The sequence below is a fragment of the Streptomyces sp. NPDC059788 genome (assembly GCF_042732265.1).
Lineage (GTDB): Bacteria > Actinomycetota > Actinomycetes > Streptomycetales > Streptomycetaceae > Streptomyces.
On record NZ_JBHWHY010000006.1, the window covers coordinates 228,090 to 272,305 of the forward strand.

40 protein-coding genes (1 of these 40 only partly in view) are annotated in these 44,216 nt (G+C 69.5%); 19 read left to right on the forward strand and 21 right to left on the reverse strand.

Going from position 1 to position 44,216, the window contains the following annotated elements:
* A protein-coding gene (locus ACFV57_RS07940; RefSeq protein WP_385226873.1) for a ParB/RepB/Spo0J family partition protein crosses the window boundary here: on the forward strand, positions 1 to 380 show its 3' portion. Its footprint begins 721 nt before the window's first position; the window shows 380 of its 1,101 coding nt (coding positions 722-1,101); the start codon falls outside the window, past its left edge; it ends in the stop codon at positions 378 to 380.
* A gap of 307 nt (positions 381 to 687) precedes the next feature.
* On the forward strand, positions 688 to 1,305 hold the full coding sequence (locus ACFV57_RS07945) for a GNAT family N-acetyltransferase (RefSeq protein ID WP_385226875.1): 618 nt from the start codon (positions 688 to 690) through the stop codon (positions 1,303 to 1,305).
* Between the two features lie 71 nt (positions 1,306 to 1,376).
* Here ACFV57_RS07945 and trxA read toward each other — a convergent pair whose 3' ends face one another.
* From trxA to ACFV57_RS07980, 7 genes are all read right to left on the reverse strand, one after another.
* A complete protein-coding gene (gene trxA / locus ACFV57_RS07950) occupies positions 1,377 to 1,703 on the reverse strand; it encodes a thioredoxin (protein ID WP_385226877.1) in 327 nt (108 codons plus the stop codon).
* Between the two features lie 51 nt (positions 1,704 to 1,754).
* The gene (trxB, locus tag ACFV57_RS07955) at positions 1,755 to 2,729 is read right to left on the reverse strand and encodes a thioredoxin-disulfide reductase (protein ID WP_385226879.1); all 975 of its coding nucleotides are present in this window, start codon (positions 2,727 to 2,729) and stop codon (positions 1,755 to 1,757) included.
* Between the two features lie 117 nt (positions 2,730 to 2,846).
* Complete coding sequence (locus ACFV57_RS07960; protein WP_385226882.1) at positions 2,847 to 3,782, reverse strand: anti-sigma factor family protein; 936 nt, start codon at positions 3,780 to 3,782, stop codon at positions 2,847 to 2,849.
* Positions 3,779 to 4,474, reverse strand: a complete 696-nt coding sequence (gene sigM, locus ACFV57_RS07965; protein WP_385226885.1) for an RNA polymerase sigma factor SigM — start codon at positions 4,472 to 4,474, stop codon at positions 3,779 to 3,781. The genes ACFV57_RS07960 and sigM overlap by 4 nt, the downstream gene beginning before the upstream one ends.
* 1,164 nt (positions 4,475 to 5,638) lie before the next feature.
* Positions 5,639 to 7,360, reverse strand: a complete 1,722-nt coding sequence (locus ACFV57_RS07970; protein WP_385226888.1) for a protein kinase family protein — start codon at positions 7,358 to 7,360, stop codon at positions 5,639 to 5,641.
* Positions 7,361 to 7,467: 107 nt separating this feature from the next.
* Positions 7,468 to 9,687 carry a murein biosynthesis integral membrane protein MurJ gene (murJ, locus tag ACFV57_RS07975; RefSeq protein WP_385226891.1) on the reverse strand — a complete coding sequence of 740 codons (2,220 nt, stop codon included), beginning with the start codon at positions 9,685 to 9,687 and terminating at the stop codon, positions 7,468 to 7,470.
* Between the two features lie 46 nt (positions 9,688 to 9,733).
* Positions 9,734 to 12,046, reverse strand: a complete 2,313-nt coding sequence (locus ACFV57_RS07980; RefSeq protein ID WP_385226894.1) for a DUF6049 family protein — start codon at positions 12,044 to 12,046, stop codon at positions 9,734 to 9,736.
* A gap of 210 nt (positions 12,047 to 12,256) precedes the next feature.
* On the opposite strand from ACFV57_RS07980, the gene ACFV57_RS07985 reads away from it, so the two are divergent.
* Positions 12,257 to 13,732: a CCA tRNA nucleotidyltransferase gene (locus ACFV57_RS07985; protein WP_385226897.1), complete on the forward strand. Its 1,476-nt coding sequence runs from the start codon at positions 12,257 to 12,259 to the stop codon at positions 13,730 to 13,732.
* A gap of 67 nt (positions 13,733 to 13,799) precedes the next feature.
* On the opposite strand, the gene ACFV57_RS07990 is transcribed toward ACFV57_RS07985, so the two are convergent.
* The 4 genes from ACFV57_RS07990 to ACFV57_RS08005 form a co-directional block, all read right to left on the reverse strand.
* Positions 13,800 to 14,429 (reverse strand): hypothetical protein, encoded by a 630-nt coding sequence (locus ACFV57_RS07990; RefSeq protein ID WP_385226899.1) that lies wholly within the window; start codon positions 14,427 to 14,429, stop codon positions 13,800 to 13,802.
* A gap of 118 nt (positions 14,430 to 14,547) precedes the next feature.
* Positions 14,548 to 15,807, reverse strand: a complete 1,260-nt coding sequence (locus ACFV57_RS07995; protein ID WP_385226902.1) for an MFS transporter — start codon at positions 15,805 to 15,807, stop codon at positions 14,548 to 14,550.
* Between the two features lie 78 nt (positions 15,808 to 15,885).
* The gene (locus ACFV57_RS08000) at positions 15,886 to 16,968 is read right to left on the reverse strand and encodes an inositol-3-phosphate synthase (protein WP_385226905.1); all 1,083 of its coding nucleotides are present in this window, start codon (positions 16,966 to 16,968) and stop codon (positions 15,886 to 15,888) included.
* A 49-nt stretch (positions 16,969 to 17,017) separates the two neighbouring features.
* Complete coding sequence (locus ACFV57_RS08005; protein ID WP_385226909.1) at positions 17,018 to 17,695, reverse strand: helix-turn-helix transcriptional regulator; 678 nt, start codon at positions 17,693 to 17,695, stop codon at positions 17,018 to 17,020.
* 365 nt (positions 17,696 to 18,060) lie between these two features.
* On the opposite strand from ACFV57_RS08005, the gene ACFV57_RS08010 reads away from it, so the two are divergent.
* Positions 18,061 to 20,757 (forward strand): transglycosylase domain-containing protein, encoded by a 2,697-nt coding sequence (locus ACFV57_RS08010; protein WP_385226912.1) that lies wholly within the window; start codon positions 18,061 to 18,063, stop codon positions 20,755 to 20,757.
* 106 nt (positions 20,758 to 20,863) lie between these two features.
* Positions 20,864 to 22,357 carry a glycosyltransferase family 87 protein gene (locus ACFV57_RS08015; protein WP_385226914.1) on the forward strand — a complete coding sequence of 498 codons (1,494 nt, stop codon included), beginning with the start codon at positions 20,864 to 20,866 and terminating at the stop codon, positions 22,355 to 22,357.
* 82 nt (positions 22,358 to 22,439) lie between these two features.
* Here the strand turns inward: ACFV57_RS08015 and ACFV57_RS08020 are convergent, their stop codons facing one another.
* The 3 genes from ACFV57_RS08020 to ACFV57_RS08030 form a co-directional block, all read right to left on the reverse strand.
* Positions 22,440 to 23,471, reverse strand: coding sequence for an alanine racemase (locus tag ACFV57_RS08020; RefSeq protein ID WP_385226917.1), 1,032 nt, complete (start codon positions 23,469 to 23,471; stop codon positions 22,440 to 22,442).
* A 56-nt stretch (positions 23,472 to 23,527) separates the two neighbouring features.
* The gene (locus tag ACFV57_RS08025) at positions 23,528 to 24,646 is read right to left on the reverse strand and encodes a lipid II:glycine glycyltransferase FemX (protein WP_385226920.1); all 1,119 of its coding nucleotides are present in this window, start codon (positions 24,644 to 24,646) and stop codon (positions 23,528 to 23,530) included.
* A 127-nt stretch (positions 24,647 to 24,773) separates the two neighbouring features.
* Positions 24,774 to 25,091 carry a hypothetical protein gene (locus tag ACFV57_RS08030; protein ID WP_385226923.1) on the reverse strand — a complete coding sequence of 106 codons (318 nt, stop codon included), beginning with the start codon at positions 25,089 to 25,091 and terminating at the stop codon, positions 24,774 to 24,776.
* A gap of 230 nt (positions 25,092 to 25,321) precedes the next feature.
* Here ACFV57_RS08030 and rpsF point away from each other — a divergent pair, with 230 nt between their 5' ends.
* From rpsF to rplI, 4 genes are all read left to right on the forward strand, one after another.
* Complete coding sequence (gene rpsF / locus ACFV57_RS08035) at positions 25,322 to 25,612, forward strand: 30S ribosomal protein S6 (protein WP_003978891.1); 291 nt, start codon at positions 25,322 to 25,324, stop codon at positions 25,610 to 25,612.
* An 81-nt stretch (positions 25,613 to 25,693) separates the two neighbouring features.
* Positions 25,694 to 26,284: a single-stranded DNA-binding protein gene (locus tag ACFV57_RS08040; protein WP_385226926.1), complete on the forward strand. Its 591-nt coding sequence runs from the start codon at positions 25,694 to 25,696 to the stop codon at positions 26,282 to 26,284.
* 107 nt (positions 26,285 to 26,391) lie between these two features.
* The gene (rpsR, locus tag ACFV57_RS08045) at positions 26,392 to 26,628 is read left to right on the forward strand and encodes a 30S ribosomal protein S18 (RefSeq protein WP_003978893.1); all 237 of its coding nucleotides are present in this window, start codon (positions 26,392 to 26,394) and stop codon (positions 26,626 to 26,628) included.
* An 18-nt stretch (positions 26,629 to 26,646) separates the two neighbouring features.
* Positions 26,647 to 27,093, forward strand: a complete 447-nt coding sequence (gene rplI, locus ACFV57_RS08050; RefSeq protein WP_031007733.1) for a 50S ribosomal protein L9 — start codon at positions 26,647 to 26,649, stop codon at positions 27,091 to 27,093.
* 74 nt (positions 27,094 to 27,167) lie between these two features.
* Here rplI and ACFV57_RS08055 read toward each other — a convergent pair whose 3' ends face one another.
* Positions 27,168 to 28,046: a trypsin-like serine peptidase gene (locus tag ACFV57_RS08055; protein ID WP_385226931.1), complete on the reverse strand. Its 879-nt coding sequence runs from the start codon at positions 28,044 to 28,046 to the stop codon at positions 27,168 to 27,170.
* A 39-nt stretch (positions 28,047 to 28,085) separates the two neighbouring features.
* Positions 28,086 to 29,423, reverse strand: coding sequence for an MATE family efflux transporter (locus tag ACFV57_RS08060; protein ID WP_385226934.1), 1,338 nt, complete (start codon positions 29,421 to 29,423; stop codon positions 28,086 to 28,088).
* Between the two features lie 464 nt (positions 29,424 to 29,887).
* Here ACFV57_RS08060 and dnaB point away from each other — a divergent pair, with 464 nt between their 5' ends.
* Positions 29,888 to 31,363, forward strand: a complete 1,476-nt coding sequence (gene dnaB, locus ACFV57_RS08065) for a replicative DNA helicase (protein ID WP_030017091.1) — start codon at positions 29,888 to 29,890, stop codon at positions 31,361 to 31,363.
* A gap of 115 nt (positions 31,364 to 31,478) precedes the next feature.
* Here the strand turns inward: dnaB and ACFV57_RS08070 are convergent, their stop codons facing one another.
* Together ACFV57_RS08070 and ACFV57_RS08075 are read right to left on the reverse strand one after the other, a co-directional pair.
* Positions 31,479 to 32,600: an FAD-dependent oxidoreductase gene (locus ACFV57_RS08070; protein ID WP_385226937.1), complete on the reverse strand. Its 1,122-nt coding sequence runs from the start codon at positions 32,598 to 32,600 to the stop codon at positions 31,479 to 31,481.
* A gap of 223 nt (positions 32,601 to 32,823) precedes the next feature.
* Positions 32,824 to 33,717 carry an NADP-dependent oxidoreductase gene (locus ACFV57_RS08075; RefSeq protein WP_385226940.1) on the reverse strand — a complete coding sequence of 298 codons (894 nt, stop codon included), beginning with the start codon at positions 33,715 to 33,717 and terminating at the stop codon, positions 32,824 to 32,826.
* A 70-nt stretch (positions 33,718 to 33,787) separates the two neighbouring features.
* On the opposite strand from ACFV57_RS08075, the gene ACFV57_RS08080 reads away from it, so the two are divergent.
* Positions 33,788 to 34,366: a TetR/AcrR family transcriptional regulator gene (locus ACFV57_RS08080; RefSeq protein WP_385226942.1), complete on the forward strand. Its 579-nt coding sequence runs from the start codon at positions 33,788 to 33,790 to the stop codon at positions 34,364 to 34,366.
* A gap of 114 nt (positions 34,367 to 34,480) precedes the next feature.
* On the opposite strand, the gene ACFV57_RS08085 is transcribed toward ACFV57_RS08080, so the two are convergent.
* Positions 34,481 to 35,365 (reverse strand): LysR family transcriptional regulator, encoded by an 885-nt coding sequence (locus ACFV57_RS08085; protein ID WP_385226945.1) that lies wholly within the window; start codon positions 35,363 to 35,365, stop codon positions 34,481 to 34,483.
* A gap of 70 nt (positions 35,366 to 35,435) precedes the next feature.
* On the opposite strand from ACFV57_RS08085, the gene ACFV57_RS08090 reads away from it, so the two are divergent.
* On the forward strand, positions 35,436 to 35,753 hold the full coding sequence (locus ACFV57_RS08090; RefSeq protein WP_385226948.1) for a hypothetical protein: 318 nt from the start codon (positions 35,436 to 35,438) through the stop codon (positions 35,751 to 35,753).
* Between the two features lie 115 nt (positions 35,754 to 35,868).
* Positions 35,869 to 36,483, forward strand: coding sequence for an NAD(P)-dependent oxidoreductase (locus ACFV57_RS08095; protein ID WP_385226951.1), 615 nt, complete (start codon positions 35,869 to 35,871; stop codon positions 36,481 to 36,483).
* 126 nt (positions 36,484 to 36,609) lie between these two features.
* Here the strand turns inward: ACFV57_RS08095 and def are convergent, their stop codons facing one another.
* The gene (gene def / locus ACFV57_RS08100; protein WP_385226954.1) at positions 36,610 to 37,275 is read right to left on the reverse strand and encodes a peptide deformylase; all 666 of its coding nucleotides are present in this window, start codon (positions 37,273 to 37,275) and stop codon (positions 36,610 to 36,612) included.
* Between the two features lie 110 nt (positions 37,276 to 37,385).
* Between def and ACFV57_RS08105 the strand changes: the two genes are divergently transcribed.
* The 4 genes from ACFV57_RS08105 (at position 37,386) to ACFV57_RS08120 (ending at position 40,513) form a co-directional block, all read left to right on the forward strand.
* A complete protein-coding gene (locus tag ACFV57_RS08105; protein WP_385226957.1) occupies positions 37,386 to 37,988 on the forward strand; it encodes a winged helix-turn-helix domain-containing protein in 603 nt (200 codons plus the stop codon).
* Positions 37,989 to 38,159: 171 nt separating this feature from the next.
* The gene (locus tag ACFV57_RS08110; protein ID WP_385226996.1) at positions 38,160 to 38,600 is read left to right on the forward strand and encodes a hypothetical protein; all 441 of its coding nucleotides are present in this window, start codon (positions 38,160 to 38,162) and stop codon (positions 38,598 to 38,600) included.
* A 34-nt stretch (positions 38,601 to 38,634) separates the two neighbouring features.
* Positions 38,635 to 39,732 carry a MerR family transcriptional regulator gene (locus ACFV57_RS08115; RefSeq protein ID WP_385226960.1) on the forward strand — a complete coding sequence of 366 codons (1,098 nt, stop codon included), beginning with the start codon at positions 38,635 to 38,637 and terminating at the stop codon, positions 39,730 to 39,732.
* A 76-nt stretch (positions 39,733 to 39,808) separates the two neighbouring features.
* Complete coding sequence (locus ACFV57_RS08120; protein WP_385226963.1) at positions 39,809 to 40,513, forward strand: hypothetical protein; 705 nt, start codon at positions 39,809 to 39,811, stop codon at positions 40,511 to 40,513.
* Positions 40,514 to 40,573: 60 nt separating this feature from the next.
* Here ACFV57_RS08120 and ACFV57_RS08125 read toward each other — a convergent pair whose 3' ends face one another.
* The gene (locus tag ACFV57_RS08125; protein ID WP_385226966.1) at positions 40,574 to 41,002 is read right to left on the reverse strand and encodes a MerR family transcriptional regulator; all 429 of its coding nucleotides are present in this window, start codon (positions 41,000 to 41,002) and stop codon (positions 40,574 to 40,576) included.
* A 272-nt stretch (positions 41,003 to 41,274) separates the two neighbouring features.
* Here ACFV57_RS08125 and ACFV57_RS08130 point away from each other — a divergent pair, with 272 nt between their 5' ends.
* Both ACFV57_RS08130 and ACFV57_RS08135 read left to right on the forward strand, forming a co-directional pair.
* Positions 41,275 to 42,681, forward strand: a complete 1,407-nt coding sequence (locus tag ACFV57_RS08130) for a serine hydrolase domain-containing protein (RefSeq protein WP_385226999.1) — start codon at positions 41,275 to 41,277, stop codon at positions 42,679 to 42,681.
* A 252-nt stretch (positions 42,682 to 42,933) separates the two neighbouring features.
* A complete protein-coding gene (locus tag ACFV57_RS08135; protein WP_385226969.1) occupies positions 42,934 to 44,088 on the forward strand; it encodes a pyridoxal-phosphate-dependent aminotransferase family protein in 1,155 nt (384 codons plus the stop codon).
* Positions 44,089 to 44,216: the final 128 nt, after the last annotated feature.

Here is a 44,216-nt window from a genome sequence, read left to right on the forward strand (position 1 = left end):
CCGGCCATGCCCGCGCACTGCTCTCCGTGGACGACTCGGAGGAGCAGGACCGGCTGGCGCGCCGCATCGTCGCGGAAGGGCTGTCGGTGCGCTCGGTCGAGGAGATCGTGCGGGTGATGGGCTCCGAGCCCGCCGGCAGCACCAAGGCGAAGAAGCCGCGGGCCGGCACCCGGGTGTCCCCCGCCCTGACCGGCTTGGCCTCCCGACTGTCCGACCGTTTCGAGACCCGGGTGAAGGTCGACCTCGGTCAGAAGAAGGGAAAGATCGTCGTCGAGTTCGCCTCGATAGACGACCTGGAGCGCATTCTCGGCGCCCTGGCCCCCGGTGAGGGACGGGTGCTCGACAAGAGCCTCGACGAGGAGAACGGCGAAGAGGGCTGAGCGGAGTCTCCCGACCTCAAGGGCGGGCCGTGTTCCGGGCGAATCGCGGAACACGGCCCGCCCTTTGCTGTGTGGCGGTACCCGCTTACGCGGACCGTGGCTACCATGCGATCGGGTATGGCGCACATCCACGTGGAAACCCCCACATCAAGGAGTAAGCCATGCGAACGGTGAGCCGCACCGGACTGGTGGCAGCGGGCTTCGGCCTCGGAGCAGTCGGTGGTTTCGTCGGTGGCCTGCTCAGAGAGCGGGACGTGCGGACGGTATCGCACGGTGCGGCCGGCGAGGGAAGTGAGGACCTTTCTTCATGGGCCGTCGGCTCGTACCGCTCACGCTGGACAACCTTCCGGACCTCCCCAAGCGCTGCCGCTCCTGCGTCTTCTGGGAGCTCGACCCCGTCAGCGGGGAAGCCGCGGTAAGAGCGGGCCGTCCCGAGCTGGAGAAGGAGGCCTGGATCTCGGCCGTCCTCCTGGAATGGGGCTCCTGCGGCCGCGTGGTCTATGTCGACGAGGTACCGGTCGGCTTCGTTCTGTACGCCCCTCCCGCGTACGTGCCGCGCTCCACCGCCTTTCCCACGAGCCCGGTGTCCCCCGATGCCGTACAACTCCTCACGGGCTGGCTGACGCCCGGCTATCAGGGGCAGGGGCTGGGCCGGGTGATGGTGCAGACGGTGGCGAAGGACCTCATTCGCCGCGGCTTCAAGGCGGTAGAGGCATTCGGCGATGCCCGCTGGGAGGAGCCCGCGTGTGTGCTCCCCGCCGACCACCTCCTGGCCGTCGGCTTCAAAACGGTCCGCCCGCACCCCCGCTTCCCGCGCCTGCGACTGGAACTGCGCACCACGATCTCCTGGAAGGAAGACGTGGAGCTCGCCCTCGACCGCCTCCTGGGTGCGGTGCAGAAGGAGCCCGCTCTGCGGCCGCTCTAGAAACGGCCCGTACAACGCGAACGGGCCCGACCCCCGAGGGGCGGGCCCGTTCGCGCGGGATGCGGATGCGATCAGGCGAGGTAGTCGCCGAGCTCGCGCTCCAGCGCCGCCTTCGGCTTGGCGCCGACGATGGTCTTCACGACCTCGCCGCCCTGGTAGACGTTCATCGTCGGGATCGACATGACGCCGTACTTGGCGGTGATGGTCGGGTTCTCGTCCGTGTTGAGCTTGGCGATGACGATCTCGTCGTGCTCGGCGGCGATGGCCTCCAGCGACGGGGCGATCTGGCGGCACGGACCGCACCAGGTGGCCCAGAAGTCGACGAGTACGGGCTTGTCGCTCTTGAGGACGACCTCTTCGAAGTTGGCGTCCGTCACGGTCACCGTGGCACCGGCCATGGCAATCTCCTTACTGGATGGGGTGGGGCATAGGGGGAGGCAGGGGCGGAGTCAGGCGGAGGCGGTCTTCTCCGGCTCGGGGACGTCCTCGCTGTCCGAGAGCGCGGCGAGGTGCCGCTCGGCGTCCAGGGCCGCGGAGCAACCGGTGCCGGCCGCCGTGATCGCCTGGCGGTAGGTGTGGTCCACGACATCGCCGGCGGCGAAGACACCCGTGATGTTCGTACGGGTGCTGGGCGACTCCACCTGGAGGTAGCCCTCGTCGTCCAGGTTCAGCTGGCCCTTGAACAGCTCGGTCCGCGGGTCGTGGCCGATCGCGATGAACAGGCCGGTCACCGGGAGCTGCGAGATCTCGCCGGTCTTCAGGTTGCGCAGCGCCAGGCCGGAGAGCTTGTTCTCGCCCTGGACCTCGGCGACCTCGCTGTCCCAGACGAAGCTGATCTTCGGGTCGGCGAACGCACGCTCCTGCATCGCCTTGCTCGCGCGCAGCGTGTCACGGCGGTGGATGATCGTGACCGACTTGGCGAAGCGGGAGAGGAAGGTGGCCTCCTCCATCGCGGTGTCGCCGCCGCCGACCACGGCGATGTCCTGGTCCTTGAAGAAGAAGCCGTCGCAGGTGGCGCACCACGAGACACCGCGGCCGGACAGCTCGTCCTCGCGGGGCAGGCCCAGCTTGCGGTGCTGGGAGCCGGTGGTGACGATCACGGCCTTGGCACGGTGCACGGTGCCGGCGGTGTCGGTGACGGTCTTGATCTCCCCGCTGAGGTCGACCGAGACGATGTCGTCCGGAACCAGCTCGGCGCCGAAGCGCTCGGCCTGGGCGCGCATGTTGTCCATCAGGTCGGGGCCCATGATGCCGTCGCGGAACCCGGGGAAGTTCTCCACCTCGGTGGTGTTCATCAGCGCGCCACCGGCGGTGACGGCGCCCTCGAAGACCAGCGGCTTCAGGGAGGCACGGGCGGTGTAGAGCGCGGCGGTGTAGCCCGCGGGCCCGGAGCCGATGATGATCACGTTACGGACGTCGCTCACGGGTGTCTTCCTTGTCTCTGCCGACTGCTTGCTGGGGCGCTGGGTGAACTCTCACCCCACCCAACGGATCCTACGGGGCAGGCATTCCCGGGGTGCCCCGGCGCCCTTACCGCCGGTTCAGTCTCGCCGGTACGAGTGGGTCAGCAGAACCTTGCCAGGAGCCGGCGGTGACGCCGAGACGCAGGAGGACGAGATGACGTAGGCCGAGACGCGGTCGGGGTCGGTCGGGTGCGGCAGCACCACGAGGTAGGCGTCCTGGCCCTTGTAGGAGCTGTGCGTGGCGGCCAGCGGCGTTTCGGCCTGGCCGGTGCCCTGCTGGACACAGGACGGAACGGTGTCCGTCCCGCCGCGCAGCGGGGAGTCGGGGGAGCTCTGGGTGCCGACGTCCGGAGTCTTCTTGGCGCCGGACGCGGTGAGCAGGTCGTGGACGTGCGACTCCAGCGTGGCGGACGTCAGTGCGGAGGCAGCCCCCGCGCCCTTCTCGGTCGCCTTGGTGCGGGTGGCCTGCGCGTCATGTTGACCGGTGTCGGTAGCCGCGTTCTGGATGACGATTCCGCCCACCCCGATGACAGCTGCGGCGGCCGCGGCACCGAGCAGCGCCCTCGGCCAGCGACGGCTTCGGGGCCGGGTACCGGCTGCCCGGCGCCCGGGGCCGGAAGCGGCCCGGGGATGGCCGGCAGGCCGGGTGACCGGCCCGGGAGCGGTGGTGGCGGGCGCCGGGTCGGTTTCACGTGAAACCGAGGTGATCGTGGTCGCCGGAGTTTCACGTGAAACAGCCGACATCCGGTCCGGGGCGGTGGAGTCGAGGAGTGCTTCGGCCGCCAGCGCGGCGTCGATGCGCTCCGCCACATCGGCCGGCATACGGGGCGGCCCGGGAAGCGTGCCCAGCAAGCCCCGGATCTCCTCCAGGGAGGCGTGCACGTCCTCGCACAGCTCGCAGCCCGCCAGATGGTCGCGCAGATCGGCGGTGCGGGACGGGGAGAGCAGCCCGTCCGTGAGCGCGGAGATCTCGGAGACCTCCGGGTGCTCGTCCGTGTCGGTCGTCGAAGTCACGAGCGCCCACCTCCGCCCTTCACGGCATCTGTGTCCTTCGGCCCTGCCGCCTCTGGGACGGATGTCCCCTGCGCCCGGTTCCTTCCCCCGCTGACGGGTCTGTTATCCCCTTCACCTGGGCGCAGATGGGTGAGCATCGGCAGAAGCCGAGCACGGCCCCGTGCGCAGCGGCTTTTCACCGTTCCCGTGGGCACGTCGAGGATCGCGGCGGCCTCGGCGACGGGATAGCCCTGCATATCAACGAGGACCAGCGCCGCACGTTGTTCTTCGGGCAGGGTGCGTAGCGCACTGATCAGTTCCCGGTGCAGATCCTGGCGCTCGGCCGGTACGGCAGCCGACTCGTGCGGCTCCAGCAGCTGCTCCAGCCGCTCGGTCTCGGCGACCGGCGACGTCCGGCGGGAGGCAGCCTTGCGGGCCCGGTCCAGACAGGCGTTGACGGTGATGCGGTGCAGCCAGGTGGTCACGGCCGACTGGCCGCGGAAGGTGTGCGCGGCCCGGTAGGCGGAGACAAGCGCGTCCTGCACGGCGTCCGCGGCCTCTTCCCGGTCGCCGAGGGTACGAAGCGCCACCGCCCACAGCCGGTCACGGTGACGCCGGACTATCTCGCCGAAGGCGTCGGGGTCGCCGGCCACGTGGCGCGCGAGGAGGTCGCCATCGCTCGCCACGTCAGAGCCGCCCGTCTCAGGCCCCACATGTCCCCCTGCTCGCGCGGGTCGCGGATATGTGGCTCCATTGAAGCCCGCCGCGCTTCGAAAGTAAACGCCGGTGAGCCGCGAGGCCGGGTCCGGGCACAGCAGGTGCCACCCCCTGTTCCGGGGCCGCGTGCACCAAAACTTCAGACTTGTACGGGGACGTATTGCGTGACTTGCTGGTCCGGACAGGAAACCGAAAGGATCATGTTCCCGAATCATCGGGTCGTTGAAAGCGAGATGAAGGGCAAATGCTCGCTTGCCGGGTTCTGGTTTACCAGCGAAAGATTCACGGGATTGCCTCAGGAGAAACCCTGAACACCTCCTGTCGATTGCCGTAGCTCCGGCGCTGGCTTTGGGGGCGATCTCGAATTCGGCGTCCGCGTATTCGAAGGGGAGCTGTAGTCAGCGTAAAAAGCCGTCCGCGAAGACTTACGGCGGGCACGCCACGGTTGAGCTCCCCCGTCACCGGTGCAGTGACGGTCATGACTGGACGACGGCCGGCATGACGTCGAAGGGAAGCGACAGTGAGGGGGCGCTTTGGGCGGCACGTCTCCCGCAACGGCGGAAAGGCCTGGAAGGGGTTGGTGCAGAGGCGGGAGGCGATCCCGGACCCTGACGACACCGCCTCGATCGCGAACAACAATCTCCAGCACAACGGCCCCGGGCGCTCGGTGAGGGCCTGCGGCTACTTCGGCAACAATAAGGTGTATTGCACCAGCTGGAGCTAAAGGGTGGCTAAGGCCCTCTTCTGCGCATCTCCAGTCGATCGGTCGGCCGGAGACGCGGGCGTTTCCACGCTGCTCCCGGCGGCTATGGCCGGTGCTCGGTAACTCCCGCCCGCCCGGTTCAGCCGTTCCGTCCCGAGGCGGCGCGCCGGGGCGGTGTGGTGTGGGGGGGCGTCCGAGCAGTGCTCCGCACGCCCACGAAACGGGTCATTCTGCTGCTCGGGATCTTCTCTAGAAGTCGCCCGGTTAAGGGCTTTTTGGCTCGCCCAACCTTTCCCCGCTGCTCTCTTTTGTGCGTTTGCGTGGGCAGGGAATGCGCCTGTGTTATTCGAAGGTGGGCTCCCGCCGGCAGCGGCCCGCCTTTGAAAGTCGGCTGAATCTTGCGGGAAATCGGACGGATCAAGCCCTTCGAGCGCTCTGCGCAGAGCGCTCGAAGGGGTCAGCCGTTGACCTTGATCTCCGAGATGCCGCCCCGGTAGCCGTCTTCCGAGTCGTCGCTCGGCAACTCGGTGATGTGGATCAGGACGTAACGCGTCTTGACGGGCTTCTCCAGCTTCACGGACAGCGAGGAGCCGGCCTTCTCCAGCTTCGAGAGACGCTGTGGGAACGCGCTGAGCGTGGTCGGATTCGACGTGGCGGGGTCGGCGGCGAGCACCTCGGCCGTCTGTCCCGCCCGGAACATGCTGGCCTGGACCTCGGAGACGTCCTTGACGCTGCCGAGGTCGACGACCAGGCCGCTGCCGTCCGCCCGGGACGGAAGGTTGCCGAAGTTCGCCCAGCCCTTGAACAGCCCGGTCACCCAGGCGGTGCCCGGATCCCCGTCCACGGCGTTCGAGGCCGGGCTCCGGCGCCCGCCCACGGGGTCGCTGCTCCGGGGAGAGAACTCCGTGGCGTTGTCGATCTTGATGGGCTTCGGTACGGGCTTCTTCTGCCGGCCGCTCTCCGGCTGGGTGCTCTCCTGGTTGTCCTGGCCCTCCCCCTGCAACAGGGCGTCCGCCAGCTGCCAGCTCCCGAGTCCCAGCGCCGCGATGAGCAAACCGGAGACGCACCACTTCAGGGCCCGGCCGGTGCGGCTCTGCAGGGGTGGCGGCGGAGTGGGCACCGCCGCGGTCCGCGCCGTCGCGCCGACGTTGCGCGACGGGGGCTGACCGTACGAGCCCTGTTGGAAGGCGGTGCGCTGGTACGGCGGCGGCGAGGTGAAGGACGTCTCCGGCGGACGGATACGCGGTATGGCCGTGACGGCCTTCGCCAGCTCCTCCGGGGTGGTGCAGGCCGGCTCCTGGCGGGAGGCGGTGGCGCCGTCGTTGACCAGCGCGCGCATGGCCAGCTCGGACAGGCCGCGGTGCACTCCGGCCCGCACCTGGTCCGGCGGGATCATGCCGACGTCCTTGGGCAGCCCCGACAGGCCGTACGCGTCGCTCTCGTACGGCCAGCGCTGGGTCAGGGCGGCGTACAGGAGCGCGCCGATGGCTTCGGTGTCCGTGCGCTGCGGGTGCTCGCTGGTGATGCCGCGCAGCGCGGCCATGACGGCCAGGCCGCGGATGCGGTACTGCCCGGACTCGGTCCGCAGCACGGAACTGGGATTGAGCCTGAGATGGGACAGGCCTTCCCGGTGGGCGGCGGCCATGGCCTGGGAGACCTGGCTGACGAGCTGGTAGGCGTCGTGCGGTTCGAGCGGGCCGTTCGCGAGTACGGCGGTCAGTTCCGTGGCGTCCGGCAGCCACTCGTGCACGACGTAGACGAGGTCGTTCTCCTCGACGGCGTCGAGGACCTGCACGAAGCGGGGGTCGCCGAGCAGCGCGGCGGAGCGCGCGGCGGACAGCACGGGGCGGGCACGCGGGTGGTCCGCGGGCAGGATGTGTACGCCGACGGCACGGCGCAGTTTCTCGTCGACCGCACGCCAGCTGCTGAATCCGTCCAGACGGGTGACGCACTCCTCCAGGCGGTAGCGTCTGGCGAGCTTGTGGCCGCTGTGCAGTTCGGGCGGCTTGGTGTCGGCCACCGCGGCAGGCTGATCGCCGGTGCGTGCGGTGTCCTCGTCCGTGCCGGTTACGCTCTCGGCCTCCGCACCGTCGTTCGTGGCCTCTCCCGCCTGGGCGGTCAGCGGTTCCTCACCGCTCGTGTCGGCCACGTCGACGGCAGCCGTGCTCCGTTCCGCCACCGTCGTTCCTGCCTCCCCATCCGTTGCAGGCTCTACGAGCCAAGACAATTGTGCCCACAGTCCGCCACTATGCACGACACACGGTTGCGGCCGATGGTTGTGCCCGATCAGCGCCCCAGCTTGGCGCGCACCATGCCGACCATCGCGTTCATCTCCTCGACCCGCATCCGCTTCGCGGCGAGGAAGAAGACGGCGATCAGTGTGACACCGCCGCCGACCAAGGCGGCCAGCGAACCGGTGACTCCGCTGCCGAGCGCCATGGTGATTCCGTATGCGGCCGCGCCGCCGACCAGCGCGGCGGGTACACAGGCACCGGCGAGGCGGGCGTACGTACGAATGACATGCGGTCCGTCCAGGTCGCCGCCCAGCCGTGTGCGCAGCCGCCGCCAGGCAATGCCGACGCCGACGGCGTAGGCCAGGCCATACGCGGCGGCAAGGCCCACCACGACCCAGCGGGCCGGCAGGACGAGGAAGCACAGACCGGAGACCGCCGCGTTGACGGCGGCGACGATCACCGTGTTGAAGAACGGCGTGCGGGTGTCCTCGTAGGCGTAGAAACCGCGCAGGATGACGTACTGCGCGGAGTACGGGATCAGGCCCAGGCCGAACGCCATGATCACGTAACCGATGTTGGTGGCACCGGCGCCCGCGCTGGAGAACATCAGCGTCGCCATGGGGACGCCGAGCGCCAGGAACGCGAAGGCGCACGGAACGATGGCCACGGCGGAGGTCCGCAGGCCGTAGGAGATGTCGTCGCGGACGGCGGTGACGTCCCCGTCGTGCGCGGCCCGGGAGATGCGCGGCAGGACGGCGGTCATGACCGAGACGGTGATGATGGCCTGCGGCATCTGCCAGAGCTGCAGCGCGTAGTTGTAGGCGGTGATACCCGTGCCGGAGTGGCCCTCTCCCTCGGCGACCGAGCCGGCCCAGGTGGCGATCTGGGTCACCACGACCAGGCCGAGCTGGTTGGCCAGCACGAAGAAGAAGGTCCACTTGGCGAGCCGGGCGGCCTTGCCCAGCCCGTGGCCGCGCCAGTCGAACCGGGGGCGGAGCCGGAAACCGGCGTCCCGGAGGTAGGGGAACATGGCGAGCGCCTGCACGGTCAGCCCGAGCAGTGTGCCGATGCCGAGCAGCCGGATGGCGTCGGCGGAGACGTTGCCGGCGCTCACGCCGCTCTGCGAGAAGCTGCCGAAGACCCAGATGAACGCGCCGAAGGTGGCGATCACGATGACGTTGTTGAGGACCGGGGTCCACATCATCGCGCCGAACCGCCCGCGGGCGTTGAGGATCTGTCCCAGCACGACGTGCACGCCCATGAAGAACATGGTCGGCAGGCAGTAGCGGGCGAAGGCGACCGCTACATCCATCTGCTGGGGATCGGAGGCGATCTTCGGCGACATCATGCTGATGAAGACCGGAGCCGCCAGCACACAGACCGTGGTGATACCCGCCATCAGCACGGTGACCAGCGTCAGCAGGCGGTTGGCGTACGCCTCGCCGCCGTCCTCGTCGTTCTTCATGGCCCGCACCAGCTGCGGGATGAACACCGCGTTCAGGGCGCCGCCACCGACGAGGATGTAGATCATCGTCGGCAGGGTGTTGGCGACCTGGTACGAGTCGTTGAGGGTGCCGACGCCGATCGCCGCGGCGATGACGAGGTTGCGTACGAAGCCCAGGATGCGGGAGACGAGCGTGCCCGCGGCCATGACGGCGCTGGACTTCAGCAGGCTCGAAGCGCGTCCGCCGGAGCGCTTGGCGGGCGCGGAGGGTTCCGGGACCGGTGCCGGCGGCTGCTCCGGTACGGCGGCGGCCTGCTGAACCGGCTCCTGCTGCTGCGGGGCCATCGGCCGCTGGGGCTCGTAAGGACGCTGGGACTCGTACGGCTGCTGCTGGTCCCGGTACAGGTGCGCGAAGGCGTCCTGTTCCGGGCGCTCGTCGGCGGCCTGTGTGATCAGGTCGTCCACCCCCACGAACTGCGTCGTGGCGGCGTCGTCGCCGTACGGGAGGTGCCGGGTCGGGCCCTGCGGTTCCGGAGGCGGAGGCGGGGCCCACACCTGCGGGTCCGGAGTGTGCTGCGGGGCGGGCGGCTGCTGGTAGAGCGGATTCGGCGCCTGGCCGGGCGGCGGCGGAGGGTGCGCCGACCGGTCGTAGAAGACGTCGTTGACCGGGTCCTGGGTCGTGGGGTCCTGGGACCGGTACGGGTCGTTGGCGTACGCGTCGTGCATGTACGGGTCCTGGGGCGGCTGCCCCTGGGGCGTCGGCGGTCCGTGACCCGCGGGGGTGCCGTGCGCACCCCTGCCGCGGTCACCGTCGTACGGCGCATTCATCGCTGCCCCACCTCATCCGTCGCCGGCCATCCGGCCCCGCCAACTATCAACGGTCCACTTTCTCACCTGAGCCGGACGTGCCCGTGCTTTCCGAACCGGTGTCCGGCCCGGGGTCACTCGGCTGCACCGGCTCGTCACCATCCGTACCGCCGCCGTCCCCGTTGTCGCCGCTCGTCCCGTCGGGGCCGTCGTCACCGCCGGTCCCCTCCTCGTCGCGCCGGGAGCCGGCACGCTTGCGCTGGAGGTAGATCCGTACACCGGCGAGGACGAGCAGCAGTACGCCGCCCGCGATGACGAGCATGATCGTCGAGGTGATCTCGGTGACGTTGACCTGGAAGGTCATCGGCCGGCCGTACGGCTTGCCCTCGGACGTGTAGAGCTGCGCCGTCACCTGCACGGGACCGTTGGCGTTCGCCGTCGTGTCGAACTTGAACGACTGACTGTGGCCGCCGTCGACCGTGATCTCCTGCGGCTCGCCGGCGTCGAGCCGGTTGGGCTGCGAGGAGGTCAGTTCCAGCGTCAGGCCCTTGACGCCCTGCACCAGGTTGTTCTGCACCGTCACCGGAATGGTCGCGCTGCGCCCGGAGAGCGTCGCGTCCGACTTCTGGATCAGCCGCACGTTCTTCGTCAGGCCGTCGAGATAGGTGCGCACGGAGGTACGGAACGCCGCGGCGCCCGCCTCGTCGCCCCGCCACTCCGTCGACATCTCCCGCATGATGGCGTTGCCGAACGGGGTCACCACGCGCGGCGGCTGGGACAGCACGACCTCGAAGTCGTCCAGCACCGCCTGGGTGGCCTGGATCTGCTCGAAGGCTTCCGTGGGCAGTTCCTGCTTGCGCAGCGAGTCCGGGTACGCGGAGTTCTTGGGCACCTCGCGGTTGGCGCCCGGGTCGGGTGCGGCCTTGGCGGCGCCCGCCAGGTTCAGCGGCTCGGCCCAGCGGCCCGGTGCCAGGGCCTTCACCCCCGCGGCCATGGCCTGGGCCTGGCTGACCGAAGGGGTGCGCTGCGGGGCGACGACGATGTTGCGCTGCCGCCCCGGTTCCTGGCCGTTGACCATCAGGCTCTGCGCGAGGAACTGCTGGATGGCGAGGGTGGAGTTCTCGGCCTTGGACAGGTCGCCCTCGAAGGCGGTGGACAGCCGTGCGTCCGCGACGACGGCGGTGTTGCCGCCGCCGATGGGCCGGGCCGCCGTCGGGCTGTAGGAGAGCTCGTTCTCCTGGAGGCTGTCGCTGCGGGCGATGATGTTGTGGGCGCCGCCGGAGGTGGCCACGTCGACGATCGAGGAGTCGACGGCGCCCTCGGCGGGCCAGGCGAAGTCGGTGCGGGGCTTGACGCCCAGGATCGTCTCCACGGTCTTGGCGGCCAGCGTGGTGGCCGGGCCGAGGTGACCGAGGGCGCTGGGGACCTCCTTGCCGCGGTGGGCGAGGGAGGCCAGATCGGGGTCGCCGAAGGGGAGCGCGACGACCTCGTGGGTCTTCACGGCCTCCTCCACCTGGCTCAGCCACTGCTTGGCGACCGCCTGGTTCTTGCCGGCCGTGGGGCCGTTCGGCCCTTCGACCTTGTACGTCTTGGTCATCGCGTCGACGGAGGCGAGCACGTCGGGGTCGATGACGAAGGTGACGGGCAGGTCCTTGCCGAGCGCCACGAGCTGCTGGAGCCGCCCGCCGGGGGCGATCTCCGCGGCCAGGTTGTCGTTGCGGAAGACCGGGGTCTGCTCCGCGTCCGCGTCGGTCTCCGCGGTGAGGTGCGTCGAGGAGATCAGCGGCCACAGGTAGGTGAGCTGGGTCTTCTTCTCCACGTCGGAGGTCTGCCAGGGCAGGAACGTCCGCTTGGCGCCGAGCACCTGCTCGTACGGAGCGTTGCCCGATCGGCCGGACAGGGAGACGCCGAGCTGGTAGACCCCGTCGTCCCCGAGGTCGAGATCCTTGACCGGGACGTGGAGGGTGAAGGTGCGGCTGACGCCCGGCGCCAGCTTGTCGATCTTTTGGGTGCGGTTCGCGATCTCCGGGCCGTCCGTACCGGGCGAGAAGCCGGTGCGCTTGGCGGCCGTGTCGATGGCGCTGCGGCTGCTGAGGGCGGGCCCCCGCCGCAGGCCCACGTGCGCGTCGGTGACCGGGGAGTCACCGCGGTTGGTGAGCGTGCCGGAGACGGTGAGGGTGTCGTCCTTCTTCGGCGCTGTGGGCGTGAGGGCGTCGATGGAGACGTCGACGGTGCGCGAGCCGGCGGCATGGGCTTCGGGGGAGGCCGGGATCTGCAGCGCTGCCACCAGCAGCGGCACTCCGGCGATCAGTGCCGCGGCCCGGCGCAACCACCGACCGCGCGGCCGTTCACTCCCCTGGAACCCTGCCGCCTCGGCCACGCGTTCGCCCGTCCCTCGTCGTCGTCAGTGGTCGTCGGAATGTGCGTCCACGCATGGTAACGAGACCTGCTGTGGTGAAGTGCTGGGGACTGCTCCACAAGATCGCCCGTTGGACGTCCGCGGGAGGACCTTGTCCCCTTTTCACGGGGATGCCCGGCGGCGTGGACGACGGGAGGCTTCGCGCGACGCGGCCACGTACCCTGTTCTGTTGTGCCGAACGCCAACAATGACTTCCTCGCCCCGCAGCCCGAGCGGACCTCGCAGTCGACGAACGCACTGAGCCAGGTGCAGCGCCGTGCCGTCGGCGAACTGCTGCGGGTGTCCCCCGTCGCGGACGATCTGGCCCGCCGTTTCCAGGAGGCCGGGTTCACTCTTGCCCTGGTCGGCGGCTCGGTGCGGGATGCCCTGCTCGGCCGGCTCGGCAACGACCTGGACTTCACCACCGATGCCCGGCCCGAGGACGTACTGCGGATCGTCCGACCGTGGGCGGACGCGGTGTGGGAGGTCGGCATCGCCTTCGGCACGGTCGGCTGCAAGAAGGACTCGTTCGACATCGAGGTCACCACGTACCGCTCCGAGGCGTACGACCGGACCTCGCGCAAGCCCGAGGTGTCCTACGGCGACTCCATCGAGCAGGATCTGGTGCGTCGGGACTTCACGGTGAACGCCATGGCGGTGGCGCTTCCGCAGAAGGAGTTCATCGACCCGCACAACGGTCTGGAAGACCTGGCGGCGCGCGTCCTGCGGACGCCGGGCACGCCGGAGGAGTCGTTCTCCGACGACCCGCTGCGGATGATGCGGGCCGCCAGGTTCGCCGCGCAGCTGGATTTCGAGGTGGCCGAGGACGTCGTCTCCGCCATGAAGGCCATGTCGGAGCGCATCGACATCGTCTCCGCCGAGCGGGTGCGGGACGAGCTGAACAAGCTCCTCATGGGGGCGCACCCGCGCAAGGGCCTCAAGCTGCTGGTCGACACGGGAATCGCCGACCGGGTGCTGCCGGAGCTGCCGGCACTGCGACTGGAACGTGACGAACATCACCGTCACAAGGATGTCTACGAGCACTCGCTGACGGTTCTGGAACAGGCCATCGACCTCGAAGAGGACGGGCCCGACCTGGTGCTGCGGCTCGCGGCGCTGCTGCACGACATCGGCAAGCCGAGGACGCGCCGCTTCGAGAGCGACGGCCGGGTCTCCTTCCACCACCACGAGGTGGTGGGCGCGAAGATGACCAAGAAGCGGATGACCGCGCTGAAGTACTCCAACGACATGATCAAGGACGTCTCGCTGCTGGTGGAGCTGCACCTGCGCTTCCACGGGTACGGGACGGGCGAGTGGACCGACTCGGCGGTCCGCCGGTATGTGCGGGACGCCGGCCCGCAGCTGCGGCGGCTGCACAAGCTGACGCGCTCGGACTGCACGACCCGCAACAAGCGCAAGGCCAACGCTCTCTCCCGTGCCTACGACGGGCTGGAGGAGCGCATCGCGCGGTTGCAGGAGCAGGAGGAGCTGGACTCGATCCGGCCGGACCTGGACGGCAACGACATCATGCAGATCCTCGGTATCGCTCCCGGTCCCGAGGTCGGCAAGGCATACAAGCACCTGCTCGAAGTGCGGCTGGAGAACGGCCCGATGGAGCGGGACGAGGCCGTTGCCGCCCTTCGGGAGTGGTGGGCCGCGCAGGGCTGAGCGCGACGTTTCACGTGAAACACAGAGGGCGGGCAGCCCCCGTGTTTCACGTGAAACCGTCCGGGACCTACTTCGTGATGTCTTCGAGGCAGAGCACGACCTTGCTGCGGTGCCTGCGCCCGGTGGCCTCCGCGTAGGCGTTGTATTTCGTCAGATCGCACAACTTCTCGTCGGTGGTGTCGTCATGCACCTCGGCGACCTTGTAGGCGGCATCGGAAGCGGTGCAGTCCGCCTTCTCCAGGTCCGGCCGGACGGTCGTGCCGTTGTTCTTCATGCAGTCGCCGACGGCGGCCTTCTTGGCGTCCGAGCCGAACAGGGAACCGAAGGCTGCCAGGCCGCCGAGCGCCAGGCCGAGTACGACGAGGGTCAGGATGACGCGGGTGACTTTCTGGCCCGCGGTGTCCGGGCGCTGAGATCCGGGCGGCTGAGGCGCCGGGCCCTGCGGCGGCACTCCGTAGGGCTGTTGCGGGGGTGCCGACTGCGGCCAGGGGATGCCTTGCTGCTGTGGTGCCTGCGGAGGGTGGGCGTAGCCGCCTTGGGGCTGGCCGTACGGCGCCTGGGGAGCCTGCGGGTGCTGCCCGTAGGGAGGGGGCGGTCCTTGCGGCGGCTGCCCGTACGGCCCGGCCGGGGCCTGCGGGTACGGAGCCTGGCCGTAGGGATTCTGGCCGTACGGGTTCTGGCCCGGAGGCGGCGGCATGGTCACGTGGGTCCCCCTGAAAACGGTGCGTCACGGTGCGTGTTGGAAGCACGTAACGTATCGGGTCGCGAGAGAGCCCCCAGCTGCCGGTGTATCGGGGGACTTGTGCAGCTGCTGCCTATCGCCGCACGAAACGCATCAGCGCCGCGGCGGTCGCCGCGTGGAGCAGGGCCACGCCGGCGATGAGCACCCCGGATCTGCCGTCGGGCGGGAGCAGCAGTGCTGCCACGGCTGCGGCACCGACGTAGGCGACGTTGAAGAGCATGTCGTAGACGGCGAAGACACGGCCGCGGAAGGCGTCGTCCACACAGGACTGCACCACCGTGTCCGTGGAGATCTTGGCCGCCTGGGTGCTGAGCCCGAGCACGAAGGCGGCAACCAGCATCGGCCCGTACGCGAAGGCCAGCCCCAGGGCCGGTCCCAGGACCGCCGACAGCGCCGCACAGCACGCCATCCAGACCAAGGGTTTGAACCGGGCCACCGCCGCCGGGGTGATGACCGCGGCGGCGAAGAAGCCGGCTCCCGATACGCCGACGGCGAGCCCGAGGAGCGCCAGGCCGTCCGATTCGCTGTCGGCCCACGCGTACCGGCACAGCATCAGCACCATCACCGTCAACGCGCCGTAGCAGAAACGCATCGCGGTCATCGCCGTCAGGGCTGCCGCGGCGGTACGGCGCTCCGCGAGGTGGCGCAGCCCTGCCACCAGGCCGCGTGCGGTGCTCAACAAGGCAGCACCCACCCGGGACTGAAGCTCCGAGGGCTCGGGCCCGAGCAGCCCGGAGGCCATCCGCAGAGAGACCGCGGCAGCGCAGAGGTAGAGCGCGGCCGCGAACAGCACGACGATCGTGTTGGACTCGACTCCTGCCAGCCGGGCGGCGAAGGCGATGCCGCCGCCTGCGGTGGTCGCGAGTGTGCCGGCTGTCGGGGAGAGGGAGTTGGCCACCACCAGGTGCTCCGTGCCGTCGACGACGCGCGGCAGTGCGGCCGAGAGCCCGGCCAGTACGAAGCGGTTGACGGCCATGACGCAGAGGGCGGATGCGTAGAAGAGCCAGTCCGAGGCCTGCGCGGTGATCAGGGCGGCGCTGCCGACGGCGAGCGCGGTGCGCAGCAGATTGCCGTACAGCAGCACCTGTCGACGGCGCCAGCGGTCGAGGAGTACGCCCGCGAAGGGGCCGAGCAGCGAATAGGGAAGCAGCAGTACCGCCATGGCGGAGGCGATGGCCGCGGGAGATGCCTGTTTCTCGGGGGAGAAGACGACGTATGTGGCGAGCGCGACCTGGTAGACGCCGTCGGCGGCCTGGGACAGCAGCCGTACGGCCAGCAAGGAACGGAAGTCGCGCAGCTGGAGCAGTACGCGGAGATCACGCACAACGGGCATGGGGTCCAGCCTCACACAGCCCGCAGGCCCCCGGACGGAATTTCCGGGGGCCTGCGGGCACGGGGGGCGGCGCGGTGCTTAGCGCTCGACCTCGCCCTTGATGAACTTCTCGACGTTCACGTGCGCCTCGTCGTCGAAGTACTGCACCGGCGGCGACTTCATGAAGTACGAGGAGGCGGAGAGCACGGGGCCGCCGATGCCGCGGTCCTTGGCGATCTTCGCGGCGCGCAGTGCGTCGATGATGACACCCGCGGAGTTGGGGGAGTCCCAGACCTCCAGCTTGTACTCCAGGTTCAGCGGGACGTCACCGAAGGCACGGCCCTCCAGGCGCACATAGGCCCACTTGCGGTCGTCCAGCCAGGCCACGAAGTCCGACGGGCCGATGTGGACGTTGTCCTCGCCCAGCTCGCGGTCGCGGATCTGCGAGGTGACGGCCTGGGTCTTGGAGATCTTCTTCGACTCCAGGCGCTCGCGCTCCAGCATGTTCTTGAAGTCCATGTTGCCGCCGACGTTCAGCTGCATCGTGCGGTCCAGGACGACGCCCCGGTCCTCGAAGAGCTTGGCCATCACGCGGTGCGTGATCGTGGCGCCGACCTGGGACTTGATGTCGTCACCGACGATCGGCACACCGGCCTCGGTGAACTTGTCCGCCCACTCCTTGGTGCCGGCGATGAAGACCGGCAGGGCGTTGACGAAGGCGACCTTGGCGTCGATGGCGCACTGGGCGTAGAACTTCGCAGCGTCCTCGGAGCCGACGGGCAGGTAGCACACCAGAACGTCGACCTGCTGGTCCTTGAGGACCTGGACGATGTCCACCGGCGCCTCGTCGGACTCCTCGATGGTCTGGCGGTAGTACTTGCCCAGGCCGTCGAGGGTGTGTCCGCGCTGGACGGTCACGCCGGAGTTCGGCACGTCGCAGATCTTGATGGTGTTGTTCTCGCTGGCGCCGATGGCGTCCGCCAGGTCGAGGCCGACCTTCTTGGCGTCGACGTCGAAAGCGGCCACGAACTCGATGTCACGCACGTGGTAGTCGCCGAACTGCACGTGCATCAGGCCGGGCACGCGGCTGTCCGGGTCTGCGTCCTTGTAGTACTCGACGCCTTGCACCAGCGAGGCGGCGCAGTTGCCCACGCCGACGATGGCTACGCGAACCGAACCCATTCCGGTTGCTCCCTGTGATCTCGACAAGGTCCCGCGGACTGCGGGGACCTCATGTGGTGGTGTCATCGGACGGATCCGGCCGGGAACCACCCCGACGCCGGGGCAGGCCGCCCGTATCTGCTGACGTGTCCTTCTGGTCCTGCTCCGCGGGGTCCACGGCGCGTCGATCGTGTCCGGCGCGCTCGCTCTCGATCAGCTCGTTGAGCCACCGGACCTCGCGTTCCACGGACTCCATGCCGTGCCGCTGCAGTTCGAGGGTGTAGTCGTCCAGCCGCTCGCGTGAACGTGCCAGGGAGGTACGCATCTTTTCGAGGCGCTCCTCCAGCCGGCTGCGGCGGCCCTCCAGGACCCGCATCCGTACGTCGCGCGAGGTCTGCCCGAAGAAGGCGAAACGGACGCCGAAGTGCTCGTCCTCCCACGCGTCCGGGCCGGAGTGTGCGAGCAGCTCCTCGAAGTGGCCTTTGCCCTCCGCCGTCAGCCGGTAGACGATCTTCGCCCGGCGGCCCGTGAGGGACGCGGGCGAGGTCTCCGGAGAACCGCCCGTCTCCTCGGTCAGCCAGCCGTTGGCGACCAGCGACTTCAGGCAGGGGTAGAGGGTGCCGTAGCTGAACGCACGGAAGACCCCCAGCGAGGTGTTGAGCCGTTTGCGCAGCTCGTAACCGTGCATGGGGGACTCGCGGAGCAGTCCGAGGACGGCGAACTCAAGGATGCCGGACCGCCTGCTCATGTCCGCCTCCTTGGTCTCGTGCGTTCTTTATGCCGAGCTGATGTATCGATTCGATACATCCAGACGATAGATCGGGGCCACGGGAGGAACAAGAGGGGGGACGGTGAACGCCGTCACATCACCGTTTCGTTCTACCCAACCTGACTGATTTGGAGTGAATTTCAACAGTGGGCAGGTTTTGGCCGTGCGTAGTCTGTGCGGCAGCAGACTGCCGGGGAACCGTGGGGCGCAAGATGACGTCCCCGTCCTCGGTGTAGTGCGTCCCCATGAGCCATATGGGTGCCGTACGTCGGGGGGACCTGAAGCCAACTGCCGCCTTCAGGCGACGAGATAAATAGCGCGCCTGCCCGAGGAGTATTCGTTCCATGAGCGAGCACCGTCGCAAACCGCCCCAGCCGCAGGGCGGCGGACGTGCTGCGGCCCGACGAGCCGCACAGCAATCATCCGGGCGCCGTGCCGCGCCCACCCGCGGCTCCGCATCCACCCCCGGTCCGGATCCCGACTCCGGAGCGTACGGGGAGGAACGGCCGGCCGGCGGCAGAGCCGAGGCCAGGCGCGCCGCGCAACGCGGCGGCCGACGACGTGCTTCCGATACCGCGGCGATGGCCTCCGGCAGTGGCCGTGGCGGACGCGGTGGCGGCCGCCGTGCCGGTGGCGGTGGCGGCGGCGAAGGCGGGCGCGGACGGGGCCGGGGAGCGGGCAAGCCCGGCAAGAAGCGGTTCATCGACTACCCGCGCGCGGGCAAGATCGGCTGGCGCCGGTTCATGCCGTCCTGGAAGCAGGTTGTCGGTACGTGCATCGGCTTCATCGCGCTGATCGTCGGCGCGGCCGGCCTCGCGCTGGCCTACGTGGACATCCCGAACCCGCAGAAGGCCTCGCAGCTGCAGAAGAACGTCTACTACTGGTCCAACGGCAAGCCGATGGTGGTCGCCGGCGGTGGTGACCTCAACCGTCAGATCGTGCCGATCTCCTCGATCCCCAAGTCCATGCAGAACGCGGTGATCTCCGCCGAGAACGCCTCGTTCGACAAGGACTCGGGCGTCGACCCGATGGGTATCGCCCGTGCGGTGTTCAACATGGCCAAGGGCGGTGAGACCCAGAGTGGCTCCACCATCACCCAGCAGTACGTGAAGAACACGTACCTGGACCAGTCGCAGACCCTCAAGCGCAAGCTGACCGAGCTGTTCATCTCCATCAAGGTGGGCATCAAGGAGAAGAAACCGACGATCCTGGCCGGCTACCTCAACACCGCTTATTACGGGCGAGGGGCCTACGGCATCCAGGCGGCGGCGCGGGCGTACTACGGCAAGGACTGCGACAAGCTCACCCCGAGCGAGGGCGCGTTCCTGGCGTCGCTGCTCAACGGCCCCAACCTCTACGACCCGTACGTGCAGACGGAGACCAAGGGCGCGAACCTCAAGCGCGCCGAGGCCCGCTGGAAGTGGACGCTGGACCGCGAGGTCGAGGTCGGGCGTATGTCCAAGGAGGAGCGGGCTCCGATCCAGGAGTTCCCGATGCCCAGGAAGCCCAAGAAGGCCATGGACCTCCGCGGGCAGAAGGGCTACCTGGTCGACCTGGCCAACAACTACATCACGGCGAACACCAAGATCACGGACGTCATGCTGAAGAAGGGTGGCTACGAGATCCACACGACGTTCGACGAGAAGCAGGTCAACGAACTCGCGGCGTCCGTGGACAAGGTCACCAAGGAGCACATCAAGCCCGACAAGCGTGACGTGGACAAGTACGTCCAGTTCGGCGGCGCCTCGGTCGAACCCGGGACCGGCAAGATCGTCGCCATCTACGGCGGCAAGGACGCGACCCAGCACTACACGAACAACGCCGACTACACCGGTGTCCAGGTCGGCTCGACCTTCAAGCCGTTCGTACTGGCATCGGCGATGAGCGACGGCGTACGGGACCCCCACAACCCCGAACGGCGCACCCGCGTATCGCCGAACAGCATCTACAACGGCGACAACAAGCTGAAGCTGCTCAACTACGACGGGACCGTCTGGCACGACAAGGACGGCAAGGAGTGGCACCAGGCGAACGACGGCAACAAGGACGAGGGCAAGATCTCTCTCCGTACCGCCATGCAGTTCTCGGTGAACACCCCCTACATCCAGCTCGGCATGGATGTCGGCCGGGACAAGGTGAAGGACGCGGCCATCGCCGCGGGACTCCGCGACGACCAGAGCATGGCGAAGACCACCCCGACCTTCTCGCTGGGCACCTCGGCGCCGAGCGCCATCCGGCTGGCCGGCGCGTACGCCACCTTCGCCTCCAGCGGCCAGCAGGACGATCCGTACTCGGTCGAGTCCGTCGAGAAGGACGGCCAGTCCATGTACGAGCACACCAAGAAGCCCAAGACGGGCTTCAGCGCGGCGGTCGCGGACAACGTGACGGACGTCTTGAAGACCGTGGTGGAGAAGGGCACCGGTACGGCCGCGAAGCTGCCCGACGGGCGTGAGGCGGCCGGCAAGACCGGTACCACCGACGACAACAAATCCGCCTGGTTCGCCGGGTACACGAAGCAGCTGGCCACCACGATCGGCATGTGGCGGGTGGACGACCAGGCCAAGCAGCAGGAATTCCTGAAGATGTACGGCGTCGGTGGCGAGGAGAAGATCCACGGTGCGTCGTTCCCGGCCCGCATCTGGGCGGACTACATGGCGCAGGTGATGAAGGGCAAGAAGCTGGAGCGCTTCCCGGACCCCGCGCCGATCGGCCAGACGGTCTACGGCGACGGCATGAGCCCTTCTCCGAAGCCCACCCCGACCACTCCCCCGGCGAACTCGCCCACGCCCACGCCCACCAAGTCCGGGCCGTCCAGCCCGCCCCCGAGCCCCACGCCGACCAATACGTGCGCGGACTGGGACCTGAGCTGCCGGCACAACGGCGGAGGGACCGGCGGTGGTGACACGGGTGGTCGCCCGGGTGGCGGGGACTCCGGCGGGCCCAGCTCGTCACCCGACCCGTCCCCCGGCGGCCCCGGAGGCGGCGACGGCGGCATCTTCGGCAACTCGGCCGGCGGAACGTCGGGTGGACGACGCGGTTGACCGCTGACTGTTTCACGTGAAACACGACGGAGAAGCCCCCGGACCCGTGACGACGGCCCGGGGGCTTCTCCGCGTCCGGCCCAGGGCCGTACGGCAGGATGGGCGCATGACGAGCGTGCGACAGGACGAGCCCGTACGGCCGACGAAACGGGACGAGGTGGCGGCGGCCGGCAGCGAACTGATCGGTGGCCCCGCCGGGCGACGCGCGCTCTTCGGTACGGGCTGGTGGAATCCGGTACGCGTCATCGCGCTCGTCGCGATCGGGATGTTCGCCCTCGGCATGGTGCAGAAGCTGCCGTGCTACGAAAGCGGCTGGTTCTTCGGCGCCACCAGCCAGTACACCCACGCCTGCTACTCCGACATCCCGCACCTGTACGCGGGCCGCGGCTTCGCCGACGGGCTGATCCCGTACTTCGACAGGCTGCCCGGAGACATGGAGTACCTCGAATACCCGGTGCTGACCGGCGTGTTCATGGAGGTCGCCTCCTGGCTGACCCCGCACGGCGGCTCCATCCAGACCCGGGAGCAGATCTACTGGCTGGTCAACGCCGGCATGCTGATGGCCTGCGCGGCGGTCCTGGCCGTATGCGTGGCCCGCACGCACCGTCGTCGGCCCTGGGACGGCCTCCTGGTCGCCCTCGCCCCCGCCCTCGCGCTCACCGCCACCATCAACTGGGACCTGCTGGCCGTCGCGTTGACCGCCGTCGGCATGCTGATGTGGTCCCGCAGCCGACCCCTCGCGAGCGGTGTGTTCATCGGGCTGGCGACCGCCGCGAAGCTGTACCCGGTGCTGCTGCTCGGACCGCTGCTCGTCCTGTGCTGGCGGTCGGGACAGTGGCGTGCCTACGGCAAGGCCGTGGCCGGGGCCGCGGCGGCCTGGCTGGTGGTCAACGTGCCGGTGATGATCACGCACGACGCCTCCGGCTTCCACATCCGGGAGGGCTGGGCGAAGTTCTACACCTTCAGCCAGGAGCGGCCCATCGACTTCGGGTCGATCTGGCTGCTCATCTCCCAGCGCACCGGCAACCCGCTGGAGGACGCGAACACCTACGCGACGCTGCTGATGATCCTGGGGTGCGGCGCCCTGGCGCTGCTCACCTTCTACGCGCCGCGCCGGCCACGGTTCGCACAGCTCGCCTTCCTGGTCGTCGCGCTGTTCATCCTCACCAACAAGGTCTACTCGCCGCAGTACGTGCTGTGGCTGATCCCGCTCGCCGCACTCGCGCGGCCACGCTGGCGCGACTTCCTGATCTGGCAGGCGTGCGAGGTCATGTACTTCCTCGGTATCTGGATGTACCTCGCCTACACCAACAACGGCGACAAGCATCAAGGACTACCGCTGGAGGGCTACCAACTGGCGATGATCCTCCACCTGCTGGGGACGCTGTACGTGTGCGCCGTGGTCGTGCGCGATGTGCTGCTGCCGGAGCGGGACGTCGTACGAAGGGACGGTGACGACGATCCGTCGGGCGGCGTGCTGGACCACGCGCCGGACGTCTTCGTACTGGGCCGCGCGCGCCATCTGCCGCGACACGCGGTGCAGTTCGAGGGGGCATCGCAGGTCCGCTGGGGTGTGGCCAGGGATTCCCTGCACCGGTAGCCACGCATACGAAAGGGGCCCGGGCCGCAGATTTCTCCGCGGCCCGGGCCCCTTTCGCTGTTCGGTGGGAGGCGGTGCCTGCTCAGCGGTCCACGATGCGGTCGTACTGCGTCGTGGTGTGCCGCAGATGCGCCACCAGTTCCTCGCCGACCTGGGGCTCGGGGGCGTCCCCCGGCACGAAGAGGATGGAGACCTGCATGTGCGGGGGCTCCGCGAACCACCGCTGCTTGCCCGCCCACACGTACGGCGAGAGGTTGCGGTTGACGGTCGCCAGGCCCGCCCGGGCCACGCCCTTGGCGCGGGGCATCACGCCGTGCAGCGCCTTGGGCGACTCCAGGCCCACCCCGTGCGACGTACCGCCGGCCACCACGACCAGGTAACCGTCCGAGGCCGCCTTCTGCTGGCGGTAGCCGAAGCGGTCGCCCTTGCCGATCCGGGTGACGTCCAGGACCGAGCCGCGGTACTCGGTGGCCTCGTGGTCGCCGAGCCACAGGCGCGTACCGATCCGCGCGCGGAACCGGGTCTGCGGGAACTGCTGCTGGAGGCGGGCCAGTTCGTCGGACTTGAGGTGGCTGACGAACATCGTGTGCAGCGGCAGCCGGGCGGCCCGCAGCCGGTCCATCCAGCCGATGACCTCCTCCACCGCGTCGGAGCCGTCGGCACGGTCCAGCGGCAGGTGGAGAGCGAAGCCCTCCAGCCGCACGTCCTCTATGGCCGCGGCCAGCTTCGGCAAGTCCTCCGGCAGCACACCGTGGCGCTTCATGCTGCTCATGACCTCGATGACCACGCGGGCGCCCACCAGGCCGCCCACGCCCTCGACCGAGGAGACCGAGCGGATGGCGCGGTCCGGCAGGGGAACCGGTTCCTCACCGTGCCGGAAGGGGGTCAGCACGAGCAGGTCACCGCTGAAGTAGTCCTTCATGCGGGCCGCTTCGTACGTCGTGCCGACGGCGAGGAGGTCGGCACCGAGCCGGGTCGTTTCCTCGGCGAGGCGCTCGTGGCCGAAGCCGTAGCCGTTGCCTTTGCAGACCGGGACGAGCCCGGGGAACTGCTGCAGAACGCTCTGCTGGTGTGCCCGCCAGCGCGCGGTGTCGACGTAGAGGGTGAGCGCCATGGCCGGGCCCGGAACCTTTCTCGTGGCTGCGTTGCGGTCGAACAGGGGGGTGGTGGTCAGCGGCGCGACATGTAGATGTCGAGCGCCTTGTGCAGGAGCTTGTTGAGCGGGAAGTCCCACTCGCCCAGGTACTCGGCTGCCTGCCCGCCGGTGCCCACCTTGAACTGGATGAGGCCGAAGAGGGGGTCGTTCTCGTCGAGCGAGTCGCTGATGCCGCGCAGGTCGTAGACGGTGGCGCCCAGCGCGTAGGCGTCGCGCAGCATCCGCCACTGCATGGCGTTGGACGGCCGCACCTCACGGCCGATGTTGTCCGAGGCGCCGTAGGAGTACCAGACGTGGCCACCGACGACCAGCATCGTCGCGGCGGAGAGGTTCACGCCGTTGTGCCGGGCGAAGTACAGTCGCATACGGTTCGGGTCCTCGGTGTTGAGGGCCGTCCACATCCGCTGGAAGTAGCCGAGCGGCCGGGGCCGGAAGTGGTCCCGCTCCGCGGTGATCTCGTACAGCCGCTGCCACTCGGCGAGGTCCTCGTAGCGGCCCTGGACGACCTCGACGCCGGCCTTCTCGGCCTTCTTGATGTTGCGGCGCCACAGCTGGTTGAAGCTCTTGTGGACGTCCTCCAGCGAGCGGTTCTCCAGCGGCACCTGGAAGACGTACCGGGGCTGCACGTCGCCGAAGCCGGCCCCGCCGTCCTCGCCCTGCTGCCAGCCCATCCGGCGCAGCTTGTCGGACACCTCGAAGGCGCGCGGCTCGATGTGGGTGGCCTGGACGTCGCGCAGGCGCTTGACGTCCGGGTCCTGGATGCCGGACTTGATCGCCGAGGAGTCCCAGCGCCGGATGATCACCGGCGGGCCCATCTTCACCGAGAAGGCGCCCTGCTGCTTCAGGTGCGCCAGCATGGGCTTGAGCCAGTCCTCCAGGTTCGGGGCGTACCAGTTGATGGCAGGACCCTCGGGCAGGTAGGCGAGGTACCGCTTGATCTTGGGCAGCTGGCGGTAGAGGACCAGGCCCGCGCCGACCAGCTGCCCGCTCGCGTCGAACCAGCCCAGGTTCTCCGAGCGCCATTCGGACTTCACATCGGCCCAGGCCGGGACCTGCATGTGGCTCGCCGAAGGCAGACTCTGGATGTACGCCAGATGCTGCTCTCGGCTGATGGTCCTCAGGGTCAGGCTCATGCGGGGCGCTCCTCGGCAGGTGTGTCCCCATGGTCGGGGCTCCGGCTCTCGCGCCGAAGCCTACTGCGACAGGGGAGCGCCCCGTTTGGGCGAAGGGGGGTGGAGCCGCCACCGCCCGGATCGCCGCCTAGCCGAGCACACCGCCGAAGAGGCCGCCGTGTGCCATGCCGAGGAAGAAGCCGACCGCCGCGGCGCCGAGCCCGATGATCAGCAGAAAGCGCTCGCCGGTCGTCGCGGAGATGAACTGTCCCCAGGCGCCGGTGGCGATGCCGATCAGTCCCGTCCAGGAACTGAGCAGGTGAAGGTGGTGGAAGTGGGCGGTGAAGAAGGCGACCGCGCCGAACACCAGCGTCGCGGCGACCAAGGTGTTCTCGACGGGATGGGCCTTGCCGTCGCTGTTCAGCAGGGAGAGAAGGCCGTGCTGCGGCCGGACTGCCTGTGCCATGCGGCACCTCCGTAGACAGGGCGGCGAACTGTAACGCCGCTCACACCCGTTGTGTTCCAGATTGGGGGGATCAGCGGCCGGATTTCAACCGGAAGCCCGGAGGCAGGTACTCTGTACAGTCTGCGCCCACGTCTGCCCAGGTCTCCTGGCCGGTCCGGGCGCGGAACGCATCATGACCCTCCTGCCACGGAACGACCGTGGCCGCTGAGTCCAAAGGAGGTGGGTTCAACATGCGTCACTACGAGGTGATGGTCATCCTCGACCCCGATCTCGAGGAGCGCGCTGTCTCCCCGCTGATCGAGAACTTCCTCTCCGTCGTCCGCGAGGGCAACGGAAAGGTCGAGAAGGTCGACACCTGGGGCCGTCGTCGTCTCTCGTACGAGATCAACAAGAAGCCCGAGGGCATCTACTCGGTCATCGACCTGCAGGCCGAGCCTGCGGTCGTCAAGGAACTCGACCGTCAGATGAACCTGAACGAGTCGGTCCTCCGGACCAAGGTCCTCCGTCCCGAGACCCACTGAACGCATCAGCGTCAGCGGTGACCGGGTTCGAGTAGCAGCAACACCAGCAGCCAGCAGCACACCCGCCGAGAGGTTCCCCTAATGGCAGGCGAGACCGTCATCACGGTCGTCGGCAATCTTGTCGACGACCCCGAGCTGCGCTTCACCCCGTCCGGTGCGGCGGTCGCGAAGTTCCGCGTCGCGTCCACTCCCCGCACCTTCGACCGTCAGACCAATGAGTGGAAGGACGGCGAGAGCCTGTTCCTGACCTGCTCGGTGTGGCGTCAGGCGGCGGAGAACGTCGCCGAGTCCCTCACGCGGGGTACCCGCGTGATCGTGCAGGGCCGCCTGAAGCAGCGGTCGTACGAGGACCGCGAGGGCGTCAAGCGCACGGTCTACGAGCTCGACGTCGACGAGGTCGGCGCCAGCTTGCGCAACGCCACGGCCAAGGTCACCAAGACCAGCGGCCGCGGTGGCCAGGGCGGCGGCTTCGGCGGCGGCCCGCAGGGTGGCGGTGGCCAGGGTGGCGGCGGCTGGGGCGGCGGCCCCGGCGGCGGCCAGGGCGGCGGTGCTCCCGCCGACGACCCGTGGGCGACCGGTGCCCCTGCAGGCGGCGGCCAGCAGGGTGGCGGCGGCGGTGGTGGCTGGGGCGGCGGCTCCGGCGGCGGCTACTCGGACGAGCCGCCCTTCTAGGTCCGACGACCGGCACGTACGCACGCTGTTTCACGTGAAACAGCGTGAAAACGGCCGGGGGCCTGAGGGCGTCAGCACAAACTTCTTGAACTCACTGGAGAGAGACAATGGCGAAGCCGCCTGCTCGCAAGCCTAAGAAGAAGGTTTGCGTGTTCTGCAAGGAGAAGATCTCCTACGTCGACTACAAGGACACGAACCTGCTGCGGAAGTTCATCTCCGACCGCGGCAAGATCCGTGCCCGCCGGGTGACCGGCAACTGCACCCAGCACCAGCGTGACGTCGCCACGGCCGTGAAGAACAGCCGTGAGATGGCGCTGCTGCCCTACACCTCCACCGCGCGATAAGGGAAGGGTGACCGACTCATGAAGATCATCCTCACCCACGAGGTCTCCGGCCTCGGCACCGCCGGCGACGTCGTCGACGTCCGCGACGGGTACGCCCGTAACTACCTGGTCCCGCGTGGTTTCGCGATCCGCTGGACCAAGGGTGGCGAGAAGGACGTCGAGCAGATCCGCCGCGGTCGCAAGATCCGCGAGATCGCCTCGGTCGAGCAGGCCAACGAGGTCAAGGGCCAGCTTGAGGGCGTCAAGGTGAAGCTGGCCGTGCGTGCCGGCGACGCCGGCCGCCTGTTCGGCTCCGTCACGCCGGCCGACGTCGCCTCGGCGATCAAGGCCGCCGGCGGCCCCGACGTGGACAAGCGCCGCGTCGAGCTCGGCTCGCCGATCAAGACCCTGGGCGCGCACCAGGTGTCCGTGCGTCTGCACAGCGACGTCGTCGCGAAGCTGGGCGTCGAGGTCGTCGCCGCCTGATCGCAGCGTCGTAGCACGTAGCACGCCGAAGGGCCGCACTCCGGAAACGGGGTGCGGCCCTTTCGCATGCTGTCTCAGCCTTCGTCCTCGTCCTGCGCCCGCTTGTAGAGGTCGGCGACAGCGTCACCGAAGTACGAGGCGTAGGAGACGTCGTCCTCGTCGCCGCCGCCCAGATGCCCGCCCAGCACGCCGATCACGGTCCCGGTGTGGCTCTTGGGGTCGTAGTCGGCCAGCCAGGGGCTGCCGCTCGTACCGCCCGCGAAGTCGGTGCACTGCACGCGCATCTGGGTGTCGCTGAACTTCGTGGTGCGGTTGTGGCAGGAGATCGGGGTCTCGCTGCTGGTGGGGTAGCCGGTGATCTTCACTTCGTTGTCGAAGCCGGGGTCGATGCCGAGGGTGTTGCCGCCCAGCACGTCCTGGATCTGCTTGCCGTCCTTGCTGCCGAGGACGAGGAAGGCGACGTCCATGTCCTCGTCCTGGGACTTGGCCCAGCGGTCGTCGACGACGACCTTCTCGACCTTCCACAGGCCGTTCGGTTCCTTGCCGTCGCGGTAGTCCGGAGCGAACACGAGGCCCTTCACGGCCTCGCCGGTCTCGGCGTCGAAAGCGCAGTGCGCCGCGGTGATCAGCATGTTCCGGCCGGGGCTCTGTACGACGCTGGCGGTGCAGAAGTGGTCGCCGGTGTCGTCCTTCTCGAAGACCGCGCCTACCCGGGCGTTCTGCTCGGTACTGCGCGGGGTGTACGCGCTGCCGTCGTCGGCGGGCGCGGTGGCAGACGGGTCCTGGTCCTGGGGGTCCTGGCCGGACTCCCCCGACTTGCCGTACCCGCTCCTGAGGGAGCCGTTGCCACGGCTGCTGGTGTCGGCATCCTGAGACGCGTAGCCCACTATGACGCCTGCCCCGATGACGGTCAGCGTCAGGGGCAGGATGATCTTCCTGGCAAGCGGGCGCACACGGTCATTATCAACACGGGGCCGTGGTTTCGGGTGCCTTCAACGCGAGGCTCCGGTCACAATCCAGCGGCCCGACCGGGTGCGTGCCCACAATGTCAGCATCCGCACGGTCATCATCAGCGTCATGGCCCACCACAGGGCGGTCAGGCCGCCGCCGACGACCGGTACGAGGAGTGCGGCAGGAGCGAAGAGGGCCAGCGTCACCAGCATCGCCCAGGCCAGGTAGGGGCCGTCCCCGGCGCCCATGAGCACGCCGTCGAGCACGAAGACGATGCCGGCGATCGGCTGGGTCAGCGCGACGACGAGGAGCGCGGGCAGCAGAGCGCCCTTGACGGCCGGGTCGGCGGTGAACAGCGGCATGAACAGCGGCCGCGTGAGGACGACGAGCAGGCCGAGCACCACGCCGGAGGCGATGCCCCACTGCACCATGCGGCGGCAGGCCGCCTTGGCGCCCGCCACGTCGTCGGCGCCCAGGTAGCGGCCGATGATCGCCTGTCCGGCGATGGCGATGGCGTCCAGGGCGAAGGCCAGCAGTGACCACAGGGTGATCACGATCTGGTGGGCGGCCACCTCGGCGTCACCGAGACGGGCGGCGACGGCGGTCGCGATCATCAGGACGGCGCGCAGCGAGAGCGTACGGACCAGCAGCGGTACTCCGGCCTGGGCGCAGGCGCGGATGCCGGCGGCGTCCGGGCGGAGGGAGGCACCGTGCCGGCGGGCGCCGCGCACCACGACGAACAGGTAGACGGCGGCCATGCCGCACTGGGCGACGACCGTTCCCCAGGCGGAGCCGGCGATGCCGAGCCCGGCGCCGTAGACCAGGGCGACGTTCAGGGCCGCGTTGACGGAGAAGCCGCCGATGGCGACGTACAGCGGGGTGCGGGTGTCCTGGAGGCCGCGCAGTACGCCGGTGGCCGCCAGGACCACGAGCATGGCCGGGATGCCGAGGGCGCTGATGCGCAGGTAGGTGATGGCATGCGGGGCGGCGGTGGCGGAGGCGCCGAAGATGTCGACGAGCCAGGGCGCGGTGGGCAGGACGGCGGCGAGTACGGCGGCGCCCAGGAGGAGCGCGAGCCAGATGCCGTCCATGCCCTGGCGGATGGCGGCGGAGCGGTCGCCGGCGCCGACCCGCCGGGCGACGGCGGCGGTGGTGGCGTACGCCAGGAAGACGAAGACCGAGACGGCGGTCGTCAGGAGCGGTCCGGCCACGCCGAGTCCGGCGAGCTGCCGGGTGCCGAGGTGGCCGATGACGGCGCTGTCGACCATGAGGAAGAGCGGTTCCGCGACGAGCGCGCCGAAGGCGGGCAGCGCGAGCGAAATGATCTCGCGGTCGTGGCGGCGGTCGGTGCGCCGCGGCGTCGCGGGAGCCTGTGTCATGCCGTCAATCTAATCTTCCACAGGTAAGAGACACAACTGTATTGCGCTCCTTACTCTGCGCCGGGCGGAGCGTTCTCCTCCGTGGCGTTCGGGTCGATCATGAACAGGTTGCCGAAGTTTTTCTCCCCCACAGCCTATGGACGACAAAGGTGCAGGTCAGAGCGGCTGTGGTCGGCTGATTGTGTGTTTGTCCACAGCGGTGTCCCCCGTGCCGTGCACAGGTTCGGCGCACTTCTCCACAGGAACACGTCCATCGTCCACATGGCCTGTGGATAACCAGATTGGCGGACGGTGCCGACAGGCCTACCGTAGTCCGGCGCCTGGCCCCTGTTCCGGTCTGAGAACCCATCCGAACTCGACGCGCCGTAACCGGAGTCGGGCGTCTCGTTTGTCAGAGCCGTGCCGTAAGAAAGAAGGGCACAGCAAGGTCCGCGCCGCGGACGGGAGGAGGTGCCGGGGTGAGTATGCCCGAGCCCGTGGAGGACCCCTGGGCGGACGCCGGCCCCAGCGACCGGCTGCCCGCCGCGCGCTCCCGCCGAGGTGAGGGCAAGGGCCGCGGCCGCGACGACCGGCGTGATCGCGGCGGTGACGAGGAGGGCGGCTGGCCCTCCGGTGGCTTCGAGCGCGTACCGCCCCAGGACCTGGACGCCGAGCAGTCCGTGCTCGGCGGCATGCTGCTGTCCAAGGACGCCATCGCGGACGTCGTCGAGGTCCTCAAGGGCCACGACTTCTACCGGCCGGCCCATGAACTGATCTACCAGGCGATCCTCGACCTGTACGCGAAGGGCGAGCCGGCCGACCCGATCACGATCGCGGCGGAGCTGACCAAGCGCGGCGAGATCGCCCGGGTGGGCGGCGCGTCGTATCTGCACACCCTGGTCCAGTCCGTGCCGACGGCGGCCAACGCGGAGTACTACGCCGAGATCGTCCACGAGCGCGCGGTCCTGCGCCGGCTCGTCGAGGCCGGCACCCGCATCACCCAGATGGGATACGCGGCCGACGGCGACGTCGACGAGATCGTCAACAGCGCCCAGGCGGAGATCTACGCCGTCACCGAGCAGCGCACCAGCGAGGACTACCTGCCGCTCGGCGACATCATGGAAGGCGCGCTCGACGAGATCGAGGCGATCGGCTCCCGCCAGGGCCAGATGACCGGCGTCCCCACCGGCTTCACCGACCTGGACTCCCTGACCAACGGCCTGCACCCCGGCCAGATGATCGTCATCGCGGCCCGTCCCGCGATGGGTAAGTCCACCCTCGCGCTGGACTTCGCCCGGGCGTGCTCCATCAAGAGCAATCTGCCGAGCGTGATCTTCTCGCTCGAAATGGGCCGCAACGAGATCGCGATGCGTCTGCTGTCCGCCGAGGCGCGGGTGGCCCTGCACCACATGCGCTCCGGCTCCATGACGGACGAGGACTGGACCCGGCTCGCCCGCCGGATGCCGGACGTGTCGGCCGCACCGCTCTACATCGACGACTCGCCGAACCTGTCGATGATGGAGATCCGCGCCAAGTGCCGCCGCCTCAAGCAGCGCAACGAACTCAAGCTGGTGGTCATCGACTACCTCCAGCTGATGCAGTCCGGCGGCTCCAAGCGCGCCGAGAGCCGCCAGCAGGAGGTCTCGGACATGTCGCGAAACCTCAAGCTGCTGGCCAAGGAGCTGGAACTGCCGGTCATCGCGCTCTCGCAGCTCAACCGTGGCCCCGAGCAGCGTACGGACAAGAAGCCGATGGTCTCGGACCTGCGTGAATCCGGCTCCATCGAGCAGGACGCGGACATGGTCATCCTGCTGCACCGCGAGGACGCCTACGAGAAGGAGTCGCCCCGCGCGGGCGAGGCCGACCTGATCGTGGCCAAGCACCGTAACGGCCCGACGGCGACGATCACTGTGGCCTTCCAGGGGCACTATTCGCGGTTTGTGGATATGGCGCAAACTTGATGTTGGGCTGATGTCGGTCTGACTGGGGGCGTCCTGGTCGGGTGGGGATTGGGGGCGGTGCGGCCCGAACTACCCGCTCCCGGCTACCCGTCCATGGGCCCGCGCGGCGAGTGGCTCATTCGGTGTGCTGGGCCTGGGTGAAGAAGCTGATCACCTCCTGGGGCGTGGGGTTGCGGCCGACTGCGACGGCTGCCGCGGCGCTGCGGGGGAACAGCGCTTGTTCGTATGCGGTGAGGGCGGCCTCGATGTCGTCGGGGTGTGCGGCGAGGGCCTGGCCGAGTTCGGCGCCGTCGAGCATGGCCAGGTTGGCGCCTTCGCCGTTCGGGGGCGAGAGGTGGGCGGCGTCGCCGAGCAGGGTGACGCCCGGTACCCGGTCCCAGCGGTGCCCGATCGGCAGGGCGTGGAGGGAGCGCAGGACCGGTGCGGTTCCGCCGCCGGTGATCAGGGCGGTGAGTTCCGGTGCCCAGCCTGCGTACTCCTGCGCGATCCGCGCGGCGGCCCCGGCGGCGTCGGTGAAGTCGATGGCCGCGAACCAGTCCTGCGGCTTGGCCAGTGTGAGGTAGGCGTGGAGGGTCCCGTTCTTCTCCCGGTGCGCCACGAACCACTTCCCGTGCTCGTCCGGGTCGACCGCCCCGAGCGTCCCGCTGCCGACCGCCTTCGCGGTGGCCGGGTGCAGGGTGTCGGCGTCGTACAGAAAGGTTTCGACGAAGGACCGGCCCACGTATTCGGGTATCGCGCCGGAGAGCAGGGGGCGGACGCGCGACCATGCGCCGTCCGCACCGACCAGCAGGCTGGTGACGACGGTGCTGCCATCGGCAAAGGCCACCTCGTGACGCCCCTCGGCGAGGGCACGGATGCCGGTGGCTTTGCGGCCCCAGCGGACGGTGCCGGCGGGGAGCGAGTCGAGCAGGATCTGCCGCAGCTCGCCGCGCTGTACCTCGGGGCTTTTGCCCGTGCCGTCGTCGGCCTTGTCGAACAGGACGGTTCCGTCCCGGTGGAGGAGCCGTGTCGCTTGGCGGCCCTCCAGGACGATGCCGCGGAACTCGTCCATCAGGTCGGCCGCCTGGAGGGCGAGTTGACCGTTGTGGTCGTGGATGTCGAGCATCCCGCCCTGCGCACGCGCCGTCGGGGAGGGCTCGGCCTCGTAGACCGTGGCGGGGATGCCGTGGAGGTGCAGGACGCGGGCGAGCGTGAGGCCGCCGAGGCCGGCGCCGATGATCGTGACAGGAGTGTGCACGGGGCTCCTTACGGGGCGCACACCTGCCGGGTGGGTCGATCCCGGCAGGGTCTCTGGATGGAATGGGGTTTGCCGGGGGTGCGTGGTGCGAGTGCGTGAGAGCCGGGGCCCGGCGCCCGGAGCTGGGGGCCCGGGGCCGGTTCAGGTGACGGTCACGCGGTGTTCTTGGGTGTGGGGTGAGGGGGTGGGAGGGGGCGGTGGCGCGGCGTCTCCGCGTGTGAGGTCAGATGACGATGACGCGGCGTCCGCGCGTGTGTCCGGCCTGGCTGTCGGTGTGCGCCGCCGCGGCGTCGGCGAGCGTGTACGACTTCTCGATCGGGATGTGGAGCTTCCCCCGCGAGATGAGGTCGGCGGCCTCGGCGAGAGCCCGCGGTACGCTCCCGGCCACGCCGGAGAAGCGGACACCGAGGTCCGGCGCACCGAGATCGGCGATGGAAATCACCTTCTGCGCATCTCCGGTCAGCTCGACGAGTTCGCGGATCACGCCCGAGCCGGCGAGGTCGAGAGCCGCGTCGACACGGCCGAGCTGCCGCACCCGCTCGACCCATCCCTCGCCGTACGTCGTGGCGAGGGCACCCAGGCTCCGGAGATAGTCCTGGTTCGCGGCCCCGGCCGTGCCGATCACTGTGATGCCGCGTTCGCGGGCGATCTGCAGCACCGCCGACCCGACTCCCCCTGACGCACCGCTGACCAGCAGCGTCTGCCCGGACTGCACTCCGACCTCGTGGATGACGCGCAGCGCGGTCTCCACCACGGAGGGGTACCCGGCCGCCTCTTCGAACGTCAGGCCCTCGGGCATCCGGGCCCAGGCCGACAGCACGGCGAACTCGGCGTACGTATTCGTCCCTTCGCCGAACACGTGGTCGCCGACCGCCACCCCGTCGACGCCTTCGCCGACCTCGTCCACCACCCCGGAGGCGTCCAGGCCGACTCCGGACGGCAGTTCGAGCGGATGGGCTCCCAGGATCTGGCCTTCGCGGATTCTCCAGTCGACGGGGTTGACGCCTGCCGCGCGCACGGCGATGCGTATCCGGCCGGGGCCCGCGTGGGGCTCCTCGGCGTCTATGAGGTGCAGAACGTCCGGACCGCCGAACTCGGTGAAGTTCACTCTCTTCATGCCAGGGACCGTAACACTAACCGTTAGTGTTTTGGAACTGGTGTTGTTTCGTGACTGGTAGCGTGCGGGTATGACCGTGCCGCCCGGACGCCGTGAACGTAAGAAGGCCGCGACCCGCCAGAAGATCGCGGAGGCGGCCCTGCGGCTGTTCCTGGAACGCGGATACGACAAGGTGGGCATCCGGGAGGTGGCTGCCGAGGCCGACGTGGCCGTCACCACGCTCTTCTCGCACTTCGCCTCGAAAGAGGCCCTGGTCTTCGAGCAGGACCAGGACTTCGAGCAACGCCTCACCCAGGCGGTCACCGGCCGGGCGCCGGGCGAGCCGCTCATCCCCGCGCTGCACCGCGAGGTCCTAGCCCTGGTGCGGCACTGCACGGCGGAAGGCGCGGACCCGATCTGGAACATGATCGACTCCTCGCCCGCCCTGCGGGCCTACGAGGAGTCGATGCGGCTGCGCCACGCGGAATCGCTGGCGGCCGCCATTGCCGCCGACGCCGACCTCCCGCAGTCCGCTACGGCCGGCCGGGCCATCGCGAGGTTCGCGATCGACGCCTTTGCACTGGCCCGTGAGGCAGCCGACCCGGACGCCGCGGTGGACGAAATCTTCCGGATGATCGAGGCGGCTTGGGAGGCCGGCAGCGCCTCTTGAGAAGTGCCGGGGCGGCGTGCGTGGGGTACTTCGCGTGGGTCTGGGGCTTTTCCTCCGGTCAGGTAGGGCAGGGCGACTCGGTCGGTCGAGATGCAGCCGGACTTCAGCGGGACCTCATCCGTCGTCGTTCCGGACGCCTCGCCCCTCCCCGTCCTCGCCTGACAGCCGGGACCTGAGTGCGGCGGCCACGAAGGACGCGACCATCGGCCGGCGGTCCTGCTCGTTCCAGGCGAGGACGAGGCGGCTGGGCGGCGCGTCGGTCACCGGGACGCAGACCAGGCCGGCCGGAACCGGTTCGACCAGCGAGCGGGGGAGCACCCCGATCATCCGGTTCGCCGTGATCATGTGGAGCAGCTGGATGACGTCGGCGACCTCGGGGCCGGTGCCGTCGCCCCCGGGAACCCCTCTCCAGCGGGGCAGAGTCTCGCCCTCCAGATCGGACCTCCGCACCGAAGCGCGCCTGGCGAGCCGGTGCCCGGACGGGACGACGACCACGCGGTCCTCGGCGTGCAGCGTCTCGTGGTCCAGACCGTCGAGATCGTCGAACGGAACGTAAAGCAGGCCGACATCGGCCCGGCCGTCGCGCAGGAAGTCGACACGGTCCGCGGGGCCGCTGAACAGGATGTCCACCCGGCGGGCGTCGTGCTGGTGGGCGTACTCGGCCAGGATCGTGGAGAGCAGGCCGGCATCGCCACCGGGCTTGAGTACGAGCCGCAGGTGTCCCGAGGGGTCGCCGGCGCGCCGGGCGCTCTGGACGGCGGCGCTGACCGCGTTGAGCGCGTGCCGCCCGTGTTCCTGCAATGCCTGTCCGGCCGGTGTCAGTTCGACGTGACGGCTGGAGCGGATGAACAGCGGGACGCCGAGCCGGGTCTCGATCCGTTGGATCGCCTTCGACAGCGCCGGCTGGGCGATCGAGAGGCGGGCGGCGGCGCGGCCGAAATGCAGTTCGTCGGCGACGCCGAGGAAGTACTCCAGCTCGCGGGTCTCCAGTTCAGCCATGCCTGGAGGTTATCGCTGGATATCGAATGGGTCTTGGACGTCTGCTGTGTGCGTCCCCAAGAATTGCATCATGATTCACCACACGATGATCGTTTCCTTCGATCGGCCGCTGCCCGACGTCGAGCTGGACCAATATCTCGCAGACATCGAACGAGCCATGCTCGACACCGGTCTGGTGCAGTCGGTCGTGGCCCGGCGACACGTTCCCCTCCCCGGCGAGGAAACCATTCCGGCGCTGATAGCGACTGCGATCGTGCAGGTCGCCCTGGACGGCACGGACGCGTTGGCGAAAGCGTTCACCACGCCCGCCCTGCACGAGGTGATCGAGCACTGGCAATCGCGGCATCCGTACAAGGTGGCCTGGGCGAACCACGAGCCGCTGGTATAAGCGGCGTTTCCCGAAGCACGCATGTCAGCACTTCACCCCCACCTGCGCTTGACGCACATCAGCACTTCACCCACAGCTGATCACCCGCAACTGTTCGGTCAAAGAACGGACCATCATGCGCATCGCAGTACTCGGCGCGTCCGGGCGGGTCGGCCGCCTGCTCGTCGACCAGGCACTTGAGCGGGGTCACCAGGTCGTGGCCCTCGTCCGTACCCCGGATCGGGTCGCCGTGCCCGCGTCGCGGCAGGTCGTGGACGTCCGGCAGGCGGATGTCTGCTCCCCGCAGACCTTCCCCGGCCTGGATGACGTCGACGCGGTCGTCTCGGCCATCGGTATCGGCAAGGACGACGGGCCGGGGGCGCTGGTCGCCGGGGCCGGGCTGCTCGCCGCGGCACACACCCGTACGGTGTGGCTCGGTGCGCTGGGGTCGGGCCCGTCGGAGCGCGCGGGCGGCCTGATCTACCAGGCGGTGATGCGGATGGCCGTCGGCGCGGAACTGGCCGAGAAGGCCGAGGCCGATCAGGTCGCCCGGAAGGGCGGCGCCACGGTGTTCCATGCCCCCGACCTCAAGGACGGGCCCCTGAGTGTCGGCCGACGCCTCGTGCCGCTCGCCGATCTACGGCGGCCTCTGCTGCCGCCCAGAATTTCCCGCGCCACGGTAGCCGCGCTCATGCTGGACGAGGCGCAAACGGGCGACAACGGGGGTGAAATTGTCGTACCGCTGAGTTGATCTGGGCTGATCTGATCTGATCTGGGCTGATCTGTTTGCCGTCCGTGACGCGACGCACGTTTGGGCAGCGCAGCAGGCAGCAGGCAGCAACAAGCGGCAGGCAGCAGCCCGCTGCTCCCGCGCCCCTTACTGCCCGTCCAGGTCGGCAGCCTTGATCGCGCGTTGCGTGAAGACATCCTCGCGGCGCTCCTCCATCTGCCGTAGCGCGTCCTTGCGGTCCCGCTTGGAGAGCCGGTCGAGGTACGTGTGGCCGACGAGGTGATCCGTCTCGTGCTGCAGGCACCGGGCGAAGTAGCCCGTCCCCTCGATGACGAGCGGATTGCCGTCCTTGTCGAGTCCGCGCGCAACGGCGTGATCGGTGCGAGGAACCGTCATGGCGGCACCGGGCACGGACAGACAGCCCTCGAATTCGTCGACGAGTCGGCGGTTCCCCGGGTCGGGCAGGTCCAGAACCGGGTTGAGGATGTGGCCGACGTGGCGGATGCCGTGGTCGTCCGGGCAGTCGTATACGAACAGCCGCAGGTCGACGCCCACCTGGTTCGCGGCCAGGCCGGCACCGTCGGCCACGTACATCGTCAGGAACATGTCGTCGATCAACTCCGACAGTTCCGGCGACCCGAACTCGGTGACGTCCCGGCAGGGGCGGCTCAGGACCTCCTCACCCACCACCGTGATCCGGCGCATCGACCCCCGTTCCGCCTCCGGGGGCAGCGATGGGTACGTGTCGACGGGTTGTCCCTGCACCCGGACTCGCCGGTCTACGGAGCCGGCCTGATCGTGACGAACGGACATCGCGGTTTCCCCTCCTGCGCACGCCATGCATGCCGCGGATGGCCCGCGGCCGATTGCCTTCGAGCGCGACGCGCTTGCCAAGGCCTTTGCAAAGTAGCAGACTTTGCAAAGTGACAGATGACGATCTCGCCCCTCCGCCCGGCCGGACTCGGGGTGCCGACGACGCACTGCGTGAGCATGAGGTGCGCAGGGCGCTGCTGGACCTGCTGGCCGAGGTCGGCGCGGTCACGGCGACCGAAGCGTCCGCCCGTTTGGGATACAGCTCCGGCCTCTGCTCGTTCCACCTGCGGCAACTCGCCCGCTACGGATACATCGAGGAAGCCCCGCACCGCGGAGGCCGCGCACGCCCCTGGAGGCTGAAGCAGGGCGACTCGACCGACGATGCACGCGCCGCGGAGGCGCAGTTCGGTGACTTGGCCCGCGGGCTGGAGGACGAGAGCTGGCAGCGATGGCTCGCCCAGCGGGGCCACGCGCCGTCCGAATGGCGTCACGACGAAGCCTTCAGCGCCGTCGCCTACTTGACGCCGGAAGAGATGAGCCGAGTCGCGGACACCATCCGGCGGGCACTCGCCCCCTACCAGGACCGCGAGCAACGCCCCCTGGCCCGGCCCGAGGGCGCTCTACCGGTGGCCTTGATCACGCGCCTGTTTCCCCTGCTGCCGGACCCGGCCGGCCCTGCGATGGAAACGGGCCCGGCGAACGAAGCGAACTAAGCATCTGAAGCAGATGGAGCGGACGGAGCGGACGGAGCGGACGGACCAGGCGGGGCCTGGCGGTGGGGACGAGTGGGAGCCCGCCGCCCGCCCGACTGTCAACGGCAGGTGCTCTACAGCGCGCTGTGTTCGCCGGTCGCGTTGTCAGTGGCCGCTGAGATGCTCCACCGCATGACTCCTTGGACTCTCAACGACATCGCGAAAGCTGTGCGTTCGGGCTGGGCCGCCGACACGTGTTCGCCCGATGATCACGCCCGTACGCCCTGGACCAGCGACAACCCCGCCTGGGGCCAATGCGACATCACCTCGCTCGTCGTGCACGACCTGTTCGGCGGCGAACTTCTGGTCGGCGAGGTCCACCTCGACGGGGAGCAGCACGGATACCACTGGTGGAACCGGCTTCCCAGCGGCATCGAGATCGACCTCACGTATGAGCAGTTCCGGCGCGGTCAGGTGGTTTCCGGTCGCCGGGCCGTTCCCCGCCCCGAAGGGCGACCGCCGCGCCGGGCCGAGGAGTACGAACTGCTGCGTGGCCGGGTCTGGCGTGGGCTCGGTGTGGATGTGGATGCGAAATTCGGTGCCGAGGACGCAGCGCCGCCGGCCCGGCTTTGACCTTCAGGTTGCTTGAGGTCCCAGAATCGCGGTCATGAACGAGAGCGAAGAGCTTCTGGGCATCGGGGCGTTCGGACGCCGGGTGGGCCTGGCTCCGAGCGCCCTGCGCTTCTACGACGACTGCGGCGTCCTGCGTCCCGTCAGGGTCGATCCGGTGAGCGGATATCGCTTCTACGGGGTTGGGCAGGAGGACCGTGCCGTACTGCTGCGCAAGCTGCGGGAGGCCGGGCTTCCTCTGGTGGATGCCGGGGCCGTGCTCGACGGTGGCGAAGCGGAGGCCCGTACGGTGCTCCGGGCGCATCTGGAACGTACGCGGCGGACGGCGGCGGCCGCGCAAGAGCTGGTGGAGGGGATCCTGCGGGAGCTTCCGGCCGAGGCGCTGGAGCGGCCCCGGGCGCGGGCCGGTGTCGGGGGCGCGGAACTGGCCAGCGCGGTACGACAGGTAGGGCCCGCGGTCGCGGACGCCGAGACGCGGGCGGAGTTCCCGGTCCTGGGCTGCGTATTGCTCGAAATCGACGACGGTGAAGTGCGGTTGGCGGCAACCGACCGTTATCGGCTGTCGGTCCGGGTGCTGAGGGCCGGCACGATGGCGGGCGGCCCCGCTCGGGTGCTCATCGACGCGGGAGAACTGGCGGGCATGGCGGCGTGGGGGCTCCGGCAGCCACACGTCGACGTCGAAGTGGACGGCGAGAGTGTGCGCCTGGTCGGGGAGGCCGGAGAGCACTGGGTGTCCTCGGGGTGTCCGGGAGAGTTTCCCGATTACCGGGCCGTGCTGGACGGGCTGGGGGACGTACGGCATCGGGTCATCGCGGACCGGAGGGCGCTACGGGAGGCCTTCGCCGAACGGGAGAAGGGCGCCGCGATCACAGTGCGGACCGGGACGGAGGAGGCAGTCGTCAGCGGGGGCGGGGGCGTGCCCGTCGTAGTGCATGCGCTCTGTACGGGGCCGTCGCTGCGGATGGCTTTCGACCCTGCGGTTCTTGTTCCTGCGCTCGACGCCGGAGTGGGGCCCGACGTGCTGCTGGAGATTGCTTCCGGGGAGGAGCCGGTCGTGGTGCGTTCCGCGGACCAAGGCAGTTTCACCACCTTGGTCATGCCGGTACAGGAGCTTGTTTCACGTGAAACAGCCTGAGGACCGGGCTGGAGGCACGACGGAAGCCCCGGCTGGAGGCCGGGCTGAAGAACGAGCCGGTAGGAGGAGCGGGACGATGGATGCGGGGAACCACGTGGTGCGGCTGTGCGTACGCGGCATGGAAGCCGAAGCACGGGGCGAGGACGAAGCAGCCCGTCGGCTGTTTCTGCTGGCGTGGCAGGACGCGAAGGACGACTACGAGGCGTGCGTTGCCGCCCATTACGTAGCCCGGCACCAGGCCACCCCGGAGGACACACTCCGGTGGAACCAGGAGTGCCTGGACCGGGCGGACCGCGTGGGCGGCGAGCGGGTACGAGGCTTCTACGCCTCTCTGTACGTGAACATGGCGCGCGCCCACCGGGATCTGGGCGACACCGCCGTGGCGCACGGGTACTTCGTGCGGGCTGCCGACCGGGTCCGGGACGTGCCCGACGGCGACTACGGCCGGTGGAACCGGTTCGCGATAGCGGAAGGGCTGCGGGAGACGGCTGCCGAGTCCGCGGACGCCGGCCCAGGAGGGAACCGGATGGCGGCTGGGACGGTGGACGGGGTGCTGTCGAGCTTGCTGACCGCGTTGTGCGCGCGCAACGATCTCAAGGCGCTGGGGTTGATCCTGCCTGCGTATCTGGGAGATCTCGGTTCCGAGGAGGACCGGGGGCGGCTCCGTTCGGCGCTGCACATGGTCCATGCGGCGCGGTGGCTACCGGCGGAGGATCAGAAGGTTCTCGGGGAAGCCATCGCGATGCTGGCAGAGAAGACCGGCTCGTCCATACCGGCCTGAGTCAGCTCAGGGGTCCTACTGATCCGAGTCAGCTCAGGGCGTCCATCGAGTCGATTCAGCTCAGGTGTCGGCTTGAGTCAGTTCGCACCGTGGGTGGTTACCGTCGGGACGGGCCGCCGCGTTCGCCAATGCGTTCCGAGCCTGTTCGGCGCGGTCCAGCTGGCTGCTGACCTGGTCCCGTACGTCCTGGAGCTGGGTGATGCAGGCGTCCAGCTCCGCGAGTTTGCGGCGGTAGACCTGGAGCGAGGCGGGGCAGGAGTCGCCGGCGGGATGTCCGGCACGCAGGCAGTCCACGAAGGGCCTGGTCTCCTCCAGCTCGAAACCGAAGCGCTGCAACATCTGGATCTGCTGGAGCAGCCGCAGGTCCGTCTCGCTGTAAGTGCGGTGGCCGTTGGCTGTGCGCTCGGCATGGAGCAGGCCGCGCGCCTCGTAGTACCGCAGGGTGCGGGTGGTGGTTCCCGCGCGCTCGGCGAGCTCTCCGATCCTCATGTCCCCGCTCCTCATGCCCCGCTCCTGCTCCCGCTTCCGCTCCCGTTTGCGTCACCGTCCGGCCCGGCTCGGTGGTGTTCCGGGCGCCACGGTGGCGACCGTATCCGTTGACGCCGACGTCACGTCCAGGGTCCGGGACGCCTTCGGCGCGACGGGTGATGGGATAGGTGTCCCATCCTTGCCCATGACCGTGGTTGTTGAGCTGTCGAGGAGTGCTAGCTATGAGCGCCAGATCGTCCGACGTACCTCAGGAGCGGAATCCCCACCAGGACATGAACAGCCCGGGGGACGACGGTGTGGAGCAGTCCGGAGCGCTGCTGCCGGAGACGCGGCGGGCCTTGTTGCGGCGGCTCGCGATCGGCCAGGCGCAAGGGCGCGCGCCGTCGATGACGGGAGCGGTGGTACGGGACGGAGAGGTGGCCTGGTCCGGCGCCCGCCAGGGCATTCCCGGAGGCGCCGGTGGGGCCGGTGTCCAATACCGGATCGGGTCGATCACCAAGACGTTCGTCGCGGTGCTGGTGCTGCGGCTGCGCGACGAGGGCCTGCTCTCGCTGGGCGATCCGCTCGGTAAGCACGTCCCGGGCAGCGCGGCCCCGGACGTGACCGTCGCGCAGCTCCTGGCGCACAGCTCCGGGCTGTCGGCTGAATCCCGCGGGCCCTGGTGGGAGCGGACGCCCGGTTCGCTGCGGCCGGAGCCCGGCGACCTGTTCGACGAGAACCCGCGCCGCCTGCCCGCCGGACGGCAGCACCACTACTCCAATCCCGGCTACGCCTTGCTGGGCTCGCTGATCGAGCAGTTGCGCGGCGGACGGCCCTGGGGGGAGGTACTGCGCCATGAGGTGTTGGAGCCGCTGGGCATGAGCCGTACGACGCTCCAGCCGCAGGCCCCGCACACCGAGGGCTGGGCGGTGCACCCCTGGGCGGACGTACTGCTGCCGGAGCCCGCCCAGGACACCGGACTGATGAGCCCGGCCGGACAGCTGTGGTCCACGATCGAGGACCTGGGCCGTTGGGCGGCGTTCCTGGTCCGTGGTGACGACCGGGTCCTCGGTGCCGCGACGCTCGCCGAGATGCGGACTCCGGCCGTACCGCCCGAGGACACGGAGTGGGACGGCGGCTACGGCCTCGGCCTTCAGCTCATGCGGTGGAACGGGCGCCTGCTCTTCGGCCACACCGGGTCCATGCCCGGGTTTCTCGCGTCCCTGTGGATCGACCCGGCCGAGGACGTCGCAGGTATCGCGTTGGCGAACTGCACCTCGGGCCCGGCCATCAGTGCGGCCGCCGCCGACCTGGCCGGAATCGTCGCGGACCGGGAACCGCGGATTCCGGAGCCGTGGCAGCCGCTGGCCGGGCCCTTGGACGAGGATCTGCTGGCGCTCACCGGGCCGTGGTACTGGGGTGCGCACCCGTACGTGGTGCGGCTGGCGGCCGACCGTGGCCTGCAGATCTCCCTCATGTCGGGCCCCGGCGGACGCGGCTCGCGGTTCCGTGCGGAGTCCGACGGCACCTGGACCGGGCTGGACGGCTACTTCATGGGCGAGAGGCTGCGCGTCGTCCGTGGTGAGGACGGCTCGGTCAGCCACCTGGACGTGGGCACCTTCGTCTTCACCCGGGGGCCGTACGAGCCCGCCGGGCCGGTGCCGGGCGGAGTGGACGCCGAGGGCTGGCGCGGGCGCTGACGATCTCGTCGGGCCTGCCCCGTATGAGCCGCACGGCTTGCAGCGGGCCCGGCGGCAGGTGTGGCAGGTCGGGCCGGCCCGACCTGCCCGGCAGCCGTGGTCAGCCGGTCAGGCGTGGCAGGCCCGGCGGGCATGGCAGCACCGGCGGACGTGCCGAGAGGCCCGTACGTCCGGGGAGGGTGCCCCGGACGTACAGTCGAGCCAGATATCAGGAGCCGCCGCACCGCGGCCCGCTACCGCTGGAAGGCCACCGTGACTGACGCGACCGCCGTGAACACGACCTCCGACGCCCCGGACCTGCTCGACCTGCCGCCGCTCACCGCCGGACACTTCGCGCGGATCGAGGACAAGGTCGCGGCACTGATGCGTACCCGGGCCGACGTGGTGGCCACGCAGGGCGAGGCGCTGCTCCCGCTGGAGGCGTGCATCCGCTCCGCCGTGGGCCCCGGCAGCACCGCGCTCAACATCGTGACCGGACCGTACGGCGAGACTTTCGGCGGCTGGCTGCGGTCCTGCGGCGCCGAGGTCGTCACGATCAGTGCCCCGTTCACGGGGGCCGTACGTCCGGAGCAGGTGGCGGAGGCACTGCGCGAACACCCCGCCATCGATTTCGTGAGCCTGGTGCATGCGGAGGCCGCGACCGGCAATACCAATCCCGTCGCCGAGATCGGCGCCGTCGTGCGTGAGCACGGCGCACTGCTGATGCTGGACGCGGTCGCCTCGGTGGGAGCCGAGCCGTTGCTCACCGACGAGTGGGGCGTCGACCTGTGCGTGATCGGTGGGCAGAAGGCGCTGGCAGGGCCGGCCGGCGTCTCGGCCGTCTCGGTGAGCGCTCGGGCCTGGGAGCGCATCGCGGCCAACGTACAGGCTCCCCGTCGCTCCTACCTCTCGCTCTTGGACTGGAAGGAGCGCTGGATCGACGGCGGCCGTACCGCGCTGCCGCATGCTCCGGCGCAACTGGAGATGCTCGCCTTGGAGCAGGCGGTGGACCGTGTCGACGTGGAAGGCCTCGATGCGGTCATCACCCGGCACCGGGCCGCTGCCGCGGCGGTACGGGCGGGTGCGCGGGCGCTCGGCGCGCTGTCCCCGTACGTGCTGCGGGACGAGGACGCGGCCCCGGCGGCCACGACGCTGCGTGCCCCCTCGGACATGGACGCCCGAGAGATCGTCTCCGCGGCGCTGGACGCGGCAGACGGAACGGTCGCGCTGCCCGTACAGGCCGCCGCAGGGGCGCTCGCCAAGGAAATGATCCGGGTCAACCACTACGGCCGGGCAGCGGAGCGGGGCGTGGTGCTGGCGTCCCTTGCGGCGCTGGCGGCGGGCCTGCGAGCCCTCGGCACGACGGTGGACGGTGACGGGGCAGCCGTGGCGGCAGCTGCCGCCTGGGACGAGGTCATCGCGGGCTGAGACTGCCGACGAACAGAGGGCCCGCAGTTGGGGGTGTCGTTTATAGTGTTGAGACCCCCCCACAAACAGTGTGGCGGGTACGGTTTTTAGTGAATTAGTCCTAGCGGGGTGGCGCGGGGGGGGGCGCG

Coding starts and splice junctions, on each gene's coding strand:
- rpsF (WP_003978891.1), top strand. CDS start 25,322: ATGCGTCACTACGAGGTGATGGTCATCCTCGACCCCGATCTCGAGGAG.
- ACFV57_RS08125 (WP_385226966.1), bottom strand. CDS start 41,002: ATGAGGATCGGAGAGCTCGCCGAGCGCGCGGGAACCACCACCCGCACC.
- ACFV57_RS08040 (WP_385226926.1), top strand. CDS start 25,694: ATGGCAGGCGAGACCGTCATCACGGTCGTCGGCAATCTTGTCGACGAC.
- ACFV57_RS08060 (WP_385226934.1), bottom strand. CDS start 29,423: ATGACACAGGCTCCCGCGACGCCGCGGCGCACCGACCGCCGCCACGAC.
- ACFV57_RS07945 (WP_385226875.1), top strand. CDS start 688: ATGGGCCGTCGGCTCGTACCGCTCACGCTGGACAACCTTCCGGACCTC.
- ACFV57_RS08115 (WP_385226960.1), top strand. CDS start 38,635: ATGAACGAGAGCGAAGAGCTTCTGGGCATCGGGGCGTTCGGACGCCGG.
- ACFV57_RS08025 (WP_385226920.1), bottom strand. CDS start 24,646: ATGAGCCTGACCCTGAGGACCATCAGCCGAGAGCAGCATCTGGCGTAC.
- ACFV57_RS08120 (WP_385226963.1), top strand. CDS start 39,809: ATGGATGCGGGGAACCACGTGGTGCGGCTGTGCGTACGCGGCATGGAA.
- def (WP_385226954.1), bottom strand. CDS start 37,275: ATGTCCGTTCGTCACGATCAGGCCGGCTCCGTAGACCGGCGAGTCCGG.
- ACFV57_RS08030 (WP_385226923.1), bottom strand. CDS start 25,091: ATGGCACAGGCAGTCCGGCCGCAGCACGGCCTTCTCTCCCTGCTGAAC.
- ACFV57_RS07990 (WP_385226899.1), bottom strand. CDS start 14,429: ATGCCGCCGCCTCCGGGCCAGAACCCGTACGGCCAGAATCCCTACGGC.
- ACFV57_RS07995 (WP_385226902.1), bottom strand. CDS start 15,807: ATGCCCGTTGTGCGTGATCTCCGCGTACTGCTCCAGCTGCGCGACTTC.
- ACFV57_RS08110 (WP_385226996.1), top strand. CDS start 38,160: ATGACTCCTTGGACTCTCAACGACATCGCGAAAGCTGTGCGTTCGGGC.
- ACFV57_RS08075 (WP_385226940.1), bottom strand. CDS start 33,717: ATGAAGAGAGTGAACTTCACCGAGTTCGGCGGTCCGGACGTTCTGCAC.
- murJ (WP_385226891.1), bottom strand. CDS start 9,687: ATGAATGCGCCGTACGACGGTGACCGCGGCAGGGGTGCGCACGGCACC.
- ACFV57_RS08010 (WP_385226912.1), top strand. CDS start 18,061: ATGAGCGAGCACCGTCGCAAACCGCCCCAGCCGCAGGGCGGCGGACGT.
- ACFV57_RS08005 (WP_385226909.1), bottom strand. CDS start 17,695: ATGAGCAGGCGGTCCGGCATCCTTGAGTTCGCCGTCCTCGGACTGCTC.
- ACFV57_RS08130 (WP_385226999.1), top strand. CDS start 41,275: ATGAACAGCCCGGGGGACGACGGTGTGGAGCAGTCCGGAGCGCTGCTG.
- dnaB (WP_030017091.1), top strand. CDS start 29,888: ATGCCCGAGCCCGTGGAGGACCCCTGGGCGGACGCCGGCCCCAGCGAC.
- trxA (WP_385226877.1), bottom strand. CDS start 1,703: ATGGCCGGTGCCACGGTGACCGTGACGGACGCCAACTTCGAAGAGGTC.
- ACFV57_RS08000 (WP_385226905.1), bottom strand. CDS start 16,968: ATGGGTTCGGTTCGCGTAGCCATCGTCGGCGTGGGCAACTGCGCCGCC.
- ACFV57_RS08095 (WP_385226951.1), top strand. CDS start 35,869: ATGCGCATCGCAGTACTCGGCGCGTCCGGGCGGGTCGGCCGCCTGCTC.
- ACFV57_RS08085 (WP_385226945.1), bottom strand. CDS start 35,365: ATGGCTGAACTGGAGACCCGCGAGCTGGAGTACTTCCTCGGCGTCGCC.
- ACFV57_RS08020 (WP_385226917.1), bottom strand. CDS start 23,471: ATGGCGCTCACCCTCTACGTCGACACCGCGCGCTGGCGGGCACACCAG.
- ACFV57_RS08015 (WP_385226914.1), top strand. CDS start 20,864: ATGACGAGCGTGCGACAGGACGAGCCCGTACGGCCGACGAAACGGGAC.
- rpsR (WP_003978893.1), top strand. CDS start 26,392: ATGGCGAAGCCGCCTGCTCGCAAGCCTAAGAAGAAGGTTTGCGTGTTC.
- ACFV57_RS08080 (WP_385226942.1), top strand. CDS start 33,788: ATGACCGTGCCGCCCGGACGCCGTGAACGTAAGAAGGCCGCGACCCGC.
- rplI (WP_031007733.1), top strand. CDS start 26,647: ATGAAGATCATCCTCACCCACGAGGTCTCCGGCCTCGGCACCGCCGGC.
- ACFV57_RS08090 (WP_385226948.1), top strand. CDS start 35,436: ATGATTCACCACACGATGATCGTTTCCTTCGATCGGCCGCTGCCCGAC.